This window comes from Mycobacterium avium subsp. avium (assembly GCF_009741445.1).
In the GTDB taxonomy this organism is placed as follows: domain Bacteria; phylum Actinomycetota; class Actinomycetes; order Mycobacteriales; family Mycobacteriaceae; genus Mycobacterium; species Mycobacterium avium.
In genome coordinates this window covers 4848166-4905058 of the sequence record NZ_CP046507.1, presented here as the reverse complement: position 1 = coordinate 4905058, position 56893 = coordinate 4848166, and the positions used below count along the sequence as shown (strand labels likewise).

Annotated in this window: 52 protein-coding genes (1 of these 52 cut by a window edge); 25 read left to right on the top strand and 27 right to left on the bottom strand. The window is 71.3% G+C overall.

Going from position 1 to position 56893, the window contains the following annotated elements; genetic code table 11:
* From MAA44156_RS22960 to MAA44156_RS22945, 4 genes are all read right to left on the bottom strand, one after another.
* A protein-coding gene (locus MAA44156_RS22960) for a DUF190 domain-containing protein (RefSeq protein WP_009979941.1) crosses the window boundary here: on the bottom strand, window positions 1-983 show its 5' portion. The gene continues 85 nt to the left of window position 1, outside the view; 983 of the gene's 1068 nt are visible here — the first part of the coding sequence; the start codon lies at window positions 981-983; its stop codon lies beyond the left edge, outside the window.
* Between the two features lie 16 nt (window positions 984-999).
* Window positions 1000-2172 carry a sulfotransferase family protein gene (locus tag MAA44156_RS22955; RefSeq protein ID WP_009979940.1) on the bottom strand — a complete coding sequence of 391 codons (1173 nt, stop codon included), beginning with the start codon at window positions 2170-2172 and terminating at the stop codon, window positions 1000-1002.
* Entirely contained in the window at window positions 2169-3266 is a 1098-nt protein-coding gene (locus MAA44156_RS22950; RefSeq protein WP_009979939.1) for a DUF1214 domain-containing protein, read from the bottom strand. Before MAA44156_RS22950 ends, MAA44156_RS22955 begins: the two co-directional genes overlap by 4 nt.
* Before the next feature lie 77 nt (window positions 3267-3343).
* A complete protein-coding gene (locus MAA44156_RS22945) occupies window positions 3344-3928 on the bottom strand; it encodes a TetR/AcrR family transcriptional regulator (RefSeq protein ID WP_009979938.1) in 585 nt (194 codons plus the stop codon).
* A 200-nt stretch (window positions 3929-4128) separates the two neighbouring features.
* On the opposite strand from MAA44156_RS22945, the gene MAA44156_RS22940 reads away from it, so the two are divergent.
* From MAA44156_RS22940 to MAA44156_RS22930, 3 genes are read left to right on the top strand one after another with little or no spacing between them, the layout of a single operon-like run.
* Entirely contained in the window at window positions 4129-6354 is a 2226-nt protein-coding gene (locus MAA44156_RS22940) for an acyl-CoA dehydrogenase family protein (RefSeq protein WP_009979937.1), read from the top strand.
* Between the two features lie 9 nt (window positions 6355-6363).
* Window positions 6364-7572 carry a thiolase family protein gene (locus tag MAA44156_RS22935; RefSeq protein ID WP_009979935.1) on the top strand — a complete coding sequence of 403 codons (1209 nt, stop codon included), beginning with the start codon at window positions 6364-6366 and terminating at the stop codon, window positions 7570-7572.
* 5 nt (window positions 7573-7577) lie between these two features.
* Window positions 7578-7991, top strand: a complete 414-nt coding sequence (locus MAA44156_RS22930; protein ID WP_009979933.1) for a Zn-ribbon domain-containing OB-fold protein — start codon at window positions 7578-7580, stop codon at window positions 7989-7991.
* A gap of 3 nt (window positions 7992-7994) precedes the next feature.
* Here the strand turns inward: MAA44156_RS22930 and MAA44156_RS22925 are convergent, their stop codons facing one another.
* Complete coding sequence (locus MAA44156_RS22925) at window positions 7995-8999, bottom strand: LacI family DNA-binding transcriptional regulator (protein WP_009979931.1); 1005 nt, start codon at window positions 8997-8999, stop codon at window positions 7995-7997.
* Window positions 9000-9258: 259 nt separating this feature from the next.
* On the opposite strand from MAA44156_RS22925, the gene MAA44156_RS22920 reads away from it, so the two are divergent.
* From MAA44156_RS22920 to MAA44156_RS22895, 6 genes are read left to right on the top strand one after another with little or no spacing between them, the layout of a single operon-like run.
* The gene (locus tag MAA44156_RS22920; protein WP_031351906.1) at window positions 9259-10614 is read left to right on the top strand and encodes an amidohydrolase family protein; all 1356 of its coding nucleotides are present in this window, start codon (window positions 9259-9261) and stop codon (window positions 10612-10614) included.
* 2 nt (window positions 10615-10616) lie between these two features.
* On the top strand, window positions 10617-12947 hold the full coding sequence (locus MAA44156_RS22915; RefSeq protein ID WP_065370910.1) for a CaiB/BaiF CoA-transferase family protein: 2331 nt from the start codon (window positions 10617-10619) through the stop codon (window positions 12945-12947).
* A 1-nt stretch (window position 12948) separates the two neighbouring features.
* Window positions 12949-13278, top strand: a complete 330-nt coding sequence (locus tag MAA44156_RS22910) for a hypothetical protein (protein WP_009979925.1) — start codon at window positions 12949-12951, stop codon at window positions 13276-13278.
* A complete protein-coding gene (locus tag MAA44156_RS22905) occupies window positions 13268-14434 on the top strand; it encodes a thiolase family protein (RefSeq protein ID WP_023880684.1) in 1167 nt (388 codons plus the stop codon). The genes MAA44156_RS22910 and MAA44156_RS22905 overlap by 11 nt, the downstream gene beginning before the upstream one ends.
* On the top strand, window positions 14431-14862 hold the full coding sequence (locus MAA44156_RS22900; RefSeq protein WP_009979923.1) for a Zn-ribbon domain-containing OB-fold protein: 432 nt from the start codon (window positions 14431-14433) through the stop codon (window positions 14860-14862). Before MAA44156_RS22905 ends, MAA44156_RS22900 begins: the two co-directional genes overlap by 4 nt.
* A complete protein-coding gene (locus MAA44156_RS22895) occupies window positions 14859-15509 on the top strand; it encodes a PadR family transcriptional regulator (protein WP_009979921.1) in 651 nt (216 codons plus the stop codon). Before MAA44156_RS22900 ends, MAA44156_RS22895 begins: the two co-directional genes overlap by 4 nt.
* Here the strand turns inward: MAA44156_RS22895 and fadD1 are convergent.
* The 3 genes from fadD1 to MAA44156_RS22880 all read right to left on the bottom strand — a co-directional run bounded on the left by fadD1 (window position 15448) and on the right by MAA44156_RS22880 (window position 18842).
* A complete protein-coding gene (gene fadD1 / locus MAA44156_RS22890) occupies window positions 15448-17088 on the bottom strand; it encodes a fatty-acid--CoA ligase FadD1 (RefSeq protein ID WP_009979920.1) in 1641 nt (546 codons plus the stop codon). The genes MAA44156_RS22895 and fadD1 overlap by 62 nt on opposite strands.
* 86 nt (window positions 17089-17174) lie before the next feature.
* Window positions 17175-17936, bottom strand: a complete 762-nt coding sequence (locus MAA44156_RS22885) for an SDR family NAD(P)-dependent oxidoreductase (protein WP_009979919.1) — start codon at window positions 17934-17936, stop codon at window positions 17175-17177.
* 75 nt (window positions 17937-18011) lie between these two features.
* Complete coding sequence (locus MAA44156_RS22880) at window positions 18012-18842, bottom strand: alpha/beta fold hydrolase (protein ID WP_009979918.1); 831 nt, start codon at window positions 18840-18842, stop codon at window positions 18012-18014.
* Window positions 18843-18913: 71 nt separating this feature from the next.
* Between MAA44156_RS22880 and MAA44156_RS22875 the strand changes: the two genes are divergently transcribed.
* Complete coding sequence (locus MAA44156_RS22875; RefSeq protein ID WP_003874308.1) at window positions 18914-19522, top strand: TetR/AcrR family transcriptional regulator; 609 nt, start codon at window positions 18914-18916, stop codon at window positions 19520-19522.
* A gap of 42 nt (window positions 19523-19564) precedes the next feature.
* Here MAA44156_RS22875 and MAA44156_RS22870 read toward each other — a convergent pair whose 3' ends face one another.
* The 3 genes from MAA44156_RS22870 to MAA44156_RS22860 all read right to left on the bottom strand — a co-directional run bounded on the left by MAA44156_RS22870 (window position 19565) and on the right by MAA44156_RS22860 (window position 22503).
* On the bottom strand, window positions 19565-20200 hold the full coding sequence (locus tag MAA44156_RS22870; RefSeq protein ID WP_255250785.1) for a TetR/AcrR family transcriptional regulator: 636 nt from the start codon (window positions 20198-20200) through the stop codon (window positions 19565-19567).
* 1 nt (window position 20201) lies between these two features.
* Window positions 20202-21488: a lipase family protein gene (locus tag MAA44156_RS22865; protein ID WP_009979917.1), complete on the bottom strand. Its 1287-nt coding sequence runs from the start codon at window positions 21486-21488 to the stop codon at window positions 20202-20204.
* 70 nt (window positions 21489-21558) lie between these two features.
* Window positions 21559-22503 (bottom strand): CE1 family esterase, encoded by a 945-nt coding sequence (locus MAA44156_RS22860; protein WP_009979915.1) that lies wholly within the window; start codon window positions 22501-22503, stop codon window positions 21559-21561.
* A gap of 75 nt (window positions 22504-22578) precedes the next feature.
* Between MAA44156_RS22860 and MAA44156_RS22855 the strand changes: the two genes are divergently transcribed.
* The gene (locus MAA44156_RS22855) at window positions 22579-23034 is read left to right on the top strand and encodes a MarR family winged helix-turn-helix transcriptional regulator (protein WP_023860853.1); all 456 of its coding nucleotides are present in this window, start codon (window positions 22579-22581) and stop codon (window positions 23032-23034) included.
* A 6-nt stretch (window positions 23035-23040) separates the two neighbouring features.
* On the opposite strand, the gene MAA44156_RS22850 is transcribed toward MAA44156_RS22855, so the two are convergent.
* The 5 genes from MAA44156_RS22850 to MAA44156_RS22830 all read right to left on the bottom strand — a co-directional run bounded on the left by MAA44156_RS22850 (window position 23041) and on the right by MAA44156_RS22830 (window position 29037).
* On the bottom strand, window positions 23041-23850 hold the full coding sequence (locus MAA44156_RS22850; protein ID WP_009979912.1) for a polysaccharide deacetylase family protein: 810 nt from the start codon (window positions 23848-23850) through the stop codon (window positions 23041-23043).
* Between the two features lie 237 nt (window positions 23851-24087).
* A complete protein-coding gene (locus MAA44156_RS22845; RefSeq protein ID WP_009979911.1) occupies window positions 24088-25497 on the bottom strand; it encodes an alpha/beta hydrolase in 1410 nt (469 codons plus the stop codon).
* A 135-nt stretch (window positions 25498-25632) separates the two neighbouring features.
* Window positions 25633-27921: a heavy metal translocating P-type ATPase gene (locus MAA44156_RS22840; RefSeq protein ID WP_156649256.1), complete on the bottom strand. Its 2289-nt coding sequence runs from the start codon at window positions 27919-27921 to the stop codon at window positions 25633-25635.
* Entirely contained in the window at window positions 27918-28130 is a 213-nt protein-coding gene (locus MAA44156_RS22835; RefSeq protein ID WP_009979907.1) for a heavy-metal-associated domain-containing protein, read from the bottom strand. The genes MAA44156_RS22840 and MAA44156_RS22835 overlap by 4 nt, the downstream gene beginning before the upstream one ends.
* Window positions 28131-28215: 85 nt before the next feature.
* Window positions 28216-29037, bottom strand: a complete 822-nt coding sequence (locus tag MAA44156_RS22830) for a mycofactocin-coupled SDR family oxidoreductase (protein WP_009979906.1) — start codon at window positions 29035-29037, stop codon at window positions 28216-28218.
* A gap of 109 nt (window positions 29038-29146) precedes the next feature.
* On the opposite strand from MAA44156_RS22830, the gene MAA44156_RS22825 reads away from it, so the two are divergent.
* Window positions 29147-29617 (top strand): SRPBCC family protein, encoded by a 471-nt coding sequence (locus MAA44156_RS22825; RefSeq protein ID WP_011726555.1) that lies wholly within the window; start codon window positions 29147-29149, stop codon window positions 29615-29617.
* On the opposite strand, the gene MAA44156_RS22820 is transcribed toward MAA44156_RS22825, so the two are convergent.
* Window positions 29618-30172, bottom strand: coding sequence for a pyridoxamine 5'-phosphate oxidase family protein (locus tag MAA44156_RS22820; protein ID WP_009979903.1), 555 nt, complete (start codon window positions 30170-30172; stop codon window positions 29618-29620).
* Between the two features lie 136 nt (window positions 30173-30308).
* On the opposite strand from MAA44156_RS22820, the gene MAA44156_RS22815 reads away from it, so the two are divergent.
* The gene (locus MAA44156_RS22815; RefSeq protein ID WP_227974628.1) at window positions 30309-31865 is read left to right on the top strand and encodes a flavin-containing monooxygenase; all 1557 of its coding nucleotides are present in this window, start codon (window positions 30309-30311) and stop codon (window positions 31863-31865) included.
* A 54-nt stretch (window positions 31866-31919) separates the two neighbouring features.
* On the opposite strand, the gene MAA44156_RS22810 is transcribed toward MAA44156_RS22815, so the two are convergent.
* The 5 genes from MAA44156_RS22810 to MAA44156_RS22790 form a co-directional block, all read right to left on the bottom strand.
* Window positions 31920-32756 (bottom strand): SDR family oxidoreductase, encoded by an 837-nt coding sequence (locus MAA44156_RS22810; protein ID WP_080555773.1) that lies wholly within the window; start codon window positions 32754-32756, stop codon window positions 31920-31922.
* Between the two features lie 35 nt (window positions 32757-32791).
* A complete protein-coding gene (locus tag MAA44156_RS22805; RefSeq protein WP_009979897.1) occupies window positions 32792-34081 on the bottom strand; it encodes a calcium:cation antiporter family protein in 1290 nt (429 codons plus the stop codon).
* 236 nt (window positions 34082-34317) lie between these two features.
* Window positions 34318-35136 carry an SDR family NAD(P)-dependent oxidoreductase gene (locus MAA44156_RS22800; protein ID WP_009979896.1) on the bottom strand — a complete coding sequence of 273 codons (819 nt, stop codon included), beginning with the start codon at window positions 35134-35136 and terminating at the stop codon, window positions 34318-34320.
* Entirely contained in the window at window positions 35133-35549 is a 417-nt protein-coding gene (locus MAA44156_RS22795; RefSeq protein ID WP_009979894.1) for a nuclear transport factor 2 family protein, read from the bottom strand. The genes MAA44156_RS22800 and MAA44156_RS22795 overlap by 4 nt, the downstream gene beginning before the upstream one ends.
* On the bottom strand, window positions 35546-36589 hold the full coding sequence (locus MAA44156_RS22790) for a zinc-binding dehydrogenase (RefSeq protein WP_009979893.1): 1044 nt from the start codon (window positions 36587-36589) through the stop codon (window positions 35546-35548). Before MAA44156_RS22790 ends, MAA44156_RS22795 begins: the two co-directional genes overlap by 4 nt.
* A gap of 124 nt (window positions 36590-36713) precedes the next feature.
* Here MAA44156_RS22790 and MAA44156_RS22785 point away from each other — a divergent pair, with 124 nt between their 5' ends.
* The 6 genes from MAA44156_RS22785 to MAA44156_RS22760 all read left to right on the top strand — a co-directional run bounded on the left by MAA44156_RS22785 (window position 36714) and on the right by MAA44156_RS22760 (window position 40649).
* A complete protein-coding gene (locus MAA44156_RS22785; RefSeq protein ID WP_009979892.1) occupies window positions 36714-37580 on the top strand; it encodes a helix-turn-helix domain-containing protein in 867 nt (288 codons plus the stop codon).
* 53 nt (window positions 37581-37633) lie between these two features.
* Window positions 37634-38398, top strand: coding sequence for a DUF2127 domain-containing protein (locus MAA44156_RS22780; RefSeq protein ID WP_009979890.1), 765 nt, complete (start codon window positions 37634-37636; stop codon window positions 38396-38398).
* A gap of 4 nt (window positions 38399-38402) precedes the next feature.
* Window positions 38403-39248, top strand: coding sequence for an SDR family oxidoreductase (locus MAA44156_RS22775; RefSeq protein ID WP_009979889.1), 846 nt, complete (start codon window positions 38403-38405; stop codon window positions 39246-39248).
* A gap of 119 nt (window positions 39249-39367) precedes the next feature.
* Window positions 39368-39532: a hypothetical protein gene (locus MAA44156_RS22770; RefSeq protein ID WP_224110951.1), complete on the top strand. Its 165-nt coding sequence runs from the start codon at window positions 39368-39370 to the stop codon at window positions 39530-39532.
* A gap of 24 nt (window positions 39533-39556) precedes the next feature.
* Window positions 39557-40186, top strand: coding sequence for a class I SAM-dependent methyltransferase (locus tag MAA44156_RS22765; RefSeq protein ID WP_009979888.1), 630 nt, complete (start codon window positions 39557-39559; stop codon window positions 40184-40186).
* Window positions 40187-40190: 4 nt separating this feature from the next.
* Complete coding sequence (locus MAA44156_RS22760; protein ID WP_009979886.1) at window positions 40191-40649, top strand: SRPBCC family protein; 459 nt, start codon at window positions 40191-40193, stop codon at window positions 40647-40649.
* Window positions 40650-40664: 15 nt separating this feature from the next.
* On the opposite strand, the gene MAA44156_RS22755 is transcribed toward MAA44156_RS22760, so the two are convergent.
* The 3 genes from MAA44156_RS22755 to MAA44156_RS22745 all read right to left on the bottom strand — a co-directional run bounded on the left by MAA44156_RS22755 (window position 40665) and on the right by MAA44156_RS22745 (window position 43557).
* On the bottom strand, window positions 40665-41411 hold the full coding sequence (locus tag MAA44156_RS22755) for a methyltransferase domain-containing protein (RefSeq protein WP_009979883.1): 747 nt from the start codon (window positions 41409-41411) through the stop codon (window positions 40665-40667).
* Between the two features lie 125 nt (window positions 41412-41536).
* On the bottom strand, window positions 41537-42922 hold the full coding sequence (locus MAA44156_RS22750) for a bifunctional lipase/adenylate cyclase LipJ (protein ID WP_009979880.1): 1386 nt from the start codon (window positions 42920-42922) through the stop codon (window positions 41537-41539).
* 41 nt (window positions 42923-42963) lie between these two features.
* Window positions 42964-43557, bottom strand: coding sequence for a TetR/AcrR family transcriptional regulator (locus tag MAA44156_RS22745; protein WP_009979879.1), 594 nt, complete (start codon window positions 43555-43557; stop codon window positions 42964-42966).
* Between the two features lie 168 nt (window positions 43558-43725).
* Here MAA44156_RS22745 and MAA44156_RS22740 point away from each other — a divergent pair, with 168 nt between their 5' ends.
* From MAA44156_RS22740 to MAA44156_RS22725, 4 genes are all read left to right on the top strand, one after another.
* Window positions 43726-44622, top strand: coding sequence for an oxygenase MpaB family protein (locus MAA44156_RS22740; protein ID WP_224111699.1), 897 nt, complete (start codon window positions 43726-43728; stop codon window positions 44620-44622).
* A gap of 151 nt (window positions 44623-44773) precedes the next feature.
* Complete coding sequence (locus MAA44156_RS22735; protein WP_009979877.1) at window positions 44774-45538, top strand: SDR family oxidoreductase; 765 nt, start codon at window positions 44774-44776, stop codon at window positions 45536-45538.
* A gap of 129 nt (window positions 45539-45667) precedes the next feature.
* Window positions 45668-46756: an acyl-CoA synthetase family protein gene (locus tag MAA44156_RS22730; RefSeq protein WP_009979875.1), complete on the top strand. Its 1089-nt coding sequence runs from the start codon at window positions 45668-45670 to the stop codon at window positions 46754-46756.
* 2 nt (window positions 46757-46758) lie between these two features.
* A complete protein-coding gene (locus tag MAA44156_RS22725; RefSeq protein ID WP_121035758.1) occupies window positions 46759-48165 on the top strand; it encodes an aldehyde dehydrogenase family protein in 1407 nt (468 codons plus the stop codon).
* Between the two features lie 15 nt (window positions 48166-48180).
* On the opposite strand, the gene MAA44156_RS22720 is transcribed toward MAA44156_RS22725, so the two are convergent.
* The gene (locus MAA44156_RS22720; protein ID WP_016705838.1) at window positions 48181-48924 is read right to left on the bottom strand and encodes a cutinase family protein; all 744 of its coding nucleotides are present in this window, start codon (window positions 48922-48924) and stop codon (window positions 48181-48183) included.
* Between the two features lie 257 nt (window positions 48925-49181).
* Between MAA44156_RS22720 and MAA44156_RS22715 the strand changes: the two genes are divergently transcribed.
* Window positions 49182-50084 (top strand): SDR family NAD(P)-dependent oxidoreductase, encoded by a 903-nt coding sequence (locus MAA44156_RS22715; RefSeq protein WP_009979869.1) that lies wholly within the window; start codon window positions 49182-49184, stop codon window positions 50082-50084.
* A complete protein-coding gene (locus MAA44156_RS22710; protein WP_009979868.1) occupies window positions 50074-51639 on the top strand; it encodes an AMP-binding protein in 1566 nt (521 codons plus the stop codon). Before MAA44156_RS22715 ends, MAA44156_RS22710 begins: the two co-directional genes overlap by 11 nt.
* Window positions 51640-51645: 6 nt before the next feature.
* Here the strand turns inward: MAA44156_RS22710 and MAA44156_RS22705 are convergent, their stop codons facing one another.
* Window positions 51646-56481: a cation-translocating P-type ATPase gene (locus MAA44156_RS22705; protein ID WP_029248663.1), complete on the bottom strand. Its 4836-nt coding sequence runs from the start codon at window positions 56479-56481 to the stop codon at window positions 51646-51648.
* Window positions 56482-56893: the final 412 nt, after the last annotated feature.

The following is a 56893-nucleotide window of genomic DNA, read 5'->3' as shown; positions in this document are numbered from 1 at the left end:
CCCTCGGCGCCGGTCAATTCGTCGATGACGGCGAAGGATTCGGCGATGTGGGCCGGCGTGTCGACGACGATGGTGACCACGGGCACCCGTCGGGTCAGCGCGAACAACCCGTCCCCGTGCGGCGGGTGGTCGCCGTGAAAAGCCCAGACGCCGCGCAGCACGGTGGCGCCGTCGGCCGCCGTCGCCTGACGCAGCCGCGCCACGATCGCGCGGTGAATCGGCACGCCGCCGTGCCGCGCGGATTCGGAGGTGTACACGGTCAGCTGCTGGAACAGCGGCAGCCCGCGCTCGTCGACGCCGGGCAGGGCGTGCGGCGGCTCCAGCAATCGGCCGTCGCGCTTGCATACTCGGACCCGTTCCAGCGTGAACAGCGGCCGGCGCAGCAGCGCGGCGATCTCGGGCAGCACCCGCCCGATGTGCGCGCCGGATCCGACCACCACGATCATCATCGGCACGTCGACGTTGCGGCCGAAGAAGCTGGCGCGGCGGCGTTCTCCGTGCACGACACCGTCGACGCCCAGCAGCACCGTGGCGCCGGCCAGGCCGCGTCGGTGCAGCAGATCGCAGACCCCGATGGAGGCCGGCGCCCCGTTGACGCGCTGCTTGCGGCCGAGGTAGACGGTCAACTTGGCGGCGTCACCCTCGGGCGGGCGCGCCGCGCCGACGTCGGCGTGCAGCAGCCGGGCCCGCTCCAAGGTGACCAGGCCGCGTTGTTTGACGGCCAGCACCTCATCGAGCAGCGCCTCGATCTTGGCCCTGGTGTCGGTCGCGACGATGGCTACCGGGGGATCCTCCGACAGGGTGAGGGACTCGTCGCTGCGCAGCCGGTGTCCGCTGCCGAACCCGCCGATGCCGCGGAGCAGCACCGCGCACTCCACCCGGTGGCGGGCGTACAGGTCCAGCAGGACGTCGGAGACGAAGCGGTTCCCGGCCCGCCTCCGCTCGGCCAGGTAGGTGGTGAGTTTCAGGCAATCGTCGTCCACCGCAGCTCCCGTCGCCTCAGCGCAACGCCTCGGTGGGTACCCCGTAGCGGTCCTGATAGGCGCGCACCCGCTCACGCACCGCACCGGCGTCCAGCCCGGTGTCCGACCAGGTGTAGCGGCTGCGCCCACCGTCGGAGGGATGCGACGCGAGGAACTCGCGCATTCTCTGCTCGGCATCGGGCCGCAGCTCGCGGTCCAGCCGCTCATAGATGTCTTTGATCGTGGTCCACGGGTCCTTCATGAAATCGGCGTACTGCACGTCGATCACGCGGCCGGGCGGCACGGCGCCCCGGTCGCGCAGCGCCATCTCGCGGTCCAGGCCCACGACGATCTCCTCGTAGGACTGCGCCGCGCACTCGGTGATGCTGGACTCGTCGCTACACATCCCGCGCAGGTGATGGGTCAGCGCCGCGATGGAGGAGATGACGTTGAGCGGATCGCGGTGGGTCTGCACGATCAGCGCGTCCGGGTACTCGGCCAGCAGCGCATCCAGCTGCCACAGGTGCGCCGGGGATTTCAGCAACCACTGCCCGGGCACGCCGGACTGCAAGTGCTGCAGGAAAATTCGGTGGAAGCGGTAGGCGCCCGCGTGGTCCGCCTCGTACAGCAGCCAGCGGTAGTAGTTCGGCAGCCGGTACTGCACCGAGAAGATCATGCTGACGAACTCGGCCGCGGTGATGCGCACACACTCCTGCCCGACCAGCGCGCCCATCGGGTGAAAGGCCAGGAACCCGGGCATGATCTGCTCGGACAGGTCGATGCCGGCCTGTGTCCGGGCGATGCGCGGATCGTCGTGATAGGTCTCGGGCCGCGGCACCGGACAGGGCTCGTCGACCTCCCAGGTGAGCGGCGCGCGCAGCGCGGGATCCTGGGCGAGCAGGTCGTAGAGGATCGTCGTCCCGGTGCGCGGCTGGCCGACGATGAAGATCGGGGCGCTGATCTTCTGCTCGGCCACCTCGGGATGTGCTTTGCGCCAAGCGATTACGTTGAGCCGGTTCTTCAGCGCACGCATGATGTCCAGGTGAGCGATCTCGACGCCGATGTCGGACAGCCGCGCGTCGTTGATCAGCCCGTCGGTGAGGCGGTGCAGCCCGGGCCGCCAGCCCTCGGCGCCGAAGTCGTCGCTGCCGGCCTGCTCGCAGGCGGCGGCGATCAGCCGTTCCGGGGCGAACCGGTCCTGCAGGCTCATGGTCGCTCCCGCGCTTCGCGCACCGACACCGCGACCTCGGGCGGGCTCGGGTTGTCCAGCCAGCGCAGCACGACGAAGCCGCGATGCCGGCCGCCGGTGTCCAGCCAATGGCCAAAGCCGAAGTCCCGCGCGGAGATCGCGATGCGCACCCGTCCGTCCGCGTCCGGCCGCACGCCGCGGTTCGTCACCGAGCTGTGCCGGCGGCGCGGCTCCAGGCATTCGTGCCAGATGCTTTCCAGCGTGACGTTCCAATACCGGGTGTCGGGCGGCGCGATGTCGAGCACCAGGGCCTGGCCGGGATCGAGCCGGAAGGTGCCCATCATGTACAGGTTGTCCGGGGTGGTGTCGGCCTCGCCCAGGTCGGCGGCCTGGGCGGTCAGCAACGTGTTGGGGGATTGCAGCAGTTCGGGTTTGATGGTGCGGTGCAGCGTCGCGAGCTTCATCAACGACCATGCCATCGCGGTGAACTGGTCGGCGAGCTGCTCGTCGGTGAGCGGCGTCAGCGGGCCGGGGTCCAGCGCCTCGATGCGCAGGGTGGCCAACTGCTCGGCGGCCCGATCGCCGATGTATTCCCGGACCACCACCGACGACGCATCCGGCGGGATCTTCACCCACTGGGCGCCGGCCGGATCCGACGGCTCGTCGGCCGACAGCAGCAGCGCGAATTCCCCTGCTTCCGAGGCCAAGTCGGCGTCGCTGAGATAACCGGCCATCCGCCGCGGGGTGAGCCCGGTGCCGGCCAGGATCTGAAAACCCAGGTACGCGCTGGTTCCCCGGGTGCCGGTGATCCGGTAGCGGCGGTCCCCGCGGATCATCGCCAGGTAGTAGTTGCCGTCCGGGTTGGGGCCGCCGACCATCCGGTTGTCCGAACACATATCGAAGAACGACGGCCGCTCCGGGTCGGCCTCGACCGTCATCTGCGCACACAGTGACGACACCCGCGCCACCACGCGCAGCCCCTCGGCCAGTTCCCGTTCGGTCTCGGCGTCCTCGGTCACGATCGCGGTGACGTCGGCGAGCATCCGCTGGAAGAATTGCCACGCGTCGCGCGCCTTGGGAGCGGCCTGATCGGGCGAACCGGGGGTGTGGACCACCGCCTCATGCTAGGACCATTCGGTTGCGGCGCACGCCGGATCGGCGAATCCGCCGCGCCGCCAAGGCCGTCCGGGCGTCAGCCTGCGGTCAGGGCGGCCACGATGAGGCGGGTGGTGTGTTCCGCCCGGCGGCGCGAATAGCGTTGCGCGCCGGACAGAATCGGATACACCACACCACCGACGATGGCGTCCGCGGCCGATTCGGCGGTGGCCGCGTCCACGCCCTCGGCCAGCAATCGGGCCCGCACGCTGTCGTGCAGCGGCGCGCTGAACCCGGCGCGCAGTTTGACCGCGGTGTCCTCGTGCTCCATGCACGCCACGGTCAGGGTGCGCAGCATGGCCGAACCGCGCGGCGTCGTGAGGCTGGTGACCAGCTTGCCCACCCAGCCGACCAGGTCGGCGGCCAGATCGCCGCTGTGCTCGACGGATGCGAGCAGCCTGTCGGCGTCTTCCAGCATCACGTCGGCGACCAGGGCGGGACGGGTGGGCCACCAGCGGTAGATGGTCTGCTTGCCCACCCCGGCGCGGGCGGCGACCGCCTCGATGGTCAGCCCGTCGAACCCCCGCTCCAGCAGCAGTTCCCGGGTCGCGGTGACGATCGCGGTGCGCGACCTCTCGCTGCGTCTTCGCGGCGCGGCGGGCCCGTTGGGATCGGTTGGCATCTGGTGGTCCTCGCTTCTGCGGATCCGCAGTCGGCGCCCGCTCGCCGGGGATCGGGCGCGCTTTACATATCCTGACCCGCCCCGGTAGTCTGCCACAAGACGAGACGGTCCGTCTTGCGAAAGGTGCGGCGGGTCGCCGCCAGCGGAGTCGAGAGGAATCGGTCGGTGCGGCCATCGCCAGTGACAATGCGGCCGTCCTCATGACCCTGGGGTTGAGTCCGGAGCAGCAGGAGCTCGGCGACGCCGTCGGGCAGTTCGCCGCCCGCAACGCCCCCATCGCCGCCACCCGGGACAGCTTCGCCGAGCTCGCCGCGGGCCGGCTGCCGCGATGGTGGGACCGCTTGGTCACCAATGGTTTTCACGCCGTGCACCTGCCCGAGGAGCTGGGCGGTCAGGGCGGCCGGCTGATGGACGCCGCCTGCGTGCTGGAGTCGGCGGGCAAGTCGCTGTTGCCCGGTCCGCTGCTGCCGACGGTGGCCGCAGGCGCGGTCGCGCTGCTGGCCGACCCGGCACCGGCCGCGCGGTCGGTGCTGCGCGACCTCGCCGCCGGCATCCCCGCGGCCGTCGTGCTGCCCGGCGACGGTGACCTGCATGCCGGGCCCGGCGACGGGCACTGGCTGCTCAGCGGCGCCTCGGAGGTCACCGCGGGGGTGTGCGCGGCGCGCATCGTCCTGGTCGGCGCGCGGACCCGGGACGGCGAGCTGGTGTGGGCGGCGGTGGACACCGAAAAGCCCACGGCCACAGTCGAACCCATTTCCGGGACCGACCTCGTCGCCGACGCCGGGGTGCTGCGGCTGGACAACCACCGCGTCCTGGACTCCGAGGTGCTCACCGGCATCGACCCCGAGCGCGCCCGCTGCGTGGTCCTCGGGCTGGTCGCCGCCACGACCGCCGGGGTGATCCAGTGGTGCGTGCAGGCCGTCACCGCCCACCTGCGGATCCGCGAGCAGTTCGGCAAGGTGATCGGAACCTTCCAGGCCCTGCAGCACAACGCGGCGATGCTGTTGGTCAGCAGCGAGCTGGCCACCGCGGCGGCCTGGGACGCGGTCCGCGCCGGTGACGAATCGCTCGACCAGCACCGCATGGCCGCCGCCGGCGCGGCGGTGATGGCGATCTCGCCCGCCCCGGACCTGGTGCTCGACGCGTTGACGATGTTCGGCGCCATCGGCTTCACCTGGGAACACGACCTGCATCTGTACTGGCGGCGCGCCATCAGCCTGGCCGCCTCGATCGGGCCGGCCAACCGCTGGACCCGCCGGCTCGGCGAGCTGACCTGCACCCGGCAGCGCGACATGGCGGTCAACCTGGGCGACGCGGAATCGGAGTTTCGCGCCAAGGTAGCCGAAACCCTCGATGCCGCATTGGAATTGCGCAATGACCAGCCCGGCCGCCAGGGTGACTACCCGGAATTCGAGACGGGGCCGCAGCGCACGCTGATCTCCGATGCCGGCCTGATCGCGCCGCACTGGCCCAAGCCCTGGGGTCTGGACGCCGGCCCGCTGCGCCAGCTCATCATCGACGACGAGTTCGCCAAGCGGCCCGCGCTGGTTCGGCCATCGCTGGGCATCGCCGAATGGATCCTGCCCTCGGTGATCCGCGCCGCGCCGAAAGACCTGCAGGAGAAGCTGATACCGCCGACGCTGCGCGGCGAGATCGCGTGGTGCCAGCTGTTCAGCGAACCCGGCGCCGGCTCGGACCTGGCCGCGCTGTCCACCCGGGCCACCAAGGTCGACGGCGGCTGGACCATCAACGGCCACAAGATCTGGACGTCGGCCGCCCACCGAGCCGACTACGGCGCCCTGCTGGCACGCACCGACCCGCAGGCCGGCAAGCACCGCGGCATCGGCTATTTCGTCGTCGACATGCGCTCCGCCGGGATCGAGGTCCAGCCGATCAAAACCGCCACCGGTGACGCGCATTTCAACGAGGTGTTCCTCACCGACGTCTTCGTGCCCGACGACATGCTGCTGGGCGAACCGACCGGGGGCTGGAACCTCGCAATCGCCACCATGGCCGAAGAACGCTCGGCCATCAGCGGTTACGTCAAGTTCGACCGCGCGGCCGCACTGCGCCGGCTGGCGGCCCAACCGGGGCCGGACCGCGACGACGCGCTGCGCGAGCTCGGCAGGCTGGACGCCTACACCAACGCGATCAAGGCGCTGGGAGTGCGCGAGACCATCCGGCTGCTCGACGGCCAGGCGTCCGGGCCGGCGTCCAGCATCGCCAAGGTGGCGATGAATGTGCTGCTGCGACGGACATTCGAGGCCACGCTGCAGCTGACCGGGCGACTGGCGATGGCCGCCGACTCCGACCCCGCCGTCGTCGAGCCGTATCTGCATCTGCCCGCCGAACTGATCGGCGGGGGCACCCGCGAGATCCAGCTCAACATCATCGCGCAGATGATCCTCGGACTACCCCGAAAGTAGGTTGCGCACATGGGATTACGCGGGGAAGCCGCGATCGTCGGATATGTGGAGCTGCCGCCGGAGCGGCTCAGCAAGGCCTCGCCGGCGCCGTTCGTGCTGGAGCAGTGGGCCGAGCTGGGCGCGGCGGCACTGCAGGACGCCGGGCTGCCCGGCGAGGTGGTCAACGGGATCGTCGCCTCGCACCTGGCCGAGTCCGAGATCTTCGTGCCCTCCACCATCGCCGAATACCTGGGCGTGGGCGCACGATTCGCCGAGCACGTCGACCTGGGCGGGGCCAGCGCCGCGGCCATGGTGTGGCGCGCGGCCGCCGCGATCGAGCTCGGCATCTGCGACGCCGTGCTGTGCGCACTGCCCGCCCGCTACATCACGCCGTCGTCGAAGAAGAAACCCCGGCCGATGGTCGACGCGATGTTCTTCGGCTCGTCGAGCAACCAATACGGTTCTCCACAAGCCGAATTCGAGATCCCGTACGGCAACCTCGGCCAGAACGGCCCGTACGGCCAGGTGGCCCAGCGCTACGCCGCGGTCTACGGCTACGACGAGCGGGCGATGGCCAAGATCGTCGTCGACCAGCGGGTCAATGCCAACCACACCGACGGGGCGATCTGGCGGGACACGCCGCTGACCGTCGAGGACGTGCTGGCCAGCCCGGTCATCGCCGACCCGCTACACATGCTCGAGATCGTCATGCCCTGTGTCGGCGGGGCCGCCGTCGTGGTCGCCAACGCGGACCTGGCCAAGCGGGCGCATCATCGCCCGGTGTGGGTCAAGGGATTCGGCGAACACGTGCCGTTCAAGACCCCGACCTACGCCGAGGACCTGCTGCGCACCCCGATCGCCGCGGCCGCCGACACCGCGTTCGCCATGACCGGCCTGAGCCGTGCCCAGATGGACGTGGTGTCGATCTACGACTGCTACACCATCACGGTGCTGCTGTCGCTGGAAGACGCCGGCTTCTGCGAGAAGGGCAGGGGCATGGAGTTCGTCGCCGACCATGACCTCACCTTCCGCGGCGACTTTCCACTCAACACCGCCGGCGGCCAATTGGGTTTCGGCCAAGCGGGTTTGGCCGGCGGCATGCACCACGTCTGCGACGCCACCCGCCAGATCATGGGCCGCGCCGGCGCGGCGCAGGTCCCCGACTGCAACCGGGCCTTCGTGTCCGGCAACGGGGGGATCCTGTCCGAGCAGACCACACTCATCCTCGAGGGAGACTGATCGCAATGACCACCTTCGAGCGGCCGATGCCCGTCAAAACGCCCACCACCGCGCCGTTTTGGGATGCGCTGGCGCAGCATCGCATCGTCATCCAGTACTCGCCGTCGCTGCAGTCCTACGTGTTCTACCCGCGGGTGCGCGCGCCCCGCACCCTGGCCGACGACCTGGAATGGCGGGAGATCTCCGGGATGGGGACGCTGTACTCCTACACGGTGGCCCACCGGCCGGTCAGCCCGCACTTCGCCGACGCGGTGCCGCAGCTGCTGGCCATCGTCGAATGGGACGAGGGCCCAAGGTTTTCCACCGAAATGGTGAACGTTGACCCGGCCCAGCTGCGGGTCGGGATGCGGGTGCAGCCGGTGTTTTGCGACTACCCCGAGCACGACGTCACGCTGCTGCGCTACCAGCCCGCGGACTGAGCTTCAGGTCGACGATCGCACCACCAGACGCGCGATGTCGGTCAGCTCGGGCGAGGGCGGGGCGGCATGCCCCAGCCGCTCGAAGACCGCCGCCAGCGCCGCGTCGGCCACCGCGCAGGGATCGAATTGCACGGTGGTCAACGGCGGCGTGCTGACCATGCCCATCGGGCTGGCGTCGACGCCCATCACCGCCAGGTCGCCCGGGCAGCGCAGCCCCGCCTGATGGATGCCGTACAGGACGAGGCAGGCGATCTCGTCGCTTTGGGCGCACACGGCGGTCACCCCGTCGCGCACCCAGGCGCTGACCACCGACGCGGCGGTGTCCAGGGTGACCTCGTCGGCGCGCACCGGCGGCAGGCCGCGCAACCGCGCCGCCCGCGATACGCCTTCGAACCAGTAGTCGCCCAACGCCCGCCAGCGGGCAATCCCGGTGTAGGCGAACGCGATTCGTCGATGCCCTCGCTCGACGAGGTGCGCAATCCGCATCTCGCCGACCGACAGGTGCGGGTCGTTGAGCGCGGGCAGGGTGCCGATCTCGATGTGCGGGATGCCGGCTTCGGTCACCGCCCGGCGGGCCGCGGCGCTCAGGGGGAACAGGCTGGTGACCGCGACGGGGTCCAGGTTGGCGATGGCGTCGACCACGTGCTGGTCGTCGTCGGTCTCGAAAACCTGCACCTGCAGCAGACCCTCGCGGGCCAGGGCGGTGGTCATGCGACTGCCGGCCTGCATCGGCATCTCGCCCACGGCCACGTGCGGGACCACGTAGAGCACCACGCCGCTCTTGCCGCGCGCGAGGTTGCGGGCGGCGAGGTTGGGCCGGTAGCCGAGCAGTTTGGCGGCCCGGTACACCGCGTCGCGGGTGTCGGGCGAGATGCGGCGGCCCCGCGCGTTGTTCAGCACGTAACTGACGGTGGCGGTCGACACGCCGGCCAGCCGGGCCACGTCGGCGGTGGTCGGACGCGCCGCCTTGTTGCTGCTCGAATTTCCGTTACCTTGCGGCCCGGTCATGCCTCATGGTGGCATGCCCGCGCGCCCGCGCGGCGCGGCCTGCCGCGACCGCCCCGCCAGCATAGGGACTAATAGTCCCAAAGACGACGGGCCTGCGCGCTCCCGGCCGACCCGCGGGCGCGCCGCCGTTCCGGCGGAAATCGCCGGCACTGCCGGGTGATACGGCGGCGAGTTGGGCGGCGTGACGCGACGGCCGCCGTTGACACTGCGAGCGGCGCCATTGTCTACTAGTCGCTAGTCGGTGACCGAGGAGCACGGCATGAACAAGGACGATCTGATCCTGATCAGCGTGGACGACCACATCGCCGAGCCGGCCGACATGTTCGACGCCCACGTCCCCGCCAAGTACAAGGACCGCGCGCCGCGGGTGGTCGTCGAGCCCGACGGCATCCAGCAGTGGTACTACGGCGACATCCGCGGACGCAACATGGGCCTGAACGCCGTGGCGGGCAAGCCGCGCGAGATGTACAACATCGACGCCAGCCGCTACGACGAGATGCGGCCGGGCTGCTTCAACGTCGACGAGCGGGTCCGCGACATGAACGCCGGCGGCCAGCTGGCGGGCCTGAACTTCCCCAACTTCACCGGGTTCTCCGGCCAGGTGCTCAACCAGGGCCCGGACCGCGAGGTCAACCTGGTGATGATCAAGGCCTACAACGACTGGCACATCGACGAGTGGTGTGCCGCGTACCCGGGCCGGTTCATCCCGTGCGGCATCCTGCCGCTGTTCGACGTGGCCGAGGCCGCCAAGGAGGTTAACCGCTTGGCCGCCAAGGGATGTCATGCGGTGACGTTCTCGGAGAACCCGGAAGCGTTGCAGATGCCCAGCATTCACACCCGGTATTGGTACCCGTTGTTCGAGGCGGTCTGCGAGAACAAGACGGTGCTGTGCACCCACGTGGGCTCGGCGTCGCGGTCCCCGCAGGTGTCGACCGACGCCCCGCCCAGCGTGCAGATGACCGCCTCGTCGATGATGAGCATGTTCACCTTCACCGAGCTGATCTGGGCGCAGTTCTGGGCGGACTTCCCGGAACTGAAATTCTCCCTCACCGAGGGCGACGTCGGCTGGATACCGTACTTCCTGTGGCGGGCCGAGCACGTCTACAACCGCCATTCGGGCTGGACGCTGGCCACCTTCCCGCCCGGCTACAGCGGCCCCACCGACGTGTTCAAACGACACTTCTACACCTGCTTCATCAGCGACAAAGTCGGTGTGCGCAACATGGATTGGTTCAACGAGGACATGCTGTGCTGGGAGTCCGACTTCCCGCACTCCGACAGCAACTGGCCGTTCGCGCCGGAGGACGTCATCGACACCATGGGCCACCTCGACGACGCGGTGATCAACAAGATCACCCACGAAAACGCCATGGCCGCCTACTCATTCGACCCGTTTCGGCACATCCCGAAGGAGCAGGCCCGGGCCGGTCACCTGCGCGCCCAGGCGACCGACGTCGACGTGGTCACCCACGTCGGGCACCGGGCCAGCCAGCGCGACCGCGACGCGTGGACGAGGATGACGCAATTCGCCCTGCAGGCCCAGGCGTCAGCCCAGGCGCCGGTGACGGTCGAGGCGGCCGGGATCGCCGGCCGCGCCACCACATTGGGCAACTGAGGGTGGGCCCGGCGCCGTTCGCGCACTGGCGCGTGCTGGAGTTCAGCAACGGCCTGGCGGTCTCCTACTGCGGCAAGATGTTCGCCGACGCCGGCGCCGACGTGGTGAAAGTGGAGTCCCCCCAAGGGGATTCGATGCGCCGCTGGTCGGCGGGCGGGCCGCCCGGGGCGCTGTTCGGCTATCTGGCTGCCGGCAAGAGGTCGGTGGTCGGCCGCGGCCGGGCCGAGGTCGCGGCGCTGCTGGCCGGCGCCGACCTGGTGCTCACCGACCTCACCGACGGCTGGACGCTGGACGAAATCACCGGGCGCACCGGGCCTTCGGCGGTGGTGGTGGCAATCACCCCGTTCGGCACCACCGGCCCCTACGTCGACCAGCAGGTGGTGGCCAACGAGTTCATTCTGCAGGCGCTGTGCGGGTCGATCGCCGGGCGGGGCTGGCCGGGCGACGAGCCGGTGCAGGCCGGCGGCCGGCTGGGCGAATGGCTGGCGGGCACGTTCGCCGCGGCCGCCGCGGCGGCGACCGCCCGGCATGCGGCCCGCACCGGCCGCGGCGAGGTGATCGACGTCTCGACTTACGAGGCCATGGTGATCGCCATGGGCGGTCTGTCCGCCATGTCGGCGAGCGTGCTGGGGGCCGATTCGCTGCTGCACGAACGCAGTTTGGAGCTGCCCTCGATCGTCCCCACCGCCGACGGCATGGTCGGCTTCTGCACCATCACCGCCCAGCAGTTCCAGGATTTTCTGGTGATGATCGACCGCGCCGACCTCGTCGACGACGCCGAGCTGGCATCCTTCGCCGGCCGTGTCGCGCGCCGCGACGAATTCCTGGACATGGTCACCGGGTGGACCCGCACCCGCACCACCCAGGAGATCGTCGACCTGGCGGTGGCGTTCCGAATCCCGGTGGCGCCCATCGCCACTCCCGAGACACTGCCCAAGCTGGACCACTTCGTGCAACGCGGCGTGTTCGTCGAGTCCCCGGCCGGTGTGCTGGCGCCGCGGGTGCCCTACCGCAGCGACGCCATCACCACCCGGCCGCCGTCGGAGCCGCCGGCGTTGGGCGCCGACAACGGGCGGGTGCACTGGCCGCCCCGGCCCGAGCCGGCCCGCGGCGAGGACGCCGGCACCCTTCCGCTGTCCGGCATCCGGGTCACCGACCTGACGGCCTTCTGGGCCGGCCCGGTCGCCACCCAACTGCTGGGCGCCCTGGGCGCCGACGTGATCAAGATCGAGGGAGTGCGCCGGCCGGACGGCATGCGGTTCTCCGCGGGCCGCCCGCCCGACTGGGACCAGTGGTGGGAGTGGGGCCCGGTCTTCCTGTGCAGCAACAACAACAAGCGGGGCATCAGCGTCGACCTGGGCACCGAGGCGGGACGGAGCATCGCGCTAGGGCTCATTGCCGCAAGCGATCTCGTCGTCGAGAACTTCTCGCCCCGGGTGATGGCGAACTTCGGCCTGGAATGGGACGCGGTGCGCGCGGCCAACCCGCGCGCCGTCATGATCCGGATGCCCGCCTTCGGCCTGGACGGCCCGTGGCGCGATCGGGTCGGATTCGCCCAGACCATGGAGCAGGCGACGGGTATGGCCTGGATGACCGGACACCCCGACGGCCCGCCGGTGATTCCGCGCGGCGTCTGCGACCCGATCGCCGGCCTGCACGCCGCTTTCGCGGCAGTGGCCGCGCTGACCGTCCGCGACCGCGAGGGCACCGGCATGCAGGTGGAAGCGACCATGGTGGAGGCGGCGCTGAACGTGGCGGCCGAGATGCTGGTCGAATACTCGCGCAACGGAATCGCGCTGCGCCGCAATGGAAACCGAGGACCAGGCGCCAGCCCGCAGGGCGTGTACCGGTGCCGCGGTGACGACGCGTGGGTGGCGCTGGCGGCGCTGGACGACACCGCCCGCGCGTCGCTGGCCCGGCTGCTGGGCCGCGCGGAGCCGGGCGACACCGGCTGGGACGAGCACGCCGACGACGTCGACAAGCTCATCTCGGACTGGGCCGCGGGCCGTACGGTGGCCGACGCGGTGGACGCGCTGCGCGCCGCCGGGGTGGCCGCCGCGCCCGTCACACCGGCCGCGGCGCTGCTGGCCGACCCGCAGCTGCACGCCCGCGGCTTCTGGGAGACCGTCGATCATCCCGTCGCCGGCTCCTTCCTGTGTACCGGAATGCCTTTCGCGTTCCTCGGCAAACCGCGGCGCTGGCTGCGCCGGGTGCCGCCGCGCTACGGCGAGCACACCGCCGAGGTGCTCACCGAGCTGCTGGGGCACAGCGACGCCGACCTGACCGAGCTGCGGGCGTCGGGAACCATCAGCGACCGGCCGGCGGGCCTGTGACATGGCGGTCAGCCTGCGCGTGCCGCCCCGCGCCGGCGAGCTGTGCGCAGCGGTGCGCTTCCTGGTGCGCCGGGACTCGGTGGTGATCGAGCTGACCGCCCGGCACCGCATCACCGGCGTCGAGTGGGACCCCGATGAGCGGGCGGTGGCGATGGTCGTCGAGATCACCGACCCGCAGACGGCCCGACCGGTGGACGTGCGGATCGACGTCCTGGCCAAGGGCGCGCCTCGAGCGGATTCCCGCTGCACACTGATCGGCGAAATCGACCGCGACGGAACACGATTCGACGTCGTTGGCACCTATCTCGGAGTGGTGGCGGATGAAAACTAAACCGGCGAAGCGCACCGCGGCGATCGTCGGCGTGCACAACACCCGGCAAGGCCGGCGCCTGGACGGGGAAACCTCACGCAGCCTGGCGCTCAAGGCCATTCGGGGCGCCCTCGACGACGCCGGGCTGTGCCTCGACGACGTCGACGGGATCAGCGCCGGCCCGCTGTCCACCGCGCTGATCTACGACCTGCGACTGGGCCCGGCGTGGCAGGGGCTCGGGTTCGGGGTCGGCATGATCACCGAGGCGGCCACCGCCATCGAACACGGCATGGCCGAGGTGGTGGTGCTGGTCGCGGCCCAGGCCGGTGAATACCGCGACCACGAGGCCACCGCGCCGTGGACCCGGCCGGAGAACGAATTCGTCGCCCCCTGGGGCATGTTCACCACCGCCGAGTTCGCGCTCATCGCGCGCCGGCACATGCACGTCTACGGCACCACCCGCGAACAACTCTCGACGGTGGCGGCCACCATCCGCAACAACGGGTCACGCAACCCCGAGGCCGTCTACTACCGACGGGGCCCGTTCACGCCGGCCGACATCACCGCGTCGCGGCCCATCGCCGACCCGTTCCACCTGCTGGACTGCGCGACCACCTCCGAGGGCGGCTGCGCGCTGGTGCTGGCCAACCTCGAAAAGGTCGACACCGCAAGCCAACCCATCTACGTGCTGGGCAGCGGCGCGGACTTCCACGGCCCGTCCTACCAGCACCCGCCGGCCTACGACCTGGCGGGCCGGCGCGGCGGCGACGTGAACGGCGTGGTGGGCCGGCGGGCCGCCGACTGCGCCTTCGCCCACGCCGGGCTGCGCCGCGACGACGTCGACGTGCTCGAACTCTACGACCCGTTCTCCTTCGAAATCATCCGCCAGCTCGAGGCATTCGGGTTCTGCGGGGACGGCGAAGGCGGGCCGTTCGTCGCCGACGGGCACATCGCCCTCGACGGCAGCCACCCGGTCACCACCGACGGAGGAACCATGTCGTTCAGCCACGCGGGCTCCAATCCGCAGATGATGCAGCGGGCGATCCGGGCCGTGCAACAGCTGCGCGGCCAGGCCGGCGAGCTGCAGGTCCCCGACGCCCATATCGCCTTGTGCAGCAACGGGGGAGCCGGTGCACTGTTCACCACCGTGCTGATCCTGGGGGACGAGCCGCGGTGACCGCCGAGCCGTTGCGGCCCCAGACCGGGCCGGTGCCGCACGCCAGCAGCCCGCTGAGCGTGCCGTTCTGGGAGGGCTGCCGGTCACGGCAGCTGCGCTATCAGCGGTGCCGCGCTTGCGATCTGGCCAACTTCCCGCCGACCGAGCATTGCCGCCAGTGCCTTTCGGACGACATCGGCTGGCAGCAGAGCGGCGGCCGCGGCGAGATCTACAGCTGGACCGTGGTTCATCGGCCGGTGACCGCGGAGTTCACCCCGCCCTACGCGCCGGCCATCATCACCCTGGACGAGGGCTACCAAATGCTCACCAACGTCGTCGGCGTGCCGCCGGGCGACCTGCGCGTCGGGCTGCGGGTGCGGGTGCAGTTCCACACCGTCGCGGCCGACGTGACGCTGCCGTACTTCACCGCCGAGACGGACGGTTCGTGAGCCCCCGAACCAGCAACGGGCTGCCGGTCACCGCCTACCTGGTGCTCGGCGTGCTGGCGGCCAACGACGAGCGACTCACCGCCGGCGAGATCAAGACGCGCGCCGAACTGTCGGTCGGCCACTTCTACTGGTCGCCGTCGGTCAGCCACGTGCGCCGCGAACTGACCCGGCTGCTGGCCCGCGGCATGGTCGCCCAGACCGGCGCGCAATCCGGCAAGCGGGCCATCACCTTGTACGAGACCACCGACGCCGGGCGCGACGCGCTGCGCCGCTGGGTGCAGCATTTCCCGGGGCAGGACCAGGTGGTGATCAAACACCCCGTCATCCTCAAGACCTGGCTGGCCCGCGGCGAGGATCCCGAACGCATCGTCGACACCCTGGAACGGCATCTGGACGCCACCCGGGCCCGGCTCGACGAGGCGCTGTGGTCGCGGCGGCGGTCGCAGGAACTCGGCATCACCGAGGACCCGGAGCAGCGGTTCTCCTTCGCCGTGCTGGACTACGCGATCCGCGGGCTGTACGCCGAGATCTCCAACATCTCCCAGCTGCGCGACGAGATCGCCGGCGGCACCAGCCGCGACCCGGTCAAACGGGTGCGACGGTCGAAGGGGCAGATCCGTCGCCGGGCACCCCGCAGTCCGGGCTAGCCACCACCGTGTAGGCGGTGCCGCGCGGCTCGCGCTCCCAGAGCACCTCGCCGGCGGCTACCGCGGTGCCCTGCGAGATCAGTTGGCGTTTCAGCACTTTGTGGGTGGCGGTGCTGGGCAGGTCGGCGGCGATGCGGACATAGCGCGGCCGGGCCTTGGGGGACAGGTCGGGCTGTGCGTCCAGGAACACCTCGAACGCGGCCGGGGTCAGGGTTTCCCCGTCGTTGAGGACGACGGCGGCCATCACCTGATCGCCGACATGCCCGTCCGGCACGGCGTACACCGCGACACGGTTGATCGCGGTGTGCCGCAACAGGATTCGTTCGATGGGAGCGGCCGCGAGGTTCTCGCCGTCCACCCGCATCCAGTCCGCGGTGCGGCCGGCCAGGTAGATCCAGCCGTCGGCGTCGCGGTAGGCCAGGTCGCCGGACCAGTACATGCCGTGCCGCATGCGCTCGGCGTTGGCGTCGGGGTCGTTGTAGTAGCCGGTGAAGAAACCGGAACCGGCGGTGTTCACCAACTCGCCCACCGCTTCGTCGGCGTTGATCAGCGCGCCGTCGGCGTCGAACCGGGCGACAGGGCATTCGGTGACGGTATCGCTGTTGTAGATCGCCACCCCGTCGATGCCCCGGCCGATCGAGCCCCTCGGCGTGCCGGGTTCGCGGATCACGATGACGGCGTTCTCGGTCGACCCGAAGCCGTCCTCGACCTGCACACCGAACCGGCGGCCGAACTCCTCGATGTCCTTGTCGTTGGCCTCGTTGCCGAACGCCACCCGCAGCGGGTTGTCGGCATCATCGGCGCGCTCCGGGGTGGCCAGCACGTAGGCCAGCGGTTTGCCGACGTAGTTCATGTAGGTGGCGCCGTAGCGGCGGATGTCGTCGAGGAAGTTGCGCGCCGAGAATTTCGCCGGCACGATCGCGGCCCCCGAGCACACCGCGGGCGCCCATCCTGCGACCACCGCGTTGGAGTGAAACAGCGGCATCGACACGTAGCAGGTGTCGTGTTCGGTGAGCCCGAAGCGCTGCACCAGATTGCTCCCCGCGAACACCGCCATCAAATGGGATACCTGCACCGCCTTGGGGTTTCCGCTGGTGCCCGAGGTGAAGATCATCATGAACGGGTCCATCGCGGCGACCTCCCGATGCGGGGTCAGCTCCCCGGCGGCGTCGACGAACCCCGCCCAGTCCGGCGTCGAGGTGTCCAGGATCTGCGTGCCGGCAAGGTCCAAGCCGTCCAGCAGCGGCCGGTGCTCGGCGTCGGTCACCACGAACTGGCAGTCGGCGCGGCGAACGTCGGCGGCCAGCGCCTCGCCGCGCCGGGTGGTGTTCAGCCCGCACAGCACGTAGCCGCCGAGGCCGGCCGCCGCCATCTGGCTCAGCATCTCGGGGGTGTTGCCCAGCAGGGTGCCGACGTGCATCGGCCGTCCCGGGTCGGCGGCGCCCAGCAGGGCCGCGGCCCGGGCCGCCGTGCCCCGCAGATACTGGGCCCAACTCCATTGCGTGTCACCGTATTTCACCGCGACACCGGGGTCGGGCCACCGTTTGCGCAGCAGCGCCTGGATCGTGTCCTCAGCCATCGGTCGGCCCCACCTTCACTATGCCTGCCCTGCGAGACGAGACGGTCCGTCTTATAGTAGCGGCCGAGCGGCGGCGGGCGGGCGGGCTATGCGCCCACCATCATCAGGCCGCCGTCGACGGCCAGCAGTTGTCCGGTGATGAAGCCCGACCCCGGCCCGGCCAGGAACACCAGCATCGGCCCGAGGTCGCGGACCGGCTCGCCCAGCGCGCCACCCAGCGGGATCATCATCTGCATCTGCTGGTCGATCAGCGCGGCGGCGTCCGGGCCGAGGAACGCGCGGAGCCGGTCGGCGCCCGGCGTCTGCACCGCCGGGGCAAGGGCGTTGACGGTGACGTGGTCGGCGGCCCAGGCCTTGGCCGCCGAGCGGGTCCAGGCCTGCACCGCGCCCTTGGTCGCGGCGTAGACGGCCGAAATCGGGCTGCCCATAACGGCTTCCGAGGAGCCGAAGTTGATGATCCGGCCGCCCTTGGGGTCTTGGGCCTTCATGGCGGCGTGGGCGGCTTGATTGGTCAGGATGGTCGACTTGACGTTGGTGTCCAACAGAAACGAGATGTCGTCGGCGCCGATGCAGCCGGGTATCCCCGGCTGCCACAGCCCCGCGGCGTGCACCAGCACGTCGAGCCCACCCAGGTGCTCGGCGGCCCGGTGGACCAGGGCCGAGACGGCGTCGGCGTCGCGCGCGTCGCACTGCAACCAGTGCGCCGTCAGATCCGGCGGCGGTGGCGTCGTGTGATAGGTCGCGACGACGTCGGCGCCCGCGTCGGTGAGGACGCTGACGGCGGCCGCGCCGATACCGGTGGCGGCGCCGGTCACCAGGATCCGCCGGCCCCGCAGCTCGTCTGTCACGCCCGCGAGCGTAACCCCACGGCGAAAATCCCAACGAGATTTCGCCGTGGGGTTACGCGCGTGAACCGCAACGCCTCAGGTGCGCACCGCGACCGTCGACAACAGATCGGCGAGCCGGTCGGGCTGATCGACCATCGAGAAGGTCCGCGCCCCCGCGATGACCTCGTGGCGGGCGTTCGGGATCGTCGCGGCCAGCCGCGCGCCGTCCTCCTGCGCGAAGAACACGTCGTCGGCCGACCATGCGATCAGCGTGGGCTTGTCGAAGTCGTACAGCCGCGCCGCCGCCGCCGTGGTCACCTCGGTGCGCAGCGACAGGGTGAACCGGCGCAGGTCCTCGGCGACCGCGGGGAGCGAGAGCGCCGGGCGCACCCAGAGCTCGGTGAGCGCGTCGATATTGCTGTGCGCCAGGCCGTCGAACGCGCGCTTGCGCACCGCGGGTGCGCGCATGGCCTGGGCCACCGCCCGGAACGTCGCCTTGGACTTGGCGGCCAGGATCACCGGCCGCAGGACCGGGGGTGGAAAGTGTTCGAACGCATCGCAACTCGTGAGCACCAGCGCGCCCAGCCGCTCGCGGTGGTGCACGGCCACCAGCTGGCTGACCACCCCGCCGGTGTCGTTGCCGACCAGCACCACGTCCTCGAGGTCCAGCGCGGAGAGCAGCTCGGCGACCATGGCGGCCACCCCGGTGATGGTCCGGTCGGCGCCGCGGCGCAACGGCTCCGGGTGCGCGCCCATCGGCCAGGTCGGGGCGATGCAGCGCAGCCCGCGGCCGGCGAGCCGGTCGCCGACCTGACGCCAGAGTTGGCCGCCCATCAGGTAGCCGTGCACGAACACCACGGGCCTGCCGTCCGCGGGTCCGGTTGCTTCGTAATGGATGGTTCCGGCACTAATGTCGATCGTCGACATGGAGAACTCCTAGCTCAGAGGAATGTACACTTACAAACAGGCTGCCTGTTCGTAAGTTACCAACAGACTGTATGGAAAGCAAGAGACGGACCCAGGAAGAGCGCTCCGCGGCGACCCGCGACGCGCTGATCGCCGCTGCCCGCAAGCTGTGGGGGCTGCGCGGCTACACCGAGGTCGGCACCCCCGAGATCGCCGCGGCCGCCGGGGTCACCCGGGGCGCGATGTACCACCAATTCGCCGACAAGGCAGCGCTTTTCCGCGCGGTGGTCGAGGCCGTCGAGCAGGATGTGATGGCGCGGATGGCGGTGGTGGTGGCCGAATCCGGGGCGAGCACACCCACGGACGCCATCCGCGCCGCGGTCGACGCCTGGCTGGAGGTGTCCGCCGATCCCGAAGTGCGGCAACTTATCCTGCTGGACGCACCGAGCGTGCTGGGCTGGGCCGAATTCCGCGATGTCGCGCAGCGCTACAGCCTGGGCATGACCGAGCAGCTGCTCACCGAGGCGATCCGGGCCGGCGAGTTGGCCGAGCAACCGGTGCGTCCGCTGGCGCACGTGCTGATCGGCGCGCTCGACGAGGCGGCCATGGTGATCGCCACCGCCGACGATCCGGACCGCGCCCGCCGGGAGACCCGGCAGGTGCTGCAGCGGCTGGTCGACGGGATGTTCGACGCACGCTGACCGGCGCGCGAGCCGAATGCCGTGTCGGACACGCGGTTTCGTTTACGCACCGCGGACGTGGGCGACGCCGGCGATGACGCCCTGGATGAGCCGGTCGAGTTGCCCGGCATCGTCGACGGCCGGCTGGCCGGCGACGAAGGTCAGCATGATCCCGTTGATGAACGCCAGGGTGGCGGTCGCCTGGTCGTCGACCAGCGCCGGGTCCGGCGCGCTGCCGGCCGGATGCCACTGGGTGACGACGTTGCGGGCCAGTGCGTAGAGCCGGTCCGCCGACTCGCTGAGCGCGGCGGCCAGTTCCGGGTCCCGGCCGGCCAGCAGCGCGAGTTCGTAGCGCGCCTTGGCACGGGTCAGCCACGGCTCGCTGTTCACGTACATGACGATGCGGGCCAACCCGGCGGTGCCGGCGAACTCGGTGGCGTGATCCTCGGCGAGCTCGGCCATCATCGAGAAGTCGGCGACGTCGAGCTCGGCCAGCCGGCCGGCCATGGCGTGCACCAGCGCCTTGCGGGTGCGGAAGTAGAACGACGTGGTGCCGGCCGGGACGCCGGCGCGGTCGTCGACCTTCGGGTGGCTGACACCGTGCAGCCCGTTGCCGCCCAGCAATTCGATTGCGGCGTCGGCGAGTTGGCGGCGCCGCTGCGCGGCGTTGTGCTTTCTGCGGGCAGCGATGCACCCCAGTCTAAAACTGGCCGCAGTTGGGCGCGGTGGGTTCTCCGCGGAAGCGGGCGGCGATCCACTGCATGGCCGGCTCGCCGTCGACCAGCATCGGCAGCGCGTGGTTGATGACGAGCTTGTTGAGGAAGGGCGGCTCCTCGTTGGTGCGGAACTCCACGTCGGCGCCCTGGGCGCACCAGTCGCGGCCCAGCTGGTTGGCGGCCGTCCACGGCACCAGCGGGTCGTAGCGGTTGCTGTTGATCAGCACCGGCGCGTTGGGTTTGTAGCGCCCGATCCGCTGCGCCTCGAACAGGCTGTTGAAAGGCTCCTCGTTGACAAGTTGATTGATGTCCTCGGTGAAGTAGGGCTGAATGTGGCGAAACATGAAGTCCAGCAGGGTTTGTCCGACGCACTGGCGGGACACCGATTCCAGCATCGCCAGCCCGCGCGGCGTCATCTTGGAACGGATGGCGTCGGCGAATTCCGGGTAGGCGGCCATCACGCTGTTCAGCGCGTACCCGACCACGCCGACCAGCGCGCTGCCGTCCGCGTAGGGCAACAGCTCCTTGAGGTCGGCCGGCGGCGCCCCGGCGTAGGTGCCCACGATGTGCAGGTCGGGCGCGTATTGCGCGGCCAGCTCGGCCGCCGACGCGGTGGCGCCGCCGCCTTGTGAATAACCCCAAAATGCCACCGGCCCATGCGGATCCAGCGAGGTGCCGGGCAGTCGCATCGCGGCCCGGGCCGCATCGAGCACGGCCTGCCCCTCGGCCACCCGGCCCACGTACGTGTGCATCGGCGGCGTGCCCAGGCCCTGGTAGTCGGTCATCACGATGGCGAAGCCGCGGGCCACCATGGTGGCCACGAACAGCTCCTCGTAGTTGAACATGATGTCCCAGCCGCCCGAATAGTGGATGCCCTGGTTGAACATTCGCGACGGGGCGCACTGATTGCCCTGGCCCTGGGTGCCGGGCGCGTAGCTGATCAACGGCCTGGGCCCGCCGTACGGCCAATCGTTGTAGGGCTCGAAGTAGGTGCCGGTGACCGCGATCGGGTTGCCGCGGGTATCGGTGCTGCGGTACATGATCCGGGTCCCGGTGGCCATGATGGCGCCGAGCTGGCCGGAGGGCTCCAGCACCAGCCGCGACGGCTCGGTGCGGATCAGGTCGCCCGGCCGCCCGGGCGGCAGCGGATCGGGCGGGGTGTAGAAGTCGGCGTATTGCGGCTCGTCGCCGTCGGCCCGCGCGATCGCGGGTCCGGTCAGGGTGCCCGCCATCAACACCAGTGCTGCGAAAACTCCCGCGACGCGGCGCATTACGGAACGGTAACAATCGCGCACGACCAGCGGAAGACCAATCTCTAATTTTTTAGAGATTGGCCGCTCGCTAACGGTGATTACGGGCGAAGAATTGCCAGATCGTGTCGGTGGCGTCCAGCGCCGTCGACGGCGCCGGAATTCCGGCCACCTTTTCCGCCAGGGGGCTGGACGCCCCGCCGGGCCATTGGTGGCCGGCCCCGGCCACCGAGATCAACTCCACCGTGCGGCCGTCCGCGCAGCCGGCGGTCTGGGTGGTGACATCGCCGGCGGTGGTCGAGCTGGGCGGCCCGCAGGCGTCGATGGCGCGCCAGGTGGCGTTGACCGATTCCACCGACGGCCCGTCGACCCGCGGGGAGCCGTTGAGCGCGAACGCCTTTCCGGGTCCGCCGGCATAGGGCACCCGGTCGTCGGCGGTGCCGTGGATCTGCAGCACCGAGGCCGGCCGGGCCGCGGAGCAATCGGTGAGCAACGTGCCGGCCACCGGGGCGATCGCGGCGAAGGTGTCGCTCTGGCAGCCCAGCCGCAGCGCCATCATGGCGCCGTTCGACATGCCGGTGACGTAGACGCGGGCACGATCCACCGGGATCTGCGCCTCGATGGCGCCGACCACGGCGTTGACGAATCCGACGTCGTCGGTGCCGCCGTGTGCCGGCTCGCCGCAACAGGTTCCGGCGTTCCAGGCGCGGCCCAGGCCGTCGGGGTAGGCGACCAGGAAATGCCCGGCGTCGGCCTCGGCGTCCCAGTGGTAGGCGCGCTCGGCCTGCTCGCCGTTGCCAAAGCCGCCGTGCAGCATCACCACCAGCGGGGCCGCCTCGCTCAGCCCCTGCGGGCGGTACAGGTGATAGGTGCGGGACGTGCCGCCCGACTGCAGGGTGTGGGTGGATGGCCCGACCGGAATCGATTGGGAGTCAGGCGTTCCCAGCGCATGCCCGCCACCGAGGCAGCCGGCGAGCACGACGACCAGAACCGGCAGCAGACCGAGGCTGACCGCCCGGGCGCATCCGAATCGCATAGGGCCATGGTGGCAGCCGGCGGGCATTTTGACAAGTAACTTGTCAATCCGTTCCGGGGTGGCAGACTGATCGGCATGCGAGAGGGAGCGCGCGGCGGGTGGGAGCCGACCGTGCCGGCGCTGGTGAACCTGGTCGCCGCCGCCGGCGCACCGCGGCTGCGCGCCGCGTTCGCCGAGGCCGGCCTCGACGGGATCCGGCCCGCCCAGTCGCTCGCCCTGGTGCCGCTGGCCGCGGGCGGATTGCACGCCTCCGATCTGGCCGACCGGCTGCGGGTGAGCCGGCAGGCGGTGGCCCAGGCGGTCGCGGCCCTGGAGCGGCACGGCTATGTCACCCGCACGCCCGACCCGGCCGACGCGCGCGCCCGGATCATCGAGTTGACGCCGCGGGGTCGGCAGGCACTGCAGGTGATGCGCGCCAACGCGATCGCCATGGAGAAGCGGTGGCGCAAGGTGCTCGGCGAGCGACGGCTGACCGAGTTGCGCGAGACGCTGACGATGCTGCTGGCCGCCGAGCGGGAGCCCGGCGGGTAGTGCGCCTTACGGCGTCTTCAGGAACACGTCGTTGAGGGTGACGGTGCGCAGGTTGCGTTCCCGGATGATGTCGACCAGCTGCGGGTAGACGTGGGTGACCGGCAGGTGATTGAGGTGCCCGATCACGATGGCCTGCGGCGTGAAGTACTGATCGGCCATCTGCAGGATGTAGTCCTCGGTGATCAGCGTCGAATCCGACAGCGAGCCCGACCACAACGTCGGCACCTGGTAGCCAAGGTCGGCGGCCACGGCGTCCACGGTGGCGTTGCGCTTGGCGTACGGCGGCCGCCAGTACGGCTTGGCGCCGATGCCGTACGTCTTCTTCAGGAACGCATCGTTACGCGAGAGTTGTTCGGCCACTTGCTCTTTGGTCAGCGTCGTCAGGTCCGGGTGCGACCAGGTGTGGTTGCCGAGCTGGATCTGGCCGCTGTCGACCAGCGGGCGCAGCAACTGCAGGTTCTCGGTCCACGAGTCGTAGACCCCGTTGACGAAATAGGTCAGCCGCACGCCGGTGTCCTTGGCGAACTGCGTATAGGCGCGCACCACCTCGCTGTTGACGCCGTCGTCGACGGTCAGCGCCAGCAGGTCGCCCTCGCCCGGGATCTTCATCAGCGCGCCGCCGCCGGGCAGCGGGATGCGGGCGCTCAGCGGGGGAGGCGGCAGCAGGGCCTGCGGGGCGGTCGGGCCGGACGTCGGTATGGCGGCCGCCGGCGTCTGGGCGAAGGTGCGCGGTTGCGGATCGACGATGAGCCGCGCGGCGCCGACGCCGGCCACGACCGAGGCGGCGAGCGATCCGAGGAACTGGCGGCGGTTCATGGCTGGACAGGCGGGGCGGCGATCATCCGGCGGCAAGGCCACGGCGGGTTCGGCCCCGGGGCGCACCGGCCGACGAGCGCGTCCCTGCCGGGACCGTTGCCGGGGCGAAACATCGAGGCCACAGCAGCGAACCGTACCATTCGGGCCGCCGATCCGGCGGCTCCGTTACGGGTGGGTCAGCTGTGAATTATGGGGAATTTGTCGCCTATCGCCCCCGAGACAGCCCAGCTGCCGGAATCACCGCGGCGGCGCGGCGGCCCGCTGCGGCAGCTGCACCGGTTCGGTGTTGGGCGTGCCGATCGTCCAGGCCAGCCACGGCAGCGCGGTGGCAAACGCCTGGGCGGCGAACGGCCAGTCGTGCTTGCCCGGCTGGGTAACCACCGCGCAGGCGATGCCGTTGGCGGCGCCGACCGCGCACAGCGAGTGCGCGGCGGCATCCTGGCCCTCGGGGTTGGCGGCCGGGTCGCTGCTGGACGCCACCAGGGCGGGTGCTGGATCGGCGTTGCCCTGCTGCGCGGTGCGCGCCACGTCGGCCCCGGGCACCTCGAACCAACCGGACAAGTCGGCGTAGCGACCGTGCCTGGTCATCACCGTGACCGGGTCGAAGGCCGCCCACGCGGCCTGATCGCCGCCGAAGAGCCGCGCCACGGATTGGTCCTTGGGGCCGACGTTGGGGCCGCGGTCGCCCGCGATGTCGACGAAGGCGCGGAACATCTCCGGGTGCATGACGGCCAGGTCGACGGCGCAGGTGCCGCCCATCGACCATCCGGCGACGCCCCAGTTGGCCCGGTCGGCGCTGACGCCGAAGTTCGACACCATGAACGGCTGAATGTCCTTGGTCAGGTGGTCGGCGGCGTTGCCGCGGCTGCCGTTGACGCACTCGGTGTCGTTGTCGAACGAGCCGGTGGGATCGACGAACACCAGCACCGGGGCGAACCCGTGGTGGGCGGCGGCGAAGTAGTCGATGGCGGTGAAGGCGCCGCCCGGGCCCAGCCAGTCGGCCGGGGTGTTGAAGGCCGAGCTGATCATCATGACCGCCGGCAATCGGGGTGGGGGGTTGCTGTTGAACCACGCCGGGGGCAGATAGACCAGTTCACGGCGGTGCGCGAAGTGGGAGCCCGACGGGCCGTTGCCGTCGATGTCCACCGGCACCACCACGCCCTTGCTCGGCCTGGTGCCGGCGATCTGCATCTCGGTGACCCGCAGCCGGTCGATCTGGTCGGGCAGCGGCGCCTGGGTCAGCTGGTTCCACGCCGCGAGCACGGTGGGGAAGTAGCCCACCCAGCCGTTCAGCGCCAGGCCCGCGCACAGCACGCACAGCGGTATCGACAGCACCGCCAGCCCGCGTCGCCACCAGCGCACGCCCCGCCAGCCCACCAGGAACACGGCCGCGGCCAGACCGCTCAGCGCGATCCACAGCCACAGCGCCGTCGGCGCCGGATCCCCGGCCACCCCGAGCGAGGTGATGTACCAGCGCGCCAGCACGGTCACCGCGACCGCGGCGACCAGCGCCGCCGGCAGCACCCGCTTGAGCCAGCCGCGGGCCCGCCAGTGGATCGCGGCGACCAGCATCAGCAGCGCCAGGCCCTGCACGGTCGGCGGCAGCCAGCCGTGCAGCAGCGACAGTTGTCCGAAGAACTGCTCCAACGGTCGTGACCTTTTGCTAGATCGAGCGCTGCGCGAGGGGGAGGTGGCGGTCGACCGGTCGGCCGGGATGACCGAAAGCGGCGGCCCGACCAACTATCCCATACCGGCGCCGCCGGCCGGCCGATGCTGCGCGGCTCACGCGCCGGGGATGATGCTGGCGAACGAGCGCAGCCGCAGGCTGTTGCCGACGACGAGCACGCTGGACAGCGCCATGGCGGCGCCGGCCAGCATCGGGTTGAGCATGCCGAGCGCCGCCAGGGGAATCGCGGCCAGGTTGTAGCCGAAGGCCCACACCAGGTTGGTCTTGATGGTGGCCAGCGTGCGCCGGGAGAGCCGGATCGCGTCGACGGCCGCGCGCAGGTCGCCGCGGACCACGGTGACGTCGGCGGCCTCGATCGCGACGTCGGTGCCGGTGCCCATGGCCAGGCCCAGGTCGGCGGCGGCCAGCGCGGCGGCGTCGTTGACGCCGTCGCCGACCATGGCCACCACCCGGCCCGCGGATTGCAGGCGCTTGACGGCCTCGACCTTGTCGGCGGGCAGCGCGCCGGAGATGACCTCGCCGATCCCGAGCTCGCCGGCGATGCGGCGGGCGACGGTGTGGTTGTCGCCGGTCAGCAGGATCGGCGTCAGGCCCAGCCGGGTGAACTGCCGCACCGCCGCGGCGCTGGAGGGTTTGACGGTGTCGGCCAGCGCCAGGATGCCGCGCGCCCGGCCGTCCCAGCCGACGGCGACCACGGTTTTGCCGTCGTGCTCGGCGCGCGCGGCGGCCGCCGCCAGGGCGGCGTCCGGGCGCAGGCCGCGCTCGGCCAGCCACCTCGGCCGCCCGACCGCGACGGCGTGGCCGTCGACCCTGCCGTGCACGCCGCCGCCGCCGACCGCGCGGAAGCCGGTGGGGGTGGGCAGCGGGCCGAGTTCCGCCTTGGCGTCCCGGGCGATGGCGTGCGCGAGGGGGTGTTCGGAGGCGGCCTCCAGCGCCCCGGCGTAGCGCAACAGCGTGGCGCGGTCGGTGCCGTCGGCGGCGACCACGTCGAGCACGGTCATGGCGCCGGTGGTGACGGTCCCGGTCTTGTCGAGCACGACGGTGTCGACGGCGCGGGTGGTCTCGAGCACTTCGGGCCCCTTGATCAGGACTCCGAGCTGGGCGGCCCGGCCGGTGCCGACCAGTAGGGCGGTCGGGGTGGCCAGTCCCAGCGCGCACGGGCAGGCGATGATGAGCACCGCGACGGCCGCGGTCAGGGCGGTGGCCAGGGTGCCGCCCGCCGCCAGCCAGCCGGCCAGGGTGGCCACCGCGAGCAGCAGCACGACGGGGACGAACACCCCCGAGACGCGGTCGGCGAGCCGCTGCGCGTTGGCCTTGCCGGACTGGGCCCGTTCGACCAGTTGGGCCATCCGGGCCAGTTGGGTGTCGTCGCCGATCCCGGTGGCGCGCACCACCAGCCGGCCGCCGGCGTTGACGGTGCCGCCGGTCACGCCGTCGCCCACGCCGACCTCGACCGGGACGGACTCACCGGTCAGCATGGCGGCGTCTACCGCCGAGGAGCCCGCGACGACGATCCCGTCGGTGGCGATCCGTTCGCCGGGACGCACCACGAACTCGTCGCCGACGGCCAGCCGCTCGATCGGGATGCGGGTTTCGGCGCCCGCCCGCAGCACCGCGACGTCCTTGGCGCCCAGCGCCAGCAGCGCCCACAGCGCGGCGCCGGCCGTCCGCTTGGACCGCCGCTCGAAGTACCGCCCGGCCAGCACGAACAGCGTCACCCCGGCCGCCACCTCGAAGTAGACGTGGCACGGGGCCGCGACGTGGGAGACGTGGGCGCCGTGCCCGACGGTCAGCTCGAAGTCGTGCCGCATGCCGGGCCGGTCGGCCGCCCCGAGAACCAGGGCGTACAGCGACCACAGGAAGGCCGCCAGCGTGCCGATCGAGATCAGGGTGTCCATGGTGGTGACGCCATGTTTGAGGTTGGCCCACGCGGCCGCGTGGAAGGGGCGCCCGCACCACCCGACCACCGGCGCGGTCAGGGCCAGCGCCGCCCAGTGCCAGTGCTGGAATTGCAGCGCGGGAATCATCGCCACGGCGATCACCGGCCCGGCCAGGGCGATGGCGGTGACCAGGCGCCTGCGCAGCGAGGCCAGCTCCGGGGCGTCCCGCGGCGGCGACGGCGTCGCCACGGCGGCGGCGTACCCGGCGTTTTCGATCTCGGTGATCAGCGTTTGCGGGTCGTAACTCGCGGGCGCGCTGACCGCGGCCTTCTCGGTGGCGTAGTTGACGGTCGCGGTCACGCCATCCAGCTTGTTCAGCTTCTTTTCGATCCGGGCCGCGCACGAGGCGCAGGTCATCCCGGTGATCTCCAGCTCGATGCGAGCGGTTGAGGCGGTGTGGTCGGGGAAGGTGCCCTCGTCGATGTGCCGTGGCGGTGTGCTCATGCGACCAAGACGGCCTGGAAGCCGGCTTCGTCGACCGCGCCGAGGACGGCGTCGGCGTCGATGGGCACCGCGCTGGTGACGACGAGCCGGCCGGTGTCCGCGCTGACCGAGACGCCGTTGACGCCGGGGATGCGGGCCACCTCGCTGTGCACGGCGGCCTCGCAGTGGCCGCAGCTCATCCCGCTCACCTGGTATTCGCTGGTGGGCATGCCGCTCCTTCTCGCTCCCCGCCGCAGGTCTTGACCACACCATTGTGCCTGGTCGGCCGCGCGGGCCGGGCGGCGCGGGCGGGCATCACACGTAGCCGACGCCGAGATCGACCGAAACCTGGCTGGCGGTCACCAACCTGGATTGGTCGGAGGCCAGCCAGGCCACCGCGTCGGCGATGTCCTCCGGCTGCGCGATGCCCTCGGGCAGCAGCGGTTTGTGCAGGCCCCGCAGATGCGGGTAGTCGTCGGCGGCCGCGCGCAGCGCGTCGCGCATCCGGCCGGTGCCCATCGGGGTGGCGACCGCCCCGGGGTTGAGGCTGTTGACCCGAATGTTGTAGCGGCCGAGTTCGGCGGCGAACGCGCGGGCCATGCCCACCACGGCGTGCTTGCTGGCGGTGTAGTGGACCATGAACGACTGCATGTTGATGCCGGCCGCCGAGCCGATCAGGATGATCGACCCGCCCCGGCCGCCGTCGATGATGTGCTGCGCCCCCGCCATCACGGTGTTCCAGGTGCCGACGACGTTGGTGTCGATGGTGTCCCGGAACGCCTGCGCGGTGATCCGATTCCACGGGGCGGGGCTGCAGATTCCGGCGTTGGCCACGATGACGTCCAAGCGGCCGAGCTCGCCCACCGCCGTGTCCACCGAGGAGGTCAGGGCGTCCAGGTCGCGCACGTCGGTCTGTGCGGTGACGACCCGCCGTCCGGCGGCACGCACCAGTTCCGCGGTCTCGGCCAGGTCCTCGGGCGTCGACGAGTCGTAGGGAACGCTCGGCGGCAGCGGCCCGGCGAGGTCGACGGCGATGATGTCGGCGCCCTCGGCGGCCAGCCGCGCCGCGTGCGCGCGGCCCTGCCCGCGCGCCGCCCCGGTGATCAGCGCGACCTTGCCCGTAAGTGACTGGCTCATGGGTGCTGGAGTCCTTTCCGTCGCGCACGATTTCCAGCCTCGTGCAGCGCTCCAGCATGCCGCAGCCCGAGGCCGGATTACGCTGCCGGATAGCGGAAAGGAGACAGTCATGACCGTCACGGTTGTCGATCGGGGACCCCGACAGGTGAGCCGCAGAGTCGACGTGGCCGCGCCGGCGGCACAGCTGTACGCCCTGGTCGCCGATCCGCGCCGGCACCACGAACTGGACGGTTCGGGCACAGTCCGCGACAACATCAGTGTGCCGGCGAAACTCGTTGAGGGATCGAAGTTTTCGACGCACATGCGGATGTTCGGCCTGCCCTACCGGATCACCAGCACCATCACCGAGCTCAAGCCGAACGAGGTGGTCGAGTGGCGTCACCCGCTCGGGCACCGCTGGCGGTGGGAATTCGAGTCGCTGTCACCCACCCGGACCCGGGTCACCGAGACGTTCGACTACCGCGACGCCGGCGCGCTGAAGAACAGGCTGAAGTACTACGAGCGGATGGGTTTCGCCAAGGCGAACGCCTCGGGCATCGAGGCGACGCTGGCCAAACTGCGGGACCGCTACCCGGGGTGATCAGTCCGGATCGGCTGCGTCCCAGGGGATGACACCGGACACCCAGTGGCTCAGTTCCTGGACCTGATCGTTGCGGTGCAGGTGGCGGGGCGGCGTCGCGAATGTCCCGTAGGGCCGGCAGCGGATGACGACGCGGTTTTCGCGCTCGCACATGTCCCGGACGTGCGGGCGCGCCTCGTCGCCGAGTGGCTGACCGGACATCCGGCCGGCGACGGCCATCATCACGTCGACCGCCAGCTCCCGGTCCTCGTCGAGCGCGGCGTCGGCGTAGACCTGCAGGTAGGAGAACGGCCACCGCTCGTCGAGGATGCACAGGCTCACCTTGGGGTCGCGCTGCACGACGCGGGCCTTGCCGCGGCCGGCCATGGTGGAGACGAGCAATTCGCCGGTGTCGGTGGGGATGTAGTACACGATCGACATGGCCGGGCCGTCGTTGCGACGGCGGTAGCCGAACACGCAGGTGCGGTGGGTGCGCACGAACTCGCGCCGCTCGGAGGGCAGCATGTCGCGGTCGGTCGGGGCGGTGAACGGCTCGGCCGCCAACGGCAGGAGCATCACGAACTGTCCTCGCTGTCTAGGGGTTCGCTGCGGGCAATGTTTGCGGCTGCGCGAGTGACTATATAGTCGTGGCCACGGAGAGGAAACCCAGGCCGTGACCGAAACCGTTGGCCCAGCGCGCGCGAAGCCCGTGATGAGTCGAAAAGCCAAGCGGCTCTATGCCATTGGGCGGGTGCGGGCGGCGACGCGGCGGCGGCGCGGGCCGAAGGTGGCGATCATCGGCGCGGGCTTCGGCGGCCTGGGCGCCGCGGTCGCGCTGCGCCGCGCCGGCATCGACGACCTGGTGATCATCGAGGCCGCCGACGGCGTCGGCGGCACCTGGCGACGCAACACCTATCCGGGCGCCGCCTGCGACATCCAGAGCCACCTGTACTCGTTTTCCTTCGCCCCCAACGCATCCTGGAGCCGCACCTACGCCCGGCAACCCGAGATCCTGGCCTACCTGGAATCGGTGGCCGACGACTTCGACCTGCGGCGTCATCTGATGCTCGACACCACGGTGCGCTCGCTGCGCTGGAATCCCCACACCGCGGCGTGGGACTGCCGGATCGACCGGGGCGGGCACCCGGCGACGCTGAGCGCCGACGTCGTCGTGTGCGCCGTCGGCCTGTTCGGCGCCGCCAAGCTGCCCGACATCGACGGGCTGGCCGGCTTCGCCGGACCCGTGCTGCACACCGCGCAGTGGGATCACGACCTGGACCTGGCCGGCCGCACGGTGGCGGTGATCGGCACCGGCGCCAGCGGGGTGCAGCTCGTCCCCGAGCTGGCCGGCACCGCCGGACACGTCACGGTCTTCCAGCGCACCCCGCCCTGGATGGTGCCCAAGGACGACCGGCCTTACAGCGCAACGGAATTGGCCCGATTCAAACGTAATCCCCTGGCGCTGCGCCGCACCCGCTGGCAGATCTGGAAGTTCCAGCACGACAACACCGCGACCTTCGCCGACGACCCCGTCGTGACGGCACGCAGCCGGATTGCGACCTCGTTCCTGGACCGCACCGTCGCCGACGAGTCGTTGCGGCGGGCGCTGACGCCGGACTACCCGTTCCGGTGCAAGCGGGTGCTGCTGGGCGACGACTACTACCGCGCGTTGCAACGCGACAACGTCGAGTTGGTCACCGATCCCATCGCCCGGATCGGCCGCAGGTCGGTGATCACCGCCTCGGGCGCCGAGATCGAGGCCGACGTCATCGTGCTGGCAACCGGATTCGAGACGTCGCGCTACCTGTCCGGCATCGAGGTCGTCGGCGCCGGGGGCCGCCGGCTGCACGAGCACTGGGGCGAGGAGCCCTCCGCCTACCTGGGCGTGGCCGTCAGCGGGTTCCCCAACTTCTTCATGCTCTACGGCCCCAACACCAATCAGGGCGGCAACTCCATCGTCTACATTCTGGAGGCCGGCGCGCGGCTGGTGGCCAGCGCGGTGAGCCGGCTGGCCCGCCGCGGCGGATTCCTCGAGGTGCGGCCCGAGGCCGAAAAGCGGTTCAACGACCGGCTTTCCGCCGACCTGGAACGCACCATCTGGACGCGGTGCGACAGCTACTTTCGCTCGCCGACCGGTCGCATCGTCACCCAATGGCCCTACACCGAGCTGGACTACGCGCGGTGGACCTGGCGGCTGCGGCGCCGCGACTGGATCCATCACCGGTGCGTGCCGAGCGCGGCGACCGTGGGTGCTGCTCGGGATTTTTGACTGCTACCCGGCCATGGCGCCCACGCTCGGCGCGGGCCGCGACGGTGTGCGGGTCTAGCCGGCGGCGGCCACCCTGGCCCGCTCGGTCATCGAGGCGATCACCCCGCCGTCGTTGAGAATGTCCGTGCCGGTGAGGTATCCGGCCTTGTCGCTGGCGCAGAAGGCCAGAAGCTCGGCCATCTCCTCGGGCTTGCCCCACCGCGGGACCGCGGCGTCGGCCACCATCGCCCCGGCGCCGGCGTTCTCCTCGAGCCGGCCCATTTCGGTGTCGATCGAGCCGGGGGACACCGAGACGATGCGCAGGCCTCGCGCGTTGAAGCGCTCGGCCTGTGACTGGCTGTACCACTTGACGAAGCTCTTGCTCACGGCGTAGGCCAGCCCCGAGCGGGCCTGCTCGGGCGCGACCTCGCACGCCGCCAGCATGGCGTCCATGAAGGCGTCGGCGTCGCTAAGCGCGAGCGGAAACTGCGCTGTCGGAACGATTTCCGCGGGCAGCATGTGCGCCGCCATCGACGCGACGTTGACGATCACCGAGCCGTCGCCGGCGACCGCGTAGAACGCCTCGTTGACGTTGAGGGTGCCGATCGCGTTGGTCCGCATCACGTAGTCGGCCGGGCCCATGCTCGGGCTCACCCCGGCGGTGTGGATGACGGAGACGACGGTGCCGAGCCCGGCCGCGGTGTCGAACAGCTGCGCGACGGCCCGCCGATCGGTGACGTCGCAGTTGACCGCGGTGGGCGTCATCCCGAGCTCTGCCAGCGCGGCGGTCGCGGCCGTCAACCGGTCCTGCCGGACGTCGCACAGCACCAGGGTGTGATCGCGGCCGACGACTTTCGCGGTGGCCACTCCCATGCCGCCCGCGCCGCCTGTGATCACCGACACTCGACTCATACCTGGACGGTATACGGCGGGACGGCCGCCGCGGGTCAGGGGTCCGGCACCGGATGGTGCGGGTGACCGCTGTGCCGGATCGCGGTGCCGAAGAACGGCGCCCGCAGCGTGGCGGCCAGGTGACGCCGGTAGCCGATCAGCGCCACGACGGCCACCGCGGTGTAGACGCCGCACAGCAGCAGCCGCCCCTGGGTGGAGAAGATCGGGAATTGCACGACGAACAACGCCAGCAGCGCCAGCGCCGCCGACCGGTGGAAGCGCAGCGCCAGGATCAGCGCCACCCCCATCATCGTCTGGGTCGCCGTGAGCAGCACCTCCTCCACCTGACGCGAATCGAGGTGAAGCGCGAACCCGCCGCCACCGAGCAGGTGGGCGAGGGGCAACGAGCCGATCAGCAGCGTCCACTGGTTGACCTTGGACGAGATCAGGGTGGCGATGGCCGTCGTGCCCTTGCCCCGGCTGGCGAAGATCGTGGCGATGATGAACTCCGGAGCCTCGGAGGCCAGCGGGGCCAGCCACTGCACCAGCAGGAACCGGTTGACGCCCAGTTCGGTACCGGCGGCCACCAGGTTGTCGGCAAACGGCTTGGCGCACAACAGGATCACCGCACCGGACACCAGGAAGAGGCCGACCACGGCGATCCGCCGGCGGCCGTCGGGCAGCTCGCCCAGCGCGGCGGCGGTGCCGATCAGGTCCGGCTCCTCGACGTTGCCGTGGCTGATCTTGTAGAGGTAGAACCCGAACCAGGCCAGCAACGCCAACCCCAGCCCGAAATGGATTTGGCCGCTGGCCGGTATCGCGAAGGCGATCACCCCGGCGATCAACAGGAAGCCGAGTTCGACGCGGTTTGCTGGCAGCAGCGCCAGGCCGGCGGGCCTGTCGGATCCGGACCTGCGCGCCACCACGATGCTGACCAGCACCACGACCGGCCAGCCCAGGCCCATCAGCAGCCGGTTGGATCCGGTCATGTTGGCCGCGGCGTACTGCGTGTAGTCGGCGTTGTGGCCGGACACGTAGGCGTAGTAGAGGCCCACCGCGTATTCGGGCAGCACCGCGATCACGGCGAGCAGCGCCGTGGCCAGCCCGCCGGAGACGTCGATCTGGGCGGTCTCGGCGGCCCACGCCAACAGGAAGCTGGCCGCCACCACCGCGGCCCCGAAGATCAGCAGGGCGGCCACCGCCCCGGTGTGCACGCCGGTGATCCGGACGGCCACCGCGGGGGCGACGAACGCGCCGGTGATCAGTCCGGACCGCGTCAGGGTGCGCCGCCGCCAGCGCGCCGTGGTGGCGACGGCGGCGGGCCTGTCTATGGCGAGCATCGTCATCCTTCGCAGGCGGTGGCGATCGTGATTCGGCTCGGTGCCGTGGCGAACCGGTTACCCAAGCTACCCGCGACCCGAGCGGTCAGCAACGCGGCGGGCGGGCGAAAGCCGCACCGACCGGACCCCTATATTTGCTGTCCAGGGCGCTATGGAAGCAAAAGTTAGGATTGCCTGATTTGGAACTTTGGCAAACCTCGCCGCTGTGGAGTATGACGCCCAGCGAACGGCTTGGGTTCCCGCTAGTCGTCCGGGCCCATGGCCGCCGCCGCGGCCTGGGCGAACAGCTCGACGGCCTGGTTGCGGCTCAGCGATGCCAGCAGCTGCGCCGCGGCGCGCATGGTGTCGCCGACCATCAGGGTGGGCCCGTTGCCGAGGTTCTCGAACGCCTCGGCGATGACGTCGGACACGGCCGCCGCGTCCGACGGCGCCTGGTCGGGCGACGCGATCTGGCCGCGGCTGTATTCGAGGGCGCGCAACGCCGGGGTATCGGTCTTGCCCAGGATGAGCCCCAGCACGTCGACCCCCTTGTCGTGCAGTTCGGCCCACAGCGCCTCGGCGAAGACCATGTCGAATGCCTTGGAGGCGCCGTAGGCGACCATGTTGGGCCCGCCGGCCAGCCCGGCGCCGGAACCGAACAGGACGATGCCGCCGGCGCCCCGCTCGACCATGGCCGGGGCGTAGTGGTGACACAGCTGCATGGGCACCATGCAGTTGCGCTGCACCATCGCCTCGGCGGCTTCGATCCGATTGGCAAGGAACGGTTTGAAGTCCGGGTCGGCGCCCGCGCAGTAGACCAGCATCCCGATCGTCACGTCGGCGGTGGCCGCGGTGATCGCCTTGGCCGCCCCGGGGTGCGCGAGATCGATTGCCAGCGTGCGGGTTTGGGCCGAGGTGCCGGCACGGATCCGGGCGGCGACCCGGTCCAGAACGTCTTGCCGGCGGGCCAGCAGCACCACGTTGACGCCGCGCTCGGCCAGGCCTTCGGCGAACGCCGCGCCCACGCCGTCCGAGGCGCCGTCCACCAGCGCCCACGGCCCGTACCTGGCCGCGAAACTCATGACCCGACCCCGACGGTGGTCAGCCGCACCTGGGTGTAGCGCCGGCGGGCGATGCGCCATCCGTGTGCGGTGCGCACCATTTCGTCGTCGTAGAAACCGATCGCGTTGACGCCGGAGTTGTTGTCGCCGGCCATGATCAGCCCGTCGATGTAGGTGCGCGCCGTGGCGCGGTCGCCCTCGACCGTGATGGCCTGGTTGGTCAGCCGGTGCAGGGTGTGCCCGGCCAGCGCGTGCACCTGCTCCATGAAATCCGCGACGGCGTCGACGCCGGTCCAGTGGCCGATCTCGCCGTAGTCGAGCACGCAGTCGTCGGTGAACACGGTGCGGAACAGTGGCCAGTCCCGGCGGTCGATCCCGGTGGCGTAGCGCACCAGCAGCTCGGAAATGTCTTGCCGGTCTTCTCTTTCGCTCATCGGGTGTCTCCGTTCGGATGGACGATGATGCGGGGCGGGCCGTCGGACCGGCGGGCCAGCTCCAGGGCGTCGGGTACCTCGTCGAGGCCGATGATCTTGCCCACGCTCGGCAGCGGGTCCAGTCGTCCCGCCACGATCGCGTCGAGCGTGCCGTACCAGTCCTGCGGGTGCGGCCCGCCGCCGAACTGGATGGTGACGCCCTGGCGGGTGGCGGTGGTGATGTCGAGGGTGTCGCCGGTGTACCAGCCGCCGGCACAGTAGATGCGGGTGCCCATCTCGGCGGATTCGACCAGGTTCTGGATCAGTCCGGGCGCGCCGACGCACTCGAATACCGCTGCCGGACCGGGTATTCCGTACCGCGCGCGGGCCGCGTTGAACGCCGCGAACGGGGATTCCTCGCGCGGGTCGACCAGAAGGTGCGCGCCGAAGCTGTCGGCGGCCAACCGGCGGCGGTCGGCCCGGAAGTCCGCCACGATGATCGGCTCCACGCCGCGCGCGGCGAGCGCGGCGACGGCCGAGAGGCCGATCGCTCCCGCGCCAATGACGATCGCCACCTCGCCCGGTTGCAGGCGCGCAGAGCGCACGTAGAACTCGCCGACCGCGAACGCGTCGGTCACGGCGACGGCGTCGCTGGACACCTCGCCGGGCACGGGCTTGGCCGCCGCTTCGGAAACCACCAGCAGCTCAGCGAAACTGCCCTGGGCGTCCGGGTGCTGGCCGATGATCCGCATGCCGCCTGCCCCGCCGTCGACCAGGCGCACCGGCATGGCGGTGACGCGGGTGCCGATGGCGAACTGGCCGGTGCAGCCCGGCCCGTGCCCGACGACCTCGCCCACGAACTCGTGACCGAGCACGATGTCGCGACCGCTGTCGTACAGCGAGCGCCCGGTCGGATCGTCGAGGGCCAGCTCGGGGTGGTCCATGAAGTGCACGTCGGACGCGCAGATCGCGGTGCTCAGGGTGCGCAGCAACAACTCGCCCGGCCCCGGTTCTGGGTCCGGTGTCTCGCGCACCTGCAACCGGTCGTCGCGTAACACCACAGCGCGCAACGGCGTTTCACCTTCTCGAATAGTCGATATAACATCTCGAATGTTCGTCTCACTGTAAGTCCTGGCCCGAAGGAGTCAAGCGATTCGCGGATCGACGTCAGCGCCGACCGCCCGGGTGCTCGATGTGGTCGAGCTGCTGGCGCGGTCGCCGAGCGCGCGGCTGCGGTTCTCCGACGTGGTGCGCGAGCTGGGCCTCACCCAGGCGACGGCGCACGCCATCCTCAAGACGCTGTGCGACCGCGGCTGGGCCAGCCGCGACCCGGTCGACAAGACCTTCGCCCTGGGACCCGCGCTGGCGGTGGTGGCCGCGCGCACCGACACGGCGCGGCCGCTGGCGCATGCGGCGCGCGCGGCGGCGCTGCGGCTGTCCGGCGCGGTCGGGTACGCCTGTTCGGTGGTGGAGAAGTTCGGGGATTCCCTGGTGGTCACCGCCTTCGAGGGCGAGCCCGCCACCCAGCCGTCGGGCATCCCGGGCGATCGCATCCCCTACGCTCCGCCGTTCGGGGTGGCGATGGCGGCCTGGGACACCGAGGAGGAGCAGCGCGCCTGGATCCAGCGCGGCGCCGGCAGCAACGCCGATCGCGTCCAGCGCCTGCGACAGGTACTGGCGCACACCCGGGAACGCGGATTCGACGTCGACTGGACGACGCCCGCGCTGGCCCAGGCCGTCCAGGTGGTCGGCACCCTGGACAGCAGCGAGATGCCGACGCCGGTGCGCCACATCATGGATCGGCTGCTGGTCGAGTTCACCACCATCGGGTTCCTGTCCGACGACAACCCCGGCCGCCGCAAACAACCGGTGGTGACCATCGCCGCGCCGGTCTTCGACCACCGCGGGCGGGCGTCGCTGATGGTGGCCGTGCACCCGCTGTGCCCGCTGAGCGCGCGCCAGATCCGGGTCATCGGAAAACATCTCACCGACGAAACGACGGCGCTGAGCCGGTCGCGGCCGGCATCCGGCGCGGTCGATGCCGCCGTCTGACACGCGCGCACTGCGCACTTGCGCCGTCGACCACCGGCAGTCGATGATCGGCCATGCCCAAAGATCGCGGTCTCAACCGCTGGGAGTTGGTCACCTGCGCGCTGGCCGGGCACGCCACCTACGCGCCCGACGAGCCGGCGCTGGCCGACCGGCTCAGCGGCACCACCGGGCTGGGCCAGGTGTGGCGCTGCCTGCGCTGCGGCGAGTTCACCGTCGGCCCTGCGCACCGGCGCGGCCCGGCCGAAGACGCGCCGATGATCATGCGCGGCAAGGCATTACGGCAGGCCATCATCATTCGGGTGCTGGCGGTGGAACGGCTGTTCCGGGCGCTGGTGATCGCGCTGGCCGCCTACGCGGTGTGGAAGTTCCGCGGTGCGCGCGGCGCCATCCAGGCCACCCTGGACCGCGATCTGCCGATCTTTCGCGCCGCCGGCTTCAAGGTCGACCAGATGACCATCGTGCACGAGCTGGAAAAGGCGCTGGCCACCAAGCCGTCCACCCTGGCGCTGCTGACCTTGATGCTGGTCGGCTACGCGCTGGTGGAGGTGGTCGAGGGCGTCGGCCTGTGGTTGCTCAAGCGCTGGGGCGAATACTTCGCGGTGATCGCCACCTCGGTCTTCCTGCCGCTGGAGATCCACGACCTGGCCAAGGGCATCACGATGACCCGGGTGGTGACCTTCGCCATCAATGTCGCCGCGGTGATCTACCTGTTGATCTCCAAGCGGCTGTTCGGGCTGCGCGGCGGGCGGGCGGCCTACGACGCCGAACGGCGCGGCGAGCAACTGCTCGACGTCGAGCGCGCCGCCGCGGGGAGCTGACCGAATGGGAACCTATGCGATCACCGGATCGGCGTCCGGAATGGGACGCGAGACCGCGCAACGCCTCCGCGACGGCGGCCACACCGTCATCGGCGTCGACATCAAGGACGCCGACGTCATCGCCGACCTGTCCACCCCGGCAGGCCGCGCCGACGCCGCCGCCCGGGTGCTCTCGCAGGCCGGTGACCGGCTCGACGGCGCGGTGCTGGCGGCCGGGCTGGGACCCAGCCCGGCGCGCGACCGGGTCCGCCAGATCGCCGCGGTGAACTATTTCGGCGTCGTCGAGCTGCTGCAGGCCTGGCGACCGGCGCTGGCGGCCGCCGGGAACGCCAAAGTCGTTGTGGTGGCCAGTAATTCGGCCACGACGATGCCCACGGTGCCGCGCCGCACGGTCAACGCTCTGCTGGCGCACGACGCCGACAAGGCGTTGCGATCGGTGCGGCTGTTCGGACCGGCCGCGCCGACCATGATGTACGGGGCGTCAAAACTCGCGGTCAGCCGCTGGGTGCGCCGCCATGCCGTGCTGGCGGAGTGGGCGGGCTCGGGGGTGCGGTTGAACGCCCTGTTGCCCGGGGCGATCATGACACCGCTGCTGCAGGAGCAGTTGTCCACGCCCCGGCAGGCCCGGGCGGTCCGGTCGTTCCCCGTCCCGGTCGGCGGTTTCGGCGACCCCGGCCAGCTGGCCGAGTGGATGTGTTTCATGCTGTCGGATGCCGCCGACTTCCTTTGCGGCAGCGTGGTATTCGTCGACGGCGGCACCGACGCGTACTTCCGCGCCGACGACTGGCCCAAGGTGCTACCGGCGCGCCGGCTGCCCGGATATCTGCGCCGATTCACCCGGTTTCGCTGATCGGCGTGTGCGGTAGGCCACAGTGCGGCTTATCACGGCGTTCACCGCGGCGCGGCATCCCCGCAAAACGGCGGTGCTGCAATTCAATGGACTCCCACTCCGAGCCGAAGGATCAGATCGTGGCCACCCTCACCTCCCGGATTTCGCCGGGTTCGGTCCGTCTCGTCGCGGTGGGGCCGCTGACGTCGCGCGCGTGCCAGGCGGTGCGCGCGGTGCTCACCGGTAACCGCCGCCCGGCCGTTCGCGGGCCGCGCCTCATGTCCAAGGGCGTGGAACGCTGTTGACCCGCCGGGGCAGACTGGACGCCTGTGCATCACGACGCGAATCCCGGTGAGTACTGGAACCACAACTCCGCCTACCACCCCTGGCTGGTCGGGATCGCCGCGCGGCACCGCGGGGATGTGCTCGACGTCGGGTGCGGCGACGGCCTGCTGGCCGCGCGCTTGGCCCCGGTGTCGCGCAGCGTCGTCGGGATCGACGCCGACCCGGCCTCGGTGCGGCGGGCCGCTCGGCGACTCGAGCGCGTCGACAACGCCTGCGTCCAGCAGGCACGCTTCCAGGACTTCCAGGCGCCCGCCCAGTCCTTCGACCTGATCACCTTCGTGGCCAGCCTGCATCACGTACCGCTGCGCGACGCCTTGGGCAAGGCGCGTCAAATGCTGCGGCCGGCAGGCGAATTGGCGGTCGTCGGATTGTCCGCCAACAAAAGCGTCGCCGACTGGCTGTGGGCGGGTCTGTGCCTGCCGGTCGTGCGGGCCGCGGGGTTGTTGCACCGGGAGACCCGCGACATCGGCGTGGCCGTGGCCGACCCCCGGGAGAGCCTGGACGAAATCCGGCGGGCGGCCGAGGACGTCTTGCCCGGGGCCGTCATCCGGCGCGGCGTGTACTACCGGTACCGGCTGCTGTGGCGAAACTCGTGCGGCGGCGTGTTTGGATAGCGGTATGTCCGACACGGAAGCCGAACGCATCGTCAGCGCCACCCGGGTGATCGCGGCCAACGCCGCCCGCATCTTCGAGCTGATCGCCGACCCGGCCCGCCAGCCCGGCTGGGACGGCAACGACAACCTGGCCTCGGCCGCGCCCGGGCAGCGCGTCCATCGGGTGGGCGACGTGTTCAAGATGACGCTGACCAACGGCGCGGTGCGCGAGAACCACGTCACCGAATTCGTCGAGGGCAGCGTAATCGCTTGGTGCCCAGCCGAGCCCGGCAAGCAGCCGCCCGGTCACCTGTGGCGCTGGGAGCTGAGCCCGGTCAACGCCGAACTGACCACGGTGACCCACACCTACGACTGGACGGCGCTGACCGATCCCACCCGGTTGCAGCGGGCCCGGGCCACGACGCCGGAGATGCTGCGCGAGTCGATGGACCGGCTTGCCACGCTGGCGCAATCGGGCGACTGAACGGCGCCCGGGGGCTCAGCCCAGCTTGGCGCGCACCCACTGGAAGGTGCCGAAGTTCTTGACCCGAACGCTGGCGAATCCGTTCTCCTCCAAGATGTCACCGATCTCGTCGTCGTCGAACGCATGCGCCCCCACATTGGGCAACAGCCGCCAATAGCGGGCCAGGCGGCCGGCGGTCGGGACCATGACGGCCAGCCTGCCGCCCGGTCGCAGCACCCGCGCGATCTCGACGAGCGCGGCCTGTGGTTTGGGGACCAGCTGCAGCACCGCGGTCGAGACCGCCGCGTCGACGGTGTTGTCGCGCAACGGAAGTCGCTGCGCGTCGGCCTTGATGAAGCCGACCTGCGGCCCGGCCTCGTTGCGCACGGCGCGGGCGAGCATCGGCTCGGAGATGTCGATGCCCAGCGCCAGTCCGTCGGGTCCGGCGGCCCGCGCCAGTGACGCCGTCACGTTGCCCGGGCCCGATCCGACGTCCAGCGCGACACCGCCCCGGGGGATCTGCAGCCACTCCAGCGGCAGCTGCCAGGCGCTGATCCAGCGGCGAGACAACGCCTGGGCGTTGTCGTAGAGCAGCGACCCGATCGGCGACGCCCAGGCCGCCTGGATCGGGCCGGTGTTCCTCGGCACGCCCGCGTCCTCGTCGGCCGCGCCGCCGAGCAGATCGAGATAGCCCTTGCTCACGTCGGGGTCGGCCGGCGGATCGATGAGAAGGTCCAGCGCCCGTCGCAGCGCGGGAGGCAGCGAGGTGTGCACATCGGTCATGCCTAACTCCTTCGAGGACTCCATCGCGGAAAAGCCAAGCGGGAACGCCGGAATCGACCAGAAAAACCGGAAAGCCGCCGACCCGGCGCATCCCCCGTTGGCAGCCTACGCCGAGTCGCGGGTGTTCACCGCTCGGCGGCGGCGTGCTCGCGCAGCAGGCGGTAGAGCCGCCACTGTCCCGGCACGCCCTTGAGCGCGGTCTCGCCGCGGTCGCCGAACCGGTGCCGCGAGCCGGTGACGATGTCGCGCAGCGTGGACGACACCAGCACCTCACCCGGGCCCGCGAGCGCGGCCACCCGCGCGCCGATGTGCACGGCCATGCCCGCGATGTCGTCCTTGCGGGCGCCGCGCACCTCGACCTCGCCGGCGTGGATGCCGACGCGCACCTCGATGCCCAGCGCGGCGACCGCGTCGACGAGGGCGTCGGCGCACGAGATGGCCGCGCTCGGGCTGCTGAAGGTGGCGACGAATCCGTCGCCGGCGGTGTTGACCTCCCGCCCGCCGAAGCGCTGCAGTTCGTGGCGCACGATCCTGTCGTGGTTGTCCAGCAGGTCGCGCCAGCGGTAGTCGCCGAGCGCGGCGGCGCGTTCGGTGGAGCCGACGATGTCGGTGAACACGATGGTGGTGAGCAGCCGCTCGGCCTCCGAACCGCCCCGCACCCCGGTGATGAACTCCTCGATCTCGTCGAGCGTGGGCCCGGTGTCGCCCACCCAGTACAGGGTGTCTTCGCCCGGCAGCGGCACGAAACGCGATCCGGCGATGTGCTCGGCGAGGTAGCGGCCGTGGTCGACCGAGGTGAAGACGCAGTCGGTGCGGTGCAGGATCAGCGTCGGGGCCGCGATGCGCGCCAGCCGGTCGCGCACGTCGGCGTGCCGGATGGACAGGATCATCGCGCGGGCCATGCTGGGCGAGGCCGCGCGGTTGCCCGCGGCGTCCCACCAGCTGCGGAAGGCGGCGTCGCCGGCGACGCTGGGGGCGATCAGGCCGAGCATGTCGAAGCCCTGGTCGACGGCGTCGGGGTCGACCGCGACGGTGGTGTACGGGTCCAGGGTCTCGATCCGGGCGCCCATCGGGTAGTCGGGGGCGTAGACGGTGCGGGCCGCGCCGTTGATGATCACCAGGCTGCTCACCCGGTCCGGGTAATCGGCCGCCAGCACCAGCCCGGTCATCGAGGTGAAGCTCGGCGCGACGACGGTGGCCCGCTCACAGCCCACCGCGTCCATCACCGAGACGACGTCGCGGGCCCAGAACTCCGGTCCGATCACGTCGACCGAGGGCACCCGGGAGGACAGCCCGATGCCGCGCTGGTCGAGCCGGATCACCCGGGCGAAGGCGGCGAGCCGGCGGTGGAAGCGGTACATCGACGGCTCGGCGTCGACGGAGTCGATCGGGATCGACGGCCCGGGCAGCAGCACCAGGTCGATCGGCCCGTCGCCGAGCACCTGGTAGGCGATGTCGGTGTCGCCGCAGCTGGCGTAGCGGGTGCGCGGTGTCCCAGAAAACCCAGGCACGGCTATCAGGCTAATTCAGGTGCCCGACACTGCGGGCCGGGTCAGCGGCCGATGATCGGCACCAAGTAGCGGGCGGCGTAGTCGCGCACGGCCGCGGGGTCCGCGGTGTCCAGCCGGTCGGTGGGGAAGACGATGATGCCCAGCGCGACGCGCAGCAGGATGTCGGCGATGTTGTCCAGGTCCGGCTCGGCCTGCTCGGCGCCGCACCGCCGCAGCGTGTGCGCGATGCCGTCGGCGAACTGGCGGATCGGGAACACCTGCGAGCGGGAAAACAGCCCGAACAGTTCGGGCTCGCTCTCGGCGATCCGCGAATACAGCGCGGAGTCCTTGACCAGTCGCACCCCCAGCGCGAAGGCCTCGATCACCGCCTGCTGGGGATCGCATCCGGCGGTCGCCTGGTCCAGGGTGCTGAAGAAGAGCTCGGCCTCGCGGCGCACCACCTGGCCGAACAGGTTCTCCTTGGTGGGAAACCGCCGGTAGATGGTGCTGCGGCTGACCCCGGCCCGGGCGGCGACGTCGTCGATGTTGGCGCGCCGCACGCCGTAGGTCTCGAACACGCCGCGCGCGGTGTCCAGGATGAGGCGGTCCAGATCGGTCCGCTCGCCCGCAGCGGCGTCCGCGCGGTGGCTCTGCATGGCTCACACCCCCACGGCGGTCTGGACGAACCGATGTTATCATGAAACAAAGATACTAATTTGTTTCTCTGGTTCATCGTTAGGTTTTGCCGTATCGGCCGAGGAGGTTGGGTGACTGCGCAGCGGGCGGCATGGGATTTCGACAACGGCGTGCGCGAGGCGGTGCCGATGCCCACCGACGGGCCGGACTGGTCGGCCCGCGACGCCGCCGACGCGCCGCGGCTGGGACCCGATTCGTTGATCTGGAAGTTCTACGGCGACAACCGGACCCAGCTGTTCGGATTCCAGCGCACCGCCGGCGTGGAGAACTGCATCGAGCAGCTCGCCCAGGGCGTGCTGGACCACTCGGTGATCTTCAGCGACACGCTCGGCCGGGCCAAGCGGACCGCGCCTCCGCTGATGAACACCGTCTACTCCGACGATCCCCAGGAATGGGGCCGCAAGGTCCGCGACTTCCACAAGACCATCAAGGGCACCATCAGCGACGGGTCCAGGTATCACGCGCTGAACCCGGAGCTGTTCTACTGGGCGCACGCCAGCTTCGTCGACCAGGTCATCTACAACACCGACACCTTCATCCGCCGGCTGACCCGGGCCGAGAAGGAGCAGATCTTCAACGAGGGCAAGGTCTGGTACAGCCTCTACGGCGTCAGCGACCGCGGGCAACCGCAGACCTACGACGACTTCCTGGCCTACTGGGACGAGATGCTCGACCGGTTCGTGCCGCACAAAACCGTGCTGTACGGCACCGGCTACCTCCGCAAGGGCATACCGGGTCCGCGCTGGATGCCGCGGCCCGTCTGGAAAATCGTTTCGGCGCCGCTGAACGCCTACGCCCGCCTGGTGGTGGTCGGAACCCTGCCGCCGCAGATGCGCGAGGTGTGCCAACTGCGCTGGGATGCCAAGAAGGAGAAGCGGTTTCAGCGTTTCGCCGCGCTGATGCGGGCGCTCAATCCGCTGATCAACCGGCTGCCGGTGCGGGTGCTCTACACGCCGTGGGCGGCGCAGGCGTGGAGCCGGGCCGGCGTCGACCCGCGCCGGCTGCACAACCGCGCCGCCGCCTGAGACCGGGCCGCGAGGGCATGCGGCCCGCGGACACTATCGGAGCGGCCGCCGTGGGGGCAGGATTCGTGGTTAGCCCGCTTCGCATTGGGGCATCCGCAACGTCGGTCGAGTAGGGGTCGAACCGGCGCACTCAGAGCGAAGGAGAACCGCGATGCAGATGACGGGGAACACCGTGTTGGTCACCGGCGGCGGCACCGGAATCGGCCGCGGCCTGGCCGAAGCGTTCCACCGGCTGGGCAACCGGGTGATCATCGCCGCCCGGCGCGGCGAGCAACTGCGGGCGGTCGCCGAGGCGAACCCGGGCATCCAGACCCTGTCGCTCGATCTGGGGGATCCCGCGGACATCCGGCGATTCGCCACCGAGGTCACCGACCACTACCCGGACCTCAACGTGGTGGTCAACAACGCCGGCATGCAACGGGTCGAGGACCTCATCAGCGGCAATGCCGGTCTGGCCGAGCAGACCCTGGCGGTGAACCTGCTGGGCCCCATCCGGCTCATCGCGACGCTGTTGCCGGCGCTGCTGCGCCGACCGCACGCCGCGATCCTCAACGTCACCTCCGGGCTGGCGTTCATGCCCAGCGCGCTGACCCCGACCTACTGTGCCAGCAAGGCGGCGCTGCACTCCTACACCCAATCGCTGCGCTTCCAGCTGCGCGAGACCCCGGTTCAGGTGATCGAGATCATCCCGCCCCAGGTGCAGACCGCGCTGCAGGGCGAGCGCGGATTCGACCCCCGGGCGATGCCGCTGGACGAGTACATCACCGAGACCATGACGCTGCTGCAGACCCAACCCCAGGCCGACGAGATCGTCGTGGAGCGGGTCAAGGCCTTCCGCTTCGCCGAGCGGGACGGCACCTTCGACGACATCTACCCCGGTTTCAACGAGGCGATGACGGCCGCATCCGGCCGCTAGGCAACGCGGCGCCGCGTTGAACATCGCGTGCACACCAATGAAAATCCTTGTGAAATAACACAATACAGCGCCTGCGCCGGCGGCGGGGATCCTTGGCGGACGGCCCGCCGATGGGACAGGATCGACGGCATGACCGGGATCGACTTCTCGTTGTTGGACGTGCCGCGAGCCGCACCGGTCGACGACCCCGAGGCCTACCTGCGCGCCGTGATCGCCTGGCACTTCGGGGCGGACACCGGTTCGCCGTTCTGGCTGCGGACCGCCCGGACGCTGAGCTTCGACCCGTTGACCGACGTGCACACGTTCGACGACTTGCGCAGGTTTCCGAACCTGGTCAACGAACTGCGCCACGTCGCGGTGGGCGATCTCATCCCGCGCGGCTATCCGGCCCAGGACCGCCCGCTGATCTTCGAATCCGGCGGCACCACCGGCGCACCGAAACGCACCGTGCAGATGCCGGATTGGGTCGCCCAGGTCGTCGACTGGCAGACCGAGGACTTCGCGGCCGGCGGGTTTCGCCGCGGCGAAGGCTTCCTGTGCATGATGCCGAGCGGCCCGCACGGTGTCGGCTACTTCTCCCGGCTGGTGTCCCAGCGGCTCGGCGCGGTGTTCCACGCCGTCGACATCGACCCGCGCTGGGTCAAGAAGCTCGCCGCCCGCGACGCCGCCGCGGACGTGGCCGGCTATGTCGAGCACGTCGTCGAGCAGGCCGTGTTCGTGCTGCAGACCCAGGACGTGGCGAACCTGCACACCACCGGTCCGCTGCTGACGGCGATGGCCCGCGACGACCGGGTGGTCGAGCTGGTCGACGCCAAGATCGGCTACCTGTTGCTCAGCGGCGCGCACGTTGACGCCGACACCCTCGACCTGCTGCGCGGCATCTTCCCGCGGACCACGATCACCATGGCCTTCGGCAGCACCATGGTGCTCTCGCAGGCGGTCACCCGCACCGACGGCGATACGTTCGTCTTCGACCCCCGCACCCCCTACGTCGTGTTCTGGGTGGTCGACCCCGACACCGGCGAACGGGTGCGCTACGGGCAGCCCGGGCAGGTGGTGATGCACCACCTCAGCAGGACCATGTTCATCCCGAACAACCTGGAGCGCGACCTGGCCGTCCGCAGGCCCGGCCCGGCGGGTGAGCTCAGCGACTCGCTCAGCGAGGTGCGGCCCGTGCAAAGCTTCGAGGGTGAGACCGTCATCGAGGGCGTGTACTGAGCGTGACGGATGAAAACCCTTGCAGCGCAGGCGATCTTCTGTATCTTGATGCGCTAGGACCCGACGGCGACTACCGGACCCGCAACACCGAAACCGTCACCACCACCGCCGGGGTGGCCGTCGCGCGACTGAGTCTCGTTCCGCCGCTGTATGTTTCGCGCACGCTCGGTGCGCAACGCAAGGCCGCGCCGCTGCCGCCCGCCGACCGGCGGGCGGCGCTGTCGCGGGCCGCCGAGGTGTTCACCGACGGGGTGATCGCCGGACTCGATTTCGAGGCGTACGCCGGTTTGGCCGCCCGGATTTCGGGGTTGCCCGTGGCGATCACCCGCGCCGCGGCGCGCGGTGTGGCCGACGGCCTGGCCGGCGCGTTCGACGCGGTGGCCTCGGCGCGGCCGGCTGGGGCGGTGCCGGACTGGCGCGAGCCGCGCGTCCGTGGGGGCGGTGCGCTGTGGGTGCGGCGCGGCGAGGTGTTCGCCGTGCATGCCGCCGGAAACGGGCCCGGGGTGCACGGGCTGTGGCCGCAGGTGCTGGCGCTGGGCTACCGGGTGGCGGTGCGCCCCTCGCGGCGCGAGCCGCTGACCGGGCACCGGCTGGTGACGGCGTTGCGGCAGGCGGGATTTCGCCCGCACGACGTCGTCTACCTGCCCACCGACCACGCCGGGGCCGACGAGATCATCGCCTCGGCCGACCTGGCCATGGTGTACGGCGGGCAACGCGTGGTGGACAAGTACGCCGCCGATCCGGCGGTGATCGTGAACGGCCCCGGCCGCAGCAAGATCGTCATCACCGCCGAGCAGGACTGGCGGGAGTGCCTCGACGTCGTCGTCGACTCGGTCGCCCGCCACGGCGGGATGGCGTGCGTCAACGCCACCGCGGTGCTCTACGAGGGTGATCCGGCGCCGCTGGCCGCGGCCGTCGCGGAGCGGCTCGCCGCGATCGAGCCGCTGCCCGCCGACGACGAGCGGGCGATGCTGCCGACCCTGCCGCTGCCGCGGGCGCGCACCCTGGCGAACTACCTGGCGGCCAAGGCCGCCGGGGCGACGCCGCTGCTGGGGGCCGACCAGGTGGTCGCCGACCTCGGCGGCGGGCAGGCCGCGCTGCGCCCGGCCGTACACGTGCTGACCGAGCCGGACCCGGAACTGCTCAACCTCGAGCTGCCCTTCCCGTGCGTGTGGGTGACGGGCTGGTCGCGCGAGGGCGGGCGGGCCGCGGCGCTCGCGCCGCTGCGGCGCTCACTGGTGGTCACCGCGATCACCGGCGACGACACACTGATCGACGCCCTGGTCGCCGAGCCGACCATCGGCAGCGTCTACCGCGGGCGCCCGACGTGGTCGACCGCCCCGGGCCTCCCGCACGACGGATATCTGGCCGACGCGCTGATGCGCACCAAGGGGTTCATCGGGGACTAGCGGCCCGCGGTGCGCTCACTCCCCGAAATTGCCGTGCCCGGAGGCGACCGACGCCGCGCCGGGACCGCCGAGGCCGAGGTGGCTGGAGGCGAAGGAGACGCCCTTGTCGATCATGGCGCCGTCGTCGGCGTAGGTGTCGTGGGCGGCGAAGTTCATGCCGTCCGAGCACACCGGGTCCTCGGTGGCGCACACCTTGAGGGTCTTGTCCTGGAAGAGCGGACCGATGACCACGGGCGGTTCGCCGAGGAAGTTCATCGCGCGCACGTTGGGCATGCCGAACAGCACGACCGAGGAGACGTGGTTGGCGACGTCCGGGGTGAGGGGTTTGGGCACGGTGGCCGGGTCGATGCCGTCGGGCACGGCCGGCGAGGTGACGAAGCCCATCACGGCCGCGCCCTGCGAGTAGCCGCCGAGCACCATCTTGGTGTTGGGGCAGTCGTGGGCCATCGAGACGACGTGTGCGCCGGCGTCCCGGATGCCGTCGATGCCTGTGTCCCACTGATCGGTGGCCGGGTAGTTGACCGGGTAGACGTCGAAGGAGCGGCCCCCCACGCGTTGGTGCAGGGCGTCGACGAAGGCCTGTCCGGTGGGGCCGACGCCGGGGGCTTCACCGGTGCCCCGCGCGAAGACCACTTGCACGTCCGGACATTGGGCCGCAGCGGTGGGGATGACCGAACCGGACACCGCCGACGCGGCCACACCCGAGGCTGCCATAACTAGTGCTGAACCGAGAGAACGAATGACATGGCGTGCCAACATGTCGCCATTGTGCCCAGCCGACACGCCGCTTAAACCCAGGAAACGCTGAAATTACCGTGTTCTCATAAATGCGCCGCCGCCCGGGCGGACGGCTGAGATCGGTTGCGCGCGGCGCGCATCCGGCGGGTGTGCCCATCCCCCGGGCGCGGGTGCGCCGCACCGGCATTCGGCGAACATCCGGGCCGGGGCACGACGGCCGGCCGGGATGTGGTCTGCTACTTGTGGTTCAGGCGGCTCGAACGAATGCGGCGGCGAAGGTGAACGCAATAGCGCAGGCCCTCGACAAGGTCCTCAACACGGTGGCCGACCGGGTGGCCAACCCGGCGCGGGTGTCGGACCCGGACCGGTTGCGCGGCGCCGTCGGCGGCAGGACGGTCCTGGTGACCGGCGCCTCCTACGGCATCGGCGAGGCGACCGCGCGCCGCCCGGCCGCCGCCGGCGCGACGGTGCTGGTGGTCGCCCGCTCCGAGGAGCGGCTCGGCGAGCTGACGGCGGCGATCAACGCCGGCGGCGGGCGGGCGGTCGCCTACCCGACCGACCTCACCGACGAATCCGCGGTGAGCGCCCTGACCAAACAGATCACCGAGGAGCACGGCCCGCTCGACGTCGTGGTGAGCAACGCCGGCAAGTCGCTGCGCCGCTCGCTGCATCACCAGTACGACCGGCCGCACGACTTCCAGCGCACCATCGACGTCAACTACCTGGGGCCGGTCCGGTTGCTGCTCGGGCTGTTACCGGCCATGCGCGACAACGGCCGCGGGCACGTCGTGAACGTGTCCAGCGTCGGGGTGCGGGTGGTGCCGGGTCCGCAGTGGGGCGCCTACCAGGCGTCCAAGGGAGCCTTCGACCGGTGGCTGCGCAGCGTGGCCCCCGAATTGCACGCCGACGGCGTGCACGTCAGCACGGTCTACTTCGCGTTGGTCCGGACCCGGATGATCGCGCCCACACCGGTTTTGGGCCGGCTGCCCGGCCTGTCACCGGACCAGGCGGCCGACGTCATCGCCAAGGCCGTCATCGAGCGGCCGCGCACCCTCGAGCCGCCCTGGGTGCTGCCGGCCGAGCTGGCCTCGGTGCTGCTGGCCGGCCCGGCGGACCGCGCCGCACGGCTGTGGCATCGCCGGTTCTTCACCGACGCCGAGGAGGCCGGCCGTGAGCGCTGAACGGGTGGCGCCCACCGCCGCCCGGGCGCTGGTGCGCTCCGGTCTGCTCAACCCACCCTCGCCGCGGGCGGTTCTGCGGCTGCTTCGCGAGGCGAGCCGCGGCGGCACCAACCCCTACACGCTGTTGGCGGTCACCGCGGCCCGCTGGCCGGGCCGCACCGCGATCATCGACGACGACGGCGCGCTGTCCTACCGCGAGCTGCAGCGCGCCACCGAATCGCTGGCGCGGCGGTTGACCCGCGACGGCGTCGCGCTCGGCCGGGCGGTCGGGGTCATGTGCCGCAACGGACGCGGTTTTGTCACAGCGGTTTTCGCGGTTACCCTGCTCGGCGCCGACGTCGTCCCGATCAGCACCGAGTTCCGCAGTGACGCGCTGGCGGCCGCGCTGCGCGCCCACCACATCTCGACGGTGGTGGCCGACAACGAATTCGCCGAGCGGATCGCGGCCGCCGACGACGCGGTCGCCGTCATCGACCCGGCCACCGCCGGCGCCGAGGAGAGCGGCGGGCGACCGGCCGTCGCCGCGCCCGGCCGGATCGTGCTGCTGACCTCGGGGACCACCGGGAAACCCAAGGGGGTGCCGCGCGCCCCGCGGCTGCGCTCCGCGGTGGGGGTGTGGGTTACCATCCTGGACCGCACCCGGCTGCGCACCGGATCGCGAATCTCGGTGGCAATGCCGATGTTTCACGGGTTGGGCCTGGGCATGCTGATGCTCACCATCGCCCTGGGCGGCACGGTGCTGACCCATCGCCATTTCGACGCCGAAGCCGCGCTGGCCCAGGCCTCGCTGCACCGGGCCGACGCCTTCACCGCAGTTCCGGTGGTGCTGGCCCGCATCCTCGAGCTGCCGCCGCGGGTGCGGGCGCGAAATCCGTTGCCGCAGTTGCGTGTCGTGATGTCCAGCGGCGACCGACTCGATCCCACGCTGGGACAGCGGTTCATGGACACCTACGGCGACATCCTCTACAACGGCTACGGCTCCACCGAGGTGGGCATCGGGGCGCTGGCGACACCGGCGGACCTGCGCGACGCCCCGGAAACCGTCGGGAAACCCGTCGCCGGCTGCCCGGTGCGGATCCTGGACCGCAACAACCGGCCGGTCGGCCCGCGGGTGACCGGGCGCATCTTCGTCGGCGGCGAGCTGGCCGGCACCCGCTACACCGACGGCGGCGGGAAGACCGTCGTCGACGGCATGACCAGCACCGGCGACATGGGCTACCTGGACAACGCCGGCCGACTGTTCATCGTCGGCCGGGAGGACGACATGATCATCTCCGGCGGGGAGAACGTCTACCCGCGCGCGGTGGAGAACGCGCTCGCCGCGCACCCCGCCGTCGCCGACAACGCGGTGATCGGCGTTCCCGACGAGCGGTTCGGCCACCGCCTGGCGGCGTTCGTGGTGCTGCACCCCGGCAGCGGCGTCGACGCGGCGCAGCTGCACGACTACCTCAAGGACCGGGTCTCGCGGTTCGAGCAGCCACGCGACATCAACATCGTGGCGAGCATTCCGCGCAACCCGACCGGCAAGGTGCTGCGCAAGGAACTGCCCGGTTAGGAACCGTTAGGCATCCTGCTGGCCGGGCTCGAGGGCGGCGACCTGTTTGGCCAGCCAGTTGGGGGCCAGCGCCGAGATCGCGGTGGCGCCCGCGGTGGAACCCAGCACCCCGGTCCAGGCGACCGGCCCCAACGGCGTGCAGCCGAAGAACTGGCTGAGCACCGGGGTCTGCACGATGCCGACCAACACCCCCGCGCTGCCCAGCGCGGTCGCCACCACCAGCGGGCTGTGCCGGCGGGTCAGCAGCGTCTGCGCCAGCTGGGTGGTCACCAGCGCGGTCAAACCCATTGTCGCCGTGCGGCGTTCGGTGCCCGGGGTCCACCGGCCGATGGCCCAGGCCGCGGTCGCCCCGGCCGCGGTGACCGCGCCGCGGGTGACGATCTGGCGCATCAGCGGGGCGTCCAGCGAGGGGGTGGGTCCGGTCAGCACCGCGCGGCGGTGCTCGCGCCGGGCGGCCTCGGCGTCCGCGGCGGAGGGGTACTCGGCTTCGTCGGGTTCGACGTACTGCGAGGTGACCGCGACCGCCAGCGCGGGGAACATGTCGGTGAGCAGGTTGACCAGCAGCAGCTGCCGGGTGCCCACCGGGGCCCGGCCGGCGCCGAAGGCGGTGCCGATGATGGTGAACAGCACCTCGCCCACGTTGCCGCCGACCAGGATCGTGACGGCGTCGCGCACCCCGGCCCACATGCTGCGGCCCTCGACCAGGGCGTCCAGCAGCACGCTCAGGTCCTGGTCGGTCAGCACGATGTCGGCCGCGCCGCGGGCGGCCGACGAACCGCGCCCGCTCACCCCGATGCCGACGTCGGCCATCCGGATCGCCGCGGCGTCGTTGGCGCCGTCGCCGACCATCGCGGTCACCCGTCCGCAGCGCTGCAGGGCGGCCACGATCTGCACCTTCTGCTCCGGGCTGACCCGGGCGAACACCTGCACGTCGGCGACCAGCTTGGCGCACGCGTCCTCGTCCAGGCCGGCCAGCTCGGCGCCGGTGACCACCCGGGCGTCGGCCGGCAGGCCCAGCTGGCGGGCGATCGCCCGCGCGGTGATCGGGTGGTCGCCGGTGATCAGCACGACGTCGCGCTCGGCGTCCAGCAGCGCCTCGATCAGCGGGCGCGCCGACGCGCGGGCGGTGTCGGCCAGACCGACGTAGCCGAGCAGTTCCAGGTTGTGCGCGGCGGCGTCCACCGCGTCGGCGTCGGTGTCGTCGTCGTCGGTGTCGTGCTTCCAGCCCCGCTGCGCCACCGCGAGCACCCGCAAGCCCTGTTCGGCCAGGCCCCGCACCACCGCCTCGGCCCGCTGCTGGTCGGCCTCCGGGTCGGCGAACCGGCAGCGCGGCAGGATCACCTCGGGCGCCCCCTTGAGGATGAGCACCGGTGTGTCCGAGGGGTTCCCGTTGGCGTTGCCCACGGTGCCGATCGCGGCGGCGAAGCCGCGGCTGGACTCGAACGGCACCTCGGCGATCATCGACCAGTCCGAATCCCGTTGCCCGTTCAGCGAACTCGCGGCGGTCAGGATCGCCTCGTCGGTGGCGTGCGCATGCCCCTGCCCCTCCTGCGGCCGGGCGGACGCCCGCGCGGCGGCCCGCACCAGCTCCGCCGACTGCGGGGCGGTCAGCTCCGGGAACGGGTCGTGCGGGTTGACGTCGTCGGGCACCGCGCACACCACCCGCAGCCGGTTCTCGGTGAGCGTGCCGGTCTTGTCGAAACAGACGGTGTCGACGCGGCCCAGCGCCTCGATGGTGCGGGGCGCGCGGACCAGGGCGCCGCGGGCGGTCAGCCGCTGCGCGGCCGACAGCTGGGACAGGGTGGCCACCAGCGGCAGCCCCTCGGGGACGGCGGCCACCGCGATCGCCACGCCGTCGGCCACCGCCTGGCGCAGCGACGCGCGGCGCAGCAGCGCCAGCGTCGACACCGCGGCACCGCCGGCCAGCGTCAGCGGCAGCACCTTGCTGGTGAGCTCGCGCAGCCGGGCCTGCACCCCCGCCGCGGTTTCCACGTCGGCGACGGCCGAGATGGCGCGGTGCGCGGCGGTCCCCACGCCGGTGGCCACCACGATCGCCCGGGCGTGCCCGGCCACGATGGTGCTGCCCTCGAACAGCATGCTGGCGCGGTCGGGGTCGTTGACGGCGACGGGCTCCACCTGCTTGTCCACCGGCAGCGACTCCCCGGTCAGCAGCGACTCGTCGACCTCGAGGTCTTCGGCCTCCAGCAGCCGGGCGTCGGCGGGCACCACTTCCGGTGCGGCCAGGTCGATGACGTCGCCGGGCCGCAGCGACTTGGCGGACACCGTCGCGGTGCGGGTGGCGTGCCGGGCGGCCTCCAGTCGGCGGCGGGTGGTCGCCACCGCCGGCACCACCACCCGGCGCACCATCTGGTCCTGCTCGGCGAACAGCTCGGCGGCCGCCGACTCGGCCCGAAGTCGTTGCGCCCCACCGGTTATCGCGTTGACGGTCATAACGCCGGCGACCAGTAGCGCGTCGATGTTGCTGCCGACGATGGCCGAGGCCGCCGCGCCGACGGCCAGGATGGGGGTCAGCGGATCGGCCAGCTCGGTGCGGGTGGCCGACGCCAGCCGCAGCACGTTCTGCAGCGGCGCCCGCAGCGGCGCCAGGGCCGGGCTGTAGGACAGGTCGTCGAGGCGGCGCCGCCACGACGGCTCGGTCTCCACGGCCAGCGGCCGCGCGCCGCCGGCCAGCCGGGAGTAGACGATCTCGGGATCCAGCGCGTGCCAGGCGGTCAGCGGTTGCGGAGTGGGATCGGGCAGCCGCAGCACCCGGGTGGCCGAGAAGGTTCCCGCCACCAGCGCGGTGGCCGCCGCGGCGTTGACCGGGTTGAGCCAGCGCCGGAAGCTCAACGGGCTGGCGCCCTTCTCCTGCTCACCGGTGACCAGCAGCAGCCCGGCCAGCGTGGTGCCGCCCTGGGCCAGGTGCACCGCCGACTCGCTGGCCGAGCGGGCCACCGGGATCGCCGACAGGATCCGCACCGCGTCGGCCAGGTCGGTGCCGGTGATGATGTCGGCGGTCCAGGCCGTCGCGGCGCGCGGATCATCAAGGGCCACACCGACATCCGCGATGGCCAGGGCGGCCAGGGTGTCGGTCGACGCGAAGTCGCGGTGCAGCGCGGTGATCAGCAGCACCGGCCCCCGGTCGGCGCGCAGCTCGCGGACCACGTTCAGCAGCGGGGTGCCGGGCGGATGCGTGGCGCCGACGCTGGCGGTGAGGTCCTCGGTGCCGGCGACGTGCCGCAGCACCACCCGGGCGCCGGTGCGGTGCGCGGTCTGGAACAGCGGAATCGCGTACGGGTCGACCTCCCAGCCCACGTCGACGCGGCCGACGCGGTCGCCGTCGACGATCAGGTCGGCGCTTTCCAGGCCCTGCGCGGGCATGGCCGAAGGTCCTTGGGACGGCACCCATCTCAGCCGGGCGCCGGTCGCGGGCAACTCGTCGGGGTCGGGCTCGGGGGCCTCCTCGCCGTGCAGCAGCGCGTCGGCGACCTCGTAGACCCGGTCGTCGTCCCAGCCGGGCGCCTCGCCGCGGACCCGCAGCACGGCGCGGTGGTCGCCGCGCAGCGCCGCGCCGTCGATGACCACCACCTTGACCCGGTCCAGGCGGCGCAGCGCGCCGGGGTCGAGCACCAGCTGCCCGGAGTTGGCCAGCCCGCGACCCAGCACCGCGGCGAACGCCTGGCGACCCATGTGCGCGGCTCGCGGCACCCCGGCCTCGATGGCCGCCGCCGCGTCCTCGGTGCCGCCGCCGGCCACCAGCGCGCTCACCGCGGCGATCAACGAGCCGTTGGCCGCGGAGTCGACGTAGCTTTCCACCGGCCCCGCCATCGAGCCCTTCGCCTTGTCCATCGCGGCGTCGATGGTCCCGCCGACCACGACGTGCGACGCCTCACCGGCGGCCGCGGCCGCCCAGCTGTGCCGGGGCACCTCGGACTTGGCCGACGAGATGACCGGCACCACCGGGGCCTGCGGCCGGTCCGGCGAGGCCAGCTGTGGCTCGCGGTCCCGCCACACCCGGCGGTGTGCCGCCGCCTCGGAAATCTGCAGGGTGCGCTGGGTCAGGTCGAGCAGCGGGGTGCCGAACGACTGGGTGAGGCCGTGCGCGGCGGCCGTCGTCGCGGCGAGCGCGATGTCGGTGCCCACCCGGCCCAGCCGCGCCTCCAGGATGGACACCATGCGCGGTTGGTGGTTGATCAGCGCGGCCGCGGCCCGGGTGGTTTGCGGCGCGGCGGGCAGCCGGGTCACCCAGCCGGTGACCGCCGCACCCATGGCCACCAGATCCAGCGCCGCCGCGGTGAGCGGCACCAGGATCGCCAGCGGGTTGCCCGGGTCGGCGAACGGCGCCGACGGCGGGGCCGCCTCCGCCTTGGACCAGCTGATGTCCGCGGCGACGGAGGCCACGGTCGAGCGCACCTCGTCCAGCACGGCGGCGTCGTCGGCGTCGTCGGCGAGTTCGACCACCAGCCGGCCCAGCGAGCCCTCGACGTGCGCCTTGGCCACCCCCGGGATCCTGCGCACCGGCTCCTCGACGGCCGGCGCGTACTCGTGCCAGCGGGGGAAGGGCAGCAGCGGGTCCAGGTCCAGGTGCACGCGCCGCCCGCTGTGCCAGCGCACCGGCGGCACGATCGCGGGCGCGCCGTCGGCCGAGCCGTCCAACCCGATGGCCCGGCCGGTGGTCTGCGCCATCGACTGGATCACCGGGCCGGCGAGCTCGGCCACCGGGCTGGCCAACGTCTGCAGGGCACCGGCGGCTCCCGCCGCGGTGGATACGCCGGCCCGCACCACCTGTGCGGCCCCACCAGCCACCCCAGCGACGACGCTGGAAACGCCGGGAATCTTCACTCGTCACCCTTCAATTACGTCTCCGCGGTCAATGATCCTGACCTGTGCAGGAGCTGTCCACACGTGGGTCGGGAAGGTGAACCGTGCGACGACGCCCCTGGCGACGCAGGTCGGGCTTTCCCGGCAAGCAGCTTCTTGGAGAAAGCGAGGAAAACCAATGAGGTGCAATCACGTCCTTGGACAGAGGTTACCGGGTTGACGACAACTCAAACGCGCCGAACGAAGCGGCCTCCGTCGCGGCGCCGGGCCGGCGGGCCGGGCGCTTCGGACGCCATCCGGCGGCCGGGCAGCGGCCAAGGGGCGCAAGCTTTTTCGCCGGTTTGTGCACCGGGGAGAATTGCGCGTCGAAGTCCGGGGAAACGTGAATGCGCGGTAGCCGTCGACCGGCTACCGGCGCCCTATTTAGGTCGAA

Coding starts and splice junctions, on each gene's coding strand:
- MAA44156_RS22905 (WP_023880684.1), top strand. CDS start 13,268: ATGAAAACTAAACCGGCGAAGCGCACCGCGGCGATCGTCGGCGTGCAC.
- fadD1 (WP_009979920.1), bottom strand. CDS start 17,088: ATGGCTGAGGACACGATCCAGGCGCTGCTGCGCAAACGGTGGCCCGAC.
- MAA44156_RS22940 (WP_009979937.1), top strand. CDS start 4,129: ATGACCCTGGGGTTGAGTCCGGAGCAGCAGGAGCTCGGCGACGCCGTC.
- MAA44156_RS22775 (WP_009979889.1), top strand. CDS start 38,403: ATGGGAACCTATGCGATCACCGGATCGGCGTCCGGAATGGGACGCGAG.
- MAA44156_RS22735 (WP_009979877.1), top strand. CDS start 44,774: ATGCAGATGACGGGGAACACCGTGTTGGTCACCGGCGGCGGCACCGGA.
- MAA44156_RS22925 (WP_009979931.1), bottom strand. CDS start 8,999: ATGACCGGGCCGCAAGGTAACGGAAATTCGAGCAGCAACAAGGCGGCG.
- MAA44156_RS22820 (WP_009979903.1), bottom strand. CDS start 30,172: ATGCTCCTGCCGTTGGCGGCCGAGCCGTTCACCGCCCCGACCGACCGC.
- MAA44156_RS22755 (WP_009979883.1), bottom strand. CDS start 41,411: ATGACCGATGTGCACACCTCGCTGCCTCCCGCGCTGCGACGGGCGCTG.
- MAA44156_RS22840 (WP_156649256.1), bottom strand. CDS start 27,921: ATGAGCACACCGCCACGGCACATCGACGAGGGCACCTTCCCCGACCAC.
- MAA44156_RS22795 (WP_009979894.1), bottom strand. CDS start 35,549: ATGAGCGAAAGAGAAGACCGGCAAGACATTTCCGAGCTGCTGGTGCGC.
- MAA44156_RS22740 (WP_224111699.1), top strand. CDS start 43,726: ATGCCCACCGACGGGCCGGACTGGTCGGCCCGCGACGCCGCCGACGCG.
- MAA44156_RS22800 (WP_009979896.1), bottom strand. CDS start 35,136: ATGAGTTTCGCGGCCAGGTACGGGCCGTGGGCGCTGGTGGACGGCGCC.
- MAA44156_RS22835 (WP_009979907.1), bottom strand. CDS start 28,130: ATGCCCACCAGCGAATACCAGGTGAGCGGGATGAGCTGCGGCCACTGC.
- MAA44156_RS22910 (WP_009979925.1), top strand. CDS start 12,949: ATGGCGGTCAGCCTGCGCGTGCCGCCCCGCGCCGGCGAGCTGTGCGCA.
- MAA44156_RS22815 (WP_227974628.1), top strand. CDS start 30,309: ATGAGTCGAAAAGCCAAGCGGCTCTATGCCATTGGGCGGGTGCGGGCG.
- MAA44156_RS22935 (WP_009979935.1), top strand. CDS start 6,364: ATGGGATTACGCGGGGAAGCCGCGATCGTCGGATATGTGGAGCTGCCG.
- MAA44156_RS22865 (WP_009979917.1), bottom strand. CDS start 21,488: ATGCGCCGCGTCGCGGGAGTTTTCGCAGCACTGGTGTTGATGGCGGGC.
- MAA44156_RS22945 (WP_009979938.1), bottom strand. CDS start 3,928: ATGCCAACCGATCCCAACGGGCCCGCCGCGCCGCGAAGACGCAGCGAG.
- MAA44156_RS22810 (WP_080555773.1), bottom strand. CDS start 32,756: ATGAGTCGAGTGTCGGTGATCACAGGCGGCGCGGGCGGCATGGGAGTG.
- MAA44156_RS22825 (WP_011726555.1), top strand. CDS start 29,147: ATGACCGTCACGGTTGTCGATCGGGGACCCCGACAGGTGAGCCGCAGA.
- MAA44156_RS22760 (WP_009979886.1), top strand. CDS start 40,191: ATGTCCGACACGGAAGCCGAACGCATCGTCAGCGCCACCCGGGTGATC.
- MAA44156_RS22745 (WP_009979879.1), bottom strand. CDS start 43,557: ATGCAGAGCCACCGCGCGGACGCCGCTGCGGGCGAGCGGACCGATCTG.
- MAA44156_RS22830 (WP_009979906.1), bottom strand. CDS start 29,037: ATGAGCCAGTCACTTACGGGCAAGGTCGCGCTGATCACCGGGGCGGCG.
- MAA44156_RS22720 (WP_016705838.1), bottom strand. CDS start 48,924: ATGTTGGCACGCCATGTCATTCGTTCTCTCGGTTCAGCACTAGTTATG.
- MAA44156_RS22880 (WP_009979918.1), bottom strand. CDS start 18,842: ATGTCGACGATCGACATTAGTGCCGGAACCATCCATTACGAAGCAACC.
- MAA44156_RS22920 (WP_031351906.1), top strand. CDS start 9,259: ATGAACAAGGACGATCTGATCCTGATCAGCGTGGACGACCACATCGCC.
- MAA44156_RS22930 (WP_009979933.1), top strand. CDS start 7,578: ATGACCACCTTCGAGCGGCCGATGCCCGTCAAAACGCCCACCACCGCG.
- MAA44156_RS22855 (WP_023860853.1), top strand. CDS start 22,579: ATGCGAGAGGGAGCGCGCGGCGGGTGGGAGCCGACCGTGCCGGCGCTG.
- MAA44156_RS22955 (WP_009979940.1), bottom strand. CDS start 2,172: ATGAGCCTGCAGGACCGGTTCGCCCCGGAACGGCTGATCGCCGCCGCC.
- MAA44156_RS22805 (WP_009979897.1), bottom strand. CDS start 34,081: ATGACGATGCTCGCCATAGACAGGCCCGCCGCCGTCGCCACCACGGCG.
- MAA44156_RS22780 (WP_009979890.1), top strand. CDS start 37,634: ATGCCCAAAGATCGCGGTCTCAACCGCTGGGAGTTGGTCACCTGCGCG.
- MAA44156_RS22730 (WP_009979875.1), top strand. CDS start 45,668: ATGACCGGGATCGACTTCTCGTTGTTGGACGTGCCGCGAGCCGCACCG.
- MAA44156_RS22850 (WP_009979912.1), bottom strand. CDS start 23,850: ATGAACCGCCGCCAGTTCCTCGGATCGCTCGCCGCCTCGGTCGTGGCC.
- MAA44156_RS22860 (WP_009979915.1), bottom strand. CDS start 22,503: ATGCGATTCGGATGCGCCCGGGCGGTCAGCCTCGGTCTGCTGCCGGTT.
- MAA44156_RS22875 (WP_003874308.1), top strand. CDS start 18,914: ATGGAAAGCAAGAGACGGACCCAGGAAGAGCGCTCCGCGGCGACCCGC.